This window comes from Streptococcus sp. 20925_1_44 (assembly GCF_041432435.1).
GTDB lineage: Bacteria > Bacillota > Bacilli > Lactobacillales > Streptococcaceae > Streptococcus > Streptococcus infantis.
The window spans coordinates 57,001-114,671 of record NZ_JAPVZQ010000004.1 but is presented as its reverse complement, the minus strand read 5'-3'; the positions used below and the strand labels follow the sequence as shown (position 1 = coordinate 114,671).

At 41.2% G+C, this 57,671-nt stretch carries 48 protein-coding genes and 1 pseudogene (1 of these 49 running past the window's edge); 9 read left to right on the top strand and 40 right to left on the bottom strand.

The window, feature by feature from the left end:
* Positions 1–46: 46 nt before the first annotated feature.
* The 5 genes from O3643_RS06170 (at position 47) to O3643_RS06150 (ending at position 4,078) form a co-directional block, all read left to right on the top strand.
* The gene (locus O3643_RS06170; protein ID WP_006152594.1) at positions 47–769 is read left to right on the top strand and encodes a metal ABC transporter ATP-binding protein; all 723 of its coding nucleotides are present in this window, start codon (positions 47–49) and stop codon (positions 767–769) included.
* The gene (locus tag O3643_RS06165) at positions 766–1,614 is read left to right on the top strand and encodes a metal ABC transporter permease (protein ID WP_004251242.1); all 849 of its coding nucleotides are present in this window, start codon (positions 766–768) and stop codon (positions 1,612–1,614) included. Before O3643_RS06170 ends, O3643_RS06165 begins: the two co-directional genes overlap by 4 nt.
* 26 nt (positions 1,615–1,640) lie before the next feature.
* A complete protein-coding gene (locus O3643_RS06160) occupies positions 1,641–2,573 on the top strand; it encodes a metal ABC transporter substrate-binding lipoprotein (RefSeq protein ID WP_371500579.1) in 933 nt (310 codons plus the stop codon).
* 121 nt (positions 2,574–2,694) lie between these two features.
* Complete coding sequence (gene tpx, locus O3643_RS06155; protein WP_371500577.1) at positions 2,695–3,189, top strand: thiol peroxidase; 495 nt, start codon at positions 2,695–2,697, stop codon at positions 3,187–3,189.
* Positions 3,190–3,427: 238 nt separating this feature from the next.
* On the top strand, positions 3,428–4,078 hold the full coding sequence (locus tag O3643_RS06150; protein WP_371500575.1) for a metal-dependent transcriptional regulator: 651 nt from the start codon (positions 3,428–3,430) through the stop codon (positions 4,076–4,078).
* A gap of 40 nt (positions 4,079–4,118) precedes the next feature.
* Here the strand turns inward: O3643_RS06150 and dtd are convergent, their stop codons facing one another.
* From dtd to O3643_RS06040, 22 genes and pseudogenes are all read right to left on the bottom strand, one after another.
* Positions 4,119–4,562: a D-aminoacyl-tRNA deacylase gene (gene dtd / locus O3643_RS06145; protein WP_371500573.1), complete on the bottom strand. Its 444-nt coding sequence runs from the start codon at positions 4,560–4,562 to the stop codon at positions 4,119–4,121.
* A gap of 30 nt (positions 4,563–4,592) precedes the next feature.
* Positions 4,593–6,809, bottom strand: coding sequence for a bifunctional (p)ppGpp synthetase/guanosine-3',5'-bis(diphosphate) 3'-pyrophosphohydrolase (locus tag O3643_RS06140; protein WP_016465541.1), 2,217 nt, complete (start codon positions 6,807–6,809; stop codon positions 4,593–4,595).
* A 145-nt stretch (positions 6,810–6,954) separates the two neighbouring features.
* On the bottom strand, positions 6,955–8,085 hold the full coding sequence (locus O3643_RS06135; RefSeq protein WP_004251267.1) for an ABC transporter ATP-binding protein: 1,131 nt from the start codon (positions 8,083–8,085) through the stop codon (positions 6,955–6,957).
* 112 nt (positions 8,086–8,197) lie between these two features.
* Positions 8,198–9,067 carry a helix-turn-helix domain-containing protein gene (locus tag O3643_RS06130; protein ID WP_371500570.1) on the bottom strand — a complete coding sequence of 290 codons (870 nt, stop codon included), beginning with the start codon at positions 9,065–9,067 and terminating at the stop codon, positions 8,198–8,200.
* A gap of 2 nt (positions 9,068–9,069) precedes the next feature.
* The gene (locus O3643_RS06125) at positions 9,070–9,456 is read right to left on the bottom strand and encodes a Mini-ribonuclease 3 (RefSeq protein ID WP_004251273.1); all 387 of its coding nucleotides are present in this window, start codon (positions 9,454–9,456) and stop codon (positions 9,070–9,072) included.
* A complete protein-coding gene (cysS, locus tag O3643_RS06120) occupies positions 9,449–10,792 on the bottom strand; it encodes a cysteine--tRNA ligase (protein WP_371500568.1) in 1,344 nt (447 codons plus the stop codon). The genes O3643_RS06125 and cysS overlap by 8 nt, the downstream gene beginning before the upstream one ends.
* A 43-nt stretch (positions 10,793–10,835) precedes the next feature.
* Positions 10,836–11,597 (bottom strand): nucleoside phosphorylase, encoded by a 762-nt coding sequence (locus O3643_RS06115; RefSeq protein WP_371500566.1) that lies wholly within the window; start codon positions 11,595–11,597, stop codon positions 10,836–10,838.
* Between the two features lie 34 nt (positions 11,598–11,631).
* The gene (gene cysE / locus O3643_RS06110; RefSeq protein ID WP_049494272.1) at positions 11,632–12,249 is read right to left on the bottom strand and encodes a serine O-acetyltransferase; all 618 of its coding nucleotides are present in this window, start codon (positions 12,247–12,249) and stop codon (positions 11,632–11,634) included.
* Positions 12,250–12,263: 14 nt separating this feature from the next.
* Positions 12,264–14,486 carry a polyribonucleotide nucleotidyltransferase gene (gene pnp, locus O3643_RS06105; RefSeq protein ID WP_371500564.1) on the bottom strand — a complete coding sequence of 741 codons (2,223 nt, stop codon included), beginning with the start codon at positions 14,484–14,486 and terminating at the stop codon, positions 12,264–12,266.
* A gap of 361 nt (positions 14,487–14,847) precedes the next feature.
* Complete coding sequence (gene metF / locus O3643_RS06100) at positions 14,848–15,708, bottom strand: methylenetetrahydrofolate reductase [NAD(P)H] (RefSeq protein ID WP_371500562.1); 861 nt, start codon at positions 15,706–15,708, stop codon at positions 14,848–14,850.
* Positions 15,709–15,770: 62 nt separating this feature from the next.
* Positions 15,771–18,020 carry a 5-methyltetrahydropteroyltriglutamate--homocysteine S-methyltransferase gene (gene metE / locus O3643_RS06095; protein ID WP_371500560.1) on the bottom strand — a complete coding sequence of 750 codons (2,250 nt, stop codon included), beginning with the start codon at positions 18,018–18,020 and terminating at the stop codon, positions 15,771–15,773.
* A 243-nt stretch (positions 18,021–18,263) separates the two neighbouring features.
* Positions 18,264–18,626 carry a TIGR02328 family protein gene (locus O3643_RS06090; RefSeq protein ID WP_371500558.1) on the bottom strand — a complete coding sequence of 121 codons (363 nt, stop codon included), beginning with the start codon at positions 18,624–18,626 and terminating at the stop codon, positions 18,264–18,266.
* On the bottom strand, positions 18,610–19,014 hold the full coding sequence (locus tag O3643_RS06085) for a YbgA family protein (protein ID WP_371500556.1): 405 nt from the start codon (positions 19,012–19,014) through the stop codon (positions 18,610–18,612). The genes O3643_RS06090 and O3643_RS06085 overlap by 17 nt, the downstream gene beginning before the upstream one ends.
* An 81-nt stretch (positions 19,015–19,095) precedes the next feature.
* Complete coding sequence (locus O3643_RS06080; protein WP_371500554.1) at positions 19,096–20,697, bottom strand: type I restriction-modification system subunit M; 1,602 nt, start codon at positions 20,695–20,697, stop codon at positions 19,096–19,098.
* 46 nt (positions 20,698–20,743) lie between these two features.
* Complete coding sequence (locus tag O3643_RS06075) at positions 20,744–21,499, bottom strand: hypothetical protein (protein WP_371500552.1); 756 nt, start codon at positions 21,497–21,499, stop codon at positions 20,744–20,746.
* Positions 21,500–21,588: 89 nt separating this feature from the next.
* Positions 21,589–22,488 (bottom strand): annotated as a pseudogene (locus tag O3643_RS06070) (HAD family hydrolase); the annotation flags it as partial.
* Between the two features lie 15 nt (positions 22,489–22,503).
* The gene (locus tag O3643_RS06065; RefSeq protein WP_371500550.1) at positions 22,504–23,748 is read right to left on the bottom strand and encodes a restriction endonuclease subunit S; all 1,245 of its coding nucleotides are present in this window, start codon (positions 23,746–23,748) and stop codon (positions 22,504–22,506) included.
* Positions 23,749–23,763: 15 nt separating this feature from the next.
* Positions 23,764–24,306 carry a hypothetical protein gene (locus O3643_RS06060; protein ID WP_371500548.1) on the bottom strand — a complete coding sequence of 181 codons (543 nt, stop codon included), beginning with the start codon at positions 24,304–24,306 and terminating at the stop codon, positions 23,764–23,766.
* Positions 24,307–24,335: 29 nt separating this feature from the next.
* On the bottom strand, positions 24,336–25,340 hold the full coding sequence (locus O3643_RS06055; protein ID WP_371500546.1) for a hypothetical protein: 1,005 nt from the start codon (positions 25,338–25,340) through the stop codon (positions 24,336–24,338).
* Between the two features lie 16 nt (positions 25,341–25,356).
* Complete coding sequence (locus tag O3643_RS06050) at positions 25,357–26,022, bottom strand: hypothetical protein (RefSeq protein WP_371500544.1); 666 nt, start codon at positions 26,020–26,022, stop codon at positions 25,357–25,359.
* A gap of 9 nt (positions 26,023–26,031) precedes the next feature.
* Complete coding sequence (locus O3643_RS06045) at positions 26,032–29,022, bottom strand: type I restriction endonuclease subunit R (RefSeq protein ID WP_371500542.1); 2,991 nt, start codon at positions 29,020–29,022, stop codon at positions 26,032–26,034.
* Between the two features lie 74 nt (positions 29,023–29,096).
* On the bottom strand, positions 29,097–31,742 hold the full coding sequence (locus O3643_RS06040) for a DEAD/DEAH box helicase family protein (RefSeq protein WP_371500540.1): 2,646 nt from the start codon (positions 31,740–31,742) through the stop codon (positions 29,097–29,099).
* A 136-nt stretch (positions 31,743–31,878) separates the two neighbouring features.
* Here O3643_RS06040 and O3643_RS06035 point away from each other — a divergent pair, with 136 nt between their 5' ends.
* Entirely contained in the window at positions 31,879–32,499 is a 621-nt protein-coding gene (locus O3643_RS06035; protein WP_195183990.1) for a TVP38/TMEM64 family protein, read from the top strand.
* Between the two features lie 41 nt (positions 32,500–32,540).
* Here O3643_RS06035 and O3643_RS06030 read toward each other — a convergent pair whose 3' ends face one another.
* From O3643_RS06030 to O3643_RS05960, 15 genes are all read right to left on the bottom strand, one after another.
* The gene (locus O3643_RS06030) at positions 32,541–33,695 is read right to left on the bottom strand and encodes an MFS transporter (protein ID WP_371500538.1); all 1,155 of its coding nucleotides are present in this window, start codon (positions 33,693–33,695) and stop codon (positions 32,541–32,543) included.
* 179 nt (positions 33,696–33,874) lie between these two features.
* Positions 33,875–34,801 (bottom strand): permease-like cell division protein FtsX, encoded by a 927-nt coding sequence (gene ftsX / locus O3643_RS06025; RefSeq protein ID WP_004251331.1) that lies wholly within the window; start codon positions 34,799–34,801, stop codon positions 33,875–33,877.
* Complete coding sequence (gene ftsE, locus O3643_RS06020; RefSeq protein WP_004251332.1) at positions 34,794–35,486, bottom strand: cell division ATP-binding protein FtsE; 693 nt, start codon at positions 35,484–35,486, stop codon at positions 34,794–34,796. The genes ftsX and ftsE overlap by 8 nt, the downstream gene beginning before the upstream one ends.
* A gap of 15 nt (positions 35,487–35,501) precedes the next feature.
* Positions 35,502–36,597 (bottom strand): peptide chain release factor 2 gene (prfB, locus tag O3643_RS06015; protein ID WP_100249482.1). Its coding sequence is split into 2 segments (ribosomal slippage): positions 35,502–36,524 and positions 36,526–36,597, totalling 1,095 coding nucleotides; the frame shifts between segments, so codons are not numbered across the junction.
* 179 nt (positions 36,598–36,776) lie between these two features.
* Positions 36,777–38,036 carry a TRZ/ATZ family protein gene (locus tag O3643_RS06010; RefSeq protein WP_371500535.1) on the bottom strand — a complete coding sequence of 420 codons (1,260 nt, stop codon included), beginning with the start codon at positions 38,034–38,036 and terminating at the stop codon, positions 36,777–36,779.
* Between the two features lie 178 nt (positions 38,037–38,214).
* The gene (gene msrB, locus O3643_RS06005; protein WP_371500533.1) at positions 38,215–39,153 is read right to left on the bottom strand and encodes a peptide-methionine (R)-S-oxide reductase MsrB; all 939 of its coding nucleotides are present in this window, start codon (positions 39,151–39,153) and stop codon (positions 38,215–38,217) included.
* 124 nt (positions 39,154–39,277) lie between these two features.
* Entirely contained in the window at positions 39,278–40,147 is an 870-nt protein-coding gene (gene thrB, locus O3643_RS06000) for a homoserine kinase (protein WP_314943875.1), read from the bottom strand.
* Position 40,148: 1 nt separating this feature from the next.
* Positions 40,149–41,435: a homoserine dehydrogenase gene (locus O3643_RS05995; RefSeq protein ID WP_371500531.1), complete on the bottom strand. Its 1,287-nt coding sequence runs from the start codon at positions 41,433–41,435 to the stop codon at positions 40,149–40,151.
* Positions 41,436–41,722: 287 nt separating this feature from the next.
* Entirely contained in the window at positions 41,723–42,445 is a 723-nt protein-coding gene (gene yaaA / locus O3643_RS05990; RefSeq protein ID WP_371500529.1) for a peroxide stress protein YaaA, read from the bottom strand.
* A gap of 79 nt (positions 42,446–42,524) precedes the next feature.
* The gene (locus O3643_RS05985) at positions 42,525–42,689 is read right to left on the bottom strand and encodes a hypothetical protein (RefSeq protein ID WP_049494288.1); all 165 of its coding nucleotides are present in this window, start codon (positions 42,687–42,689) and stop codon (positions 42,525–42,527) included.
* A gap of 119 nt (positions 42,690–42,808) precedes the next feature.
* Complete coding sequence (locus O3643_RS05980; protein ID WP_371500526.1) at positions 42,809–43,219, bottom strand: peptide deformylase; 411 nt, start codon at positions 43,217–43,219, stop codon at positions 42,809–42,811.
* Between the two features lie 111 nt (positions 43,220–43,330).
* The gene (locus tag O3643_RS05975) at positions 43,331–46,015 is read right to left on the bottom strand and encodes a cation-translocating P-type ATPase (RefSeq protein ID WP_371500524.1); all 2,685 of its coding nucleotides are present in this window, start codon (positions 46,013–46,015) and stop codon (positions 43,331–43,333) included.
* Positions 46,016–46,205: 190 nt separating this feature from the next.
* Positions 46,206–47,174 (bottom strand): glycosyltransferase family 2 protein, encoded by a 969-nt coding sequence (locus O3643_RS05970; RefSeq protein ID WP_371500522.1) that lies wholly within the window; start codon positions 47,172–47,174, stop codon positions 46,206–46,208.
* Positions 47,167–48,198: an acyltransferase family protein gene (locus O3643_RS05965; RefSeq protein ID WP_371500520.1), complete on the bottom strand. Its 1,032-nt coding sequence runs from the start codon at positions 48,196–48,198 to the stop codon at positions 47,167–47,169. Before O3643_RS05965 ends, O3643_RS05970 begins: the two co-directional genes overlap by 8 nt.
* 1 nt (position 48,199) lies before the next feature.
* On the bottom strand, positions 48,200–49,810 hold the full coding sequence (locus tag O3643_RS05960) for a hypothetical protein (protein WP_371500518.1): 1,611 nt from the start codon (positions 49,808–49,810) through the stop codon (positions 48,200–48,202).
* A gap of 157 nt (positions 49,811–49,967) precedes the next feature.
* On the opposite strand from O3643_RS05960, the gene O3643_RS05955 reads away from it, so the two are divergent.
* Positions 49,968–51,158: a cation diffusion facilitator family transporter gene (locus O3643_RS05955; RefSeq protein ID WP_371500516.1), complete on the top strand. Its 1,191-nt coding sequence runs from the start codon at positions 49,968–49,970 to the stop codon at positions 51,156–51,158.
* Between the two features lie 42 nt (positions 51,159–51,200).
* Here the strand turns inward: O3643_RS05955 and scrK are convergent, their stop codons facing one another.
* A complete protein-coding gene (scrK, locus tag O3643_RS05950) occupies positions 51,201–52,088 on the bottom strand; it encodes a fructokinase ScrK (protein WP_006148929.1) in 888 nt (295 codons plus the stop codon).
* Positions 52,089–52,227: 139 nt separating this feature from the next.
* On the bottom strand, positions 52,228–54,120 hold the full coding sequence (locus tag O3643_RS05945) for a sucrose-specific PTS transporter subunit IIBC (RefSeq protein WP_371500514.1): 1,893 nt from the start codon (positions 54,118–54,120) through the stop codon (positions 52,228–52,230).
* Positions 54,121–54,484: 364 nt separating this feature from the next.
* On the opposite strand from O3643_RS05945, the gene O3643_RS05940 reads away from it, so the two are divergent.
* Entirely contained in the window at positions 54,485–55,939 is a 1,455-nt protein-coding gene (locus tag O3643_RS05940; protein ID WP_371500512.1) for a sucrose-6-phosphate hydrolase, read from the top strand.
* The gene (locus O3643_RS05935) at positions 55,920–56,885 is read left to right on the top strand and encodes a LacI family DNA-binding transcriptional regulator (protein WP_371500510.1); all 966 of its coding nucleotides are present in this window, start codon (positions 55,920–55,922) and stop codon (positions 56,883–56,885) included. Before O3643_RS05940 ends, O3643_RS05935 begins: the two co-directional genes overlap by 20 nt.
* Before the next feature lie 38 nt (positions 56,886–56,923).
* Here O3643_RS05935 and O3643_RS05930 read toward each other — a convergent pair whose 3' ends face one another.
* Positions 56,924–57,671, bottom strand: partial view of a hydroxymethylglutaryl-CoA reductase, degradative gene (locus O3643_RS05930; protein WP_371500508.1) — the 3' portion only. Its footprint extends 527 nt past the window's final position; only the last 748 of its 1,275 coding nucleotides appear in the window; the start codon falls outside the window, past its right edge; the stop codon is at positions 56,924–56,926.

The following is a 57,671-nucleotide window of genomic DNA, read 5'->3' as shown; positions in this document are numbered from 1 at the left end:
AAAAATAAAATTAAGGTATATTAAAATCCAGGAGGAATACAACTGTATGATACGTATCGAAAACCTCAGTGTCTCCTACAAAGAAACGTTGGCACTTAAGGATATTTCACTAGTGCTCCAAGGACCAACGATTACCGGAATTATTGGTCCAAACGGCGCCGGGAAATCAACATTATTAAAAGGTATGCTGGGCATTATCCCACATGAAGGACATGCTTTTATCGAAGATAAAGAAATGAAAAAATCTCTTAAGAAAGTTGCCTATGTCGAGCAAAAAATTCATATCGACTACAACTTCCCTATCAAGGTAAAAGAATGTGTCTCTCTGGGACTCTATCCATCCATTCCACTCTTTCACACTTTAAAAGCAAACCACTGGCAAAAGGTGGCTGAAGCACTAGAAATTGTTGGACTTTCTGACTACGCAGATCGTCAGATTAGTCAACTCTCTGGTGGCCAATTCCAGCGTGTCTTGATTGCCCGTTGTCTAGTTCAAGATGCTGATTATATTCTCTTAGACGAGCCCTTTGTGGGGATTGACTCTGTCAGTGAAGAGATCATCATGAACACGCTGAGAGAACTTAAAAAAGCTGGCAAGACTGTCCTTATCGTTCACCATGACCTCGGCAAGGTTGCCCATTATTTTGACCAGGTACTCCTTCTCAACAAGGAGCTAATTGCCTTTGGTCCAACAAAGGAGACCTTCACCCAAGCCAATCTCAAACAAGCTTATGGTGACCGACTCTTTTTCAATGGAGGTGACCTATGATTGCAGAATTTATAGATGGATTGCAGAACTTCCACTTTCTCCAAAATGCCTTGATTACAGCTGTTGTGATTGGTATTGTTGCTGGAGCGGTCGGATGCTTTATCATTCTCCGTGGTATGTCCCTTATGGGAGATGCTATCTCGCACGCTGTCTTACCTGGTGTAGCTCTTTCTTTTATTTTAGGAATTGACTTCTTTATTGGTGCTATCATCTTTGGACTGCTTGCCTCTGTCATCATCACCTACATCAAGGGGAACTCTATTATCAAGAGTGACACTGCCATTGGGATTACCTTTTCATCTTTATTGGCTCTGGGCATTATCTTGATTAGTGTGGCTAAAAGCTCGACTGACCTCTTCCATATTCTCTTTGGGAATATCTTAGCTGTGCAAGACATAGACATGTATATTACCATCGGTATGGGAGCTCTCATTCTATTGATTATCGGGATTTTCTTCAAGCAACTCTTGATTACATCCTTTGATGAACTCCTAGCCAAGGCTATGGGGATGCCTGTTAATTTCTACCACTATCTACTCATGATACTCTTGACTTTGGTGTCAGTGACTGCTATGCAAAGTGTCGGAACCATCCTTATCGTAGCCATGCTGATTACTCCAGCCGCGACAGCTTATCTTTACGCCAATAGTCTAAAGACCATGATTTTTCTTTCATCAGGCTTGGGAGCTCTAGCTTCTGTCTTGGGACTTTTTATCGGTTATAGCTTTAACCTGGCTGCAGGTTCAAGTATCGTGCTGACATCTGCAAGTTTCTTTCTCATCAGTTTCTTTATCGCACCAAAACAACGTTATCTGAAGCTGAAAAATAAAAAAATCAAACAATAATGAGGGAGCCCCTCTGGAGGAATATAATGAAAAAAATAGGTGCATTGCTGGTTCTCTTTCTTTCCGTAATTGCTCTTGTAGCATGTTCTACTGGAAAAAAAGACACGGCCACAAGTGACCACAAATTAAAGGTCGTAGCTACAAATTCAATTATCGCTGATATTACTAAAAATATCGCAGGAGATAAGATTGATCTTCATAGTATCGTTCCTGTAGGACAAGACCCACACGAGTACGAGCCACTACCAGAAGACGTCAAGAAAACTTCGCAGGCCGACTTAATTTTCTACAATGGTATCAACCTTGAAACAGGTGGAAATGCCTGGTTTACAAAATTAGTTGAGAATGCTAAGAAAACTGAAAACAAAGACTACTTTGCAGTTAGTGAAGGCGTTGATGTCATCTACCTAGAAGGGGAAAATGAAAAAGGGAAAGAAGACCCACACGCTTGGCTCAATCTTGAAAATGGGATCATCTATGCTCAAAATATTGCTAAGCAACTCATCGCCAAAGACCCTAGCAACAAGGAATTCTACGAAAAGAATCTCAAAGAATACACTGAAAAACTAGACAAGCTTGACAAGGAAGCCAAAGAGAAATTTAACGCTATTGATGCTGACAAGAAACTCATCGTAACCAGCGAGGGGTGCTTCAAATACTTCTCTAAAGCTTACGGTGTACCAAGTGCATACATTTGGGAAATCAACACTGAAGAAGAAGGAACACCTGACCAAATCAAGACTTTGGTTGAAAAACTTCGCCAAATGAAAGTTCCATCACTATTTGTTGAATCCAGTGTCGATGATCGTCCAATGAAGACTGTTTCACAAGACACAAATATTCCAATTTACGCACAAATCTTTACTGACTCAATTGCTGAAGAAGGTAAAGAAGGTGACAGCTACTACAACATGATGAAATACAATCTTGACAAGATTTCTGAAGGTTTAGCTAAATAATCATTTTAAAAACGTCAGTCACCATGAATTGGCGTTTTTAAAATGATTCAAAATCCGGTCAAATTATTGGAAAACTCTGAACATTTAATGTAGAATGAAAGAAAAAAGATTGGAGTAGCTTATGACTACATTCCTTGGAAACCCTGTTACGTTTACAGGAAAACAACTACAAGTAGGAGACAAGGCACTTGATTTCTCTCTCACAACGACTGACCTCTCTAAAAAAACACTGTCTGATTTTGAATGCAAGAAAAAGATTTTGAGTGTCATTCCTTCTATCGACACTGGTATCTGCTCACTTCAGACTCGTCGCTTTAACCAAGAATTGGCTAGCTTAGACAACACTGTTGTCTTAACGGTGTCTATGGACCTCCCCTTCGCTCAAAAGCGCTGGTGTGGTGCTGAAGGAATTGAGAATGCCATCATGCTCTCAGACTACTTCGACCACTCCTTTGGACGCGATTATGCCCTCTTAATCAATGAATGGCATCTGCTTGCACGCGCAGTTTTTGTGCTCGATACCGATAATACCATCCGCTACGTCGAATACGTAGACAATATCAACAGCGAGCCAGACTTTGAAGCCGCTATTGCAGCTGCAAAAGAACTCAACTAAGTCCAGCTCTTGTAGCAATAGAGAGTGGGGCAGAAATCGGTAATTCGTTAGAATTCGATTTCGTCGTCCCACCTCCGCACAGTTGAGTAGGGCTGTAAAAGCTGATGAAATCAGCGTAGTAGAGTCCACTCAACCACTGCGTCTTGCTCGACAATCCAAAGAAAATTGAGAGGCTAGGACTTTTGTCCCAGCCTCTTTTTTGGTATACTAGATGGAGATAATAAACAAGGAAATACGAATGACACCAAATAAAGAAGACTACTTAAAATGTATTTATGAGATTGGCATGGATGTTCCTAAGATTACCAACAAGGAAATTTCTGCTCGAATGCAGGTATCTCCTCCAGCTGTAACTGAAATGATTAAGCGCATGCAGTCTGAAAATCTCATCTTAAAAGATAAGAAAAAAGGATACTTGCTAACCGATATTGGGCTAACACTTGTATCAGAACTTTATCGTAAACATCGTCTGATCGAGGTTTTTCTGGTCCACCATCTAGACTATACCAGTGACCAAATTCATGAGGAAGCTGAAGTATTAGAACATACTGTTTCAGACTTTTTTGTGGAAAGATTAGAAAGTATGCTAGGTTTCCCAAAAACTTGCCCTCACGGTGGTACCATTCCTGCTAAAGGAGAGCTGTTGGTTGAAATCAACAACCTACCACTATCAGAAACCAAAGAAGCTGGAACCTATCTCCTGACTCGCGTTCACGATAGTTTTGATCTCCTAAAATATCTGGAAAAACATGCCATCAATATCGGAGACAAACTCCAAGTTCAACAGTTTGATGATTTCTCTAATACCTTTACTTTGATTCACAACAATGAAGAACTCTTGGTAAGTCTAGAAATCGCCAAACAGCTCTATGTTGAAAAAATTAACTAAATACGTCACAAAAAAACCAAGCTAACAAGCATGGTTTTTCTTATTTATTTTTTGTATCAAGGATGATAGTTACCGGCCCATCATTGACCAGTTCTACCTGCATATCTGCTCCGAAGACACCTGTTTCAACGGGAACCTCTTTGGCTAGTTCCTTGTTAAAATTTTGATAGAAGGCCTCAGCCATATATGGTTTAGCGGCGCCTGTAAAGGCTGGACGATTGCCTTTTTTGGTATCAGCAAACAGAGTGAATTGAGAGATGGAGAGAATTTCTCCTTGGATATCCTTAACAGATAGGTTCATCTTGCCTTCGTCATCCGAAAAGATCCGCATATTGACCAGTTTTCTGACTGCATACTCCATATCTTCTTTCTGGTCCTCAGGTCCAACACCCACTAGGAGCAAGAGGCCTTGTTTGATTTGACCATGAATTTGTCCCTCAATAGAAACCTGAGCTTGCTTGACTCGCTGAACGATGATTTTCATAGAAATCCTTTCTGACTGTATCGAGCATACTTAACCATTGGTCCGTTTGACTGAGTAGACTTCTGGTACACTCTTAATTTTATCAACCACCGTTGTCAACATTGAAAGGTTAGAAATTCCAAAGGATACATGGATATTGGCAAATTTCATATCCTTGGTCGGTTGGGCATTAACCGAAGAGATATTCTTAGTCGTGTTTGATAGGACTTGCAAGATATCATTCAAAAGACCAGAACGGTTGAGTCCATAGATATCGATATGAGCCATATATTCCTTGGTTGAGAATTGGTCTTCCCATTCAACATCTAGCAGACGTTGCTCATAATTTTCCTGTGAACGAAGGTTCATACAGTCCACACGGTGGATGGCAACTCCGCGACCCTTGGTAATATAACCAACGATATCATCACCTGGAACAGGGTTACAACATTTGGCAATCCGGACCAAGAGCCCAGAAGCACCTTGGATGACAACTCCACCCTCATGCTTCACCTTAAGCGTGTCCTTGTTCTCTACCTTGACTTCGCCACCCTTGACCAGTTCTTCTGCTTCTGCCTTAGCCTTGGCACGCTCTTCTTCACGACGTTCTTTTTCCGTCAAACGATTGAAGACAGTAATGGCTCCGATTTCTCCAAAACCAATGGCTGCAAAGAGAGCTTCTTCTGTCTTGTAGCTGGTTTTTTGAAGAACTTCATCCATGTGACGCTTGTCCATAAATTTATTGGCCACATAGCCGTTTTCTTGGAGCTGACTAATCAGCATTTCACGGCCTTTATTGATGGATAATTCTTTATCCTGATTTTTAAAGAATTGACGAATTTTATTGCGGGCCTTGCTGGTCTTAACCATATTGAGCCAGTCACGGCTTGGTCCAAATGAATTTGGATTGGTGATGATTTCAACCTGGTCACCCGTTTTCAGCTTGGTAGTCAAAGGAACCATACGGCCATTGACCTTGGCACCAGTTGCTTTTTCCCCGATCTTGGTATGAATCTCATAGGCAAAGTCAATCGGTCCAGAATCCTTTGGAAGAGAACGAACCGCTCCGTCTGGAGTAAAGACATAAATCTCTTCTGCCAGATAGTTTTCTTTGACCGTATCTACAAATTCCTTGGCATCATCCGCCTGATCTTGGAGTTCCATCATCTCCTTGATCCAGTTCATCCCAATGGCAGATTCTTTGCTATTAACTTGGCCTTTCATTCCTTTTTTGTAGGCCCAGTGAGCCGCAACCCCGTACTCAGCAACCTCGTGCATTTCCTTGGTACGGATCTGGAACTCAATTGGTCCTTTTGGTCCATAAACAGTCGTATGGATAGACTGGTAACCATTGGCTTTACGATTGGCAATATAATCCTTGAAACGTCCTGGCATTGGTTTCCATAGCTCATGAACGTAACCCAACATGGCATAGACATCACTCTGAGTATCTAGGATACAGCGAATGGCAATCAGGTCATAGATCTCCTCAAAGCGTTTTTTCTTGTCCTGCATTTTACGGTAAATAGAGTAGATATGCTTAGGACGACCATAGATTTTTCCTGTAAGATTGCGCTCAGATGAATACTCCTCGAGTTTCGTCACAACTTCATCGACCAAGGCTTCACGTTCTTGACGTTTCTCCTTCATCATATGAGTTATCTTGTAAAACTCTGTCGGATTGAGGTAACGGAAGGAAAGATCCTCTAGTTCCCACTTAACACTTGAAATCCCCAGACGGTGAGCAAGTGGTGCGTAGATTTCCATGGTTTCTCTGGAAATTCGTTCCTGCTTATCTTTACGAAGGTGATTAAGGGTTCTCATGTTATGCAATCGGTCAGACAGTTTGACCAAGATAACACGGATATCCTCTGACATAGCCATGAGCATCTTGCGGTGGTTTTCAGCTAGCTGCTCTTCTATAGACTTGTATTCGACCTTACCAAGCTTGGTAACACCGTCTACAATCACTCGAACATCATGACCAAACTCGCGCTCTAAGTCATCCAAAGTAGCATCTGTGTCTTCTACCACGTCATGCAAAAAACCACAGGCAACAGTGACAGCGTCCAACTTGAGCTTAGCCAAGATACCTGCTACCTGGATAGGGTGGATAATGTAGGGTTCGCCAGATTTACGACATTGACCACAATGGCACTCTACAGCATAAACCAAGGCCTTATGGACAAAAGCCACATCTTCTTTCGATAAATATTTTTGCGTTAAAGCGACGACTTCATCGCCAGAATAAATTACTTCTTTTGGCATGCATACTCTCCAGTTCTTCCTACCATTTTAACACTTTTTAGTCAATAAGAAAACTAGTAAAGTCTCCTTCTATCCGAGTTTCTAAACTTTATAAAAAAACACTACTAGAAAAACTCTAGTAGTGTTGTTTTAATTCAAATCTATCTTAGTAAACTGTCTTTTCAGTTTCTACGTCAAAGAAGTGAGCTTTGTTCAAGTCAAATCCAAGTTCCACAGTTGCACCAGCTTGCAAGTAGTCACGTGCGTCAACCTTAGCAACGAATTCATCTTTACCAACTTGGCAGTATAGGTGAGATTCTGAACCAAGCAATTCTGATACAGAGATAGTTGCTTTCACAACTGATTCTGGGAATGTTTCAAGGAAAGCAGGTTCTGCGTTCACATCTTCTGGACGGATACCGAAGATCAATTCTTTACCTTCGTAACCTTTATCGCGAAGAACTTTCAAAGCACCTTCTGGAACTTTCAAGTTAAAGGCGTCACCAACGATGTGGTCACCGATCAATTTAACGTTGATGAAGTTCATAGCTGGGCTTCCGATGAATCCTGCTACGAATTTGTTAACTGGGTTTTTGTAAACTTCTTGAGGAGTACCGATTTGTTCAACACGTCCGATAGTACCAGTACCAGCAGGGTTTTTAGTAGCTGACATGATAACGATACGGTCTGCAAGTGTCATCGCTTCTGTTTGGTCGTGAGTTACGTAGATAGTTGTAGCTCCGATACGACGGTGGATTTTAGCGATTTCAGCACGCATAGATACACGAAGTTTTGCATCCAAGTTTGACAAAGGTTCGTCCATCAAGAATACCTTAGCATCACGGACAATAGCACGTCCCATGGCAACACGTTGACGTTGACCACCTGAAAGGTCAGCTGGTTTACGATCCAAAAATTCTTTCAAACCAAGAATTTCTGCTGCTTCTTGTACACGTTTGTCGATGTCTTCTTTGCTGTATTTACGCAATTTCAAACCGAAAGCCATGTTATCGTATACAGTCATGTGTGGGTAAAGAGCGTAGTTTTGGAATACCATGGCGATGTCACGGTCTTTTGGAGCTACGTCATTGACAACAACGCCATCGATAGATGCAGTACCTTCTGTGATATCTTCAAGACCTGCAATCATACGGAGAGTAGTTGATTTACCACATCCTGAAGGTCCTACGAAAACGATAAATTCTTTGTCTTTGATGTCCAAGTTGAAGTCTTCAACTGAATAGTGCTCGCTGTTTGGATATTTTTTGTAAATGTTTTTAAGATTTAATTCTACCATTTCGGTGAACTCCTTTTATTTTTGATAGTTTTATTATAAATGAAAACGCTTTACATTTCTATGGCAAGGTGACCAAAAAAATAAAAAAGTTCTGTGCAACTTGCACAAAACTTTAAATAATATCTGGTAAAATCAATTGATAACACAAGGTCAAATCTGTCAGTTCTTTCAACTGAAGCCCTGTCAACTCTTCCCATTTATCAATCTTGTATTGGAGAGAATTGCGGTGCAAATACAGTTGTTGTGCTGTTTTAGTTAGGACTGCACTATTTTCCCATAAGGAGAGAATGATTTCCTGAATTTGATCCTGATCCAAAATCATCTGGTGGAGATAATCTTTTATCAAGCCAAGATCCACCATTTGTTCACCCATACTCCAAAGGTAAAGTTGAGAAAACGTATGGAATCCTTGGTGGCCTTGACGCCACCAGTTTTTAAATAAGTCACGTTCTGCTTTGATGAGATCTGTCAAACTCTGATTTCCTGTTTGCGACCAGACCTGCCCCAGCATGATGGACAGACGAACCCCGAAGTCATACTCTACGGCTTCCAAGGTATCCATCAAGATTGAGCGAACAGAAGTATATTTGGCCTGTTGGAGAACAAATAGGTAATCCTGAGCTCCCACCTGAAGCACTGTCTCGCAATTAGGAAAGAGGGTTCTCATCATATCCAACCAAGAAGTTAGGTTTTCCTGTTGGTAATAAGAAAGGTGACAATAGACAACTTGTAGCTTTTTAAAACTTTGCGGTGCTTGTCCCTTGCCCTCAATCAAATAACTATACCAAGGATTGAGCGAGATCGTTTGCTCCTGCTGGGTTAAGAGAGCTACCAACTGTTTCTCACGTTCGCTTAGTCCAACTTCCTCCAGTAAAATCCACTGTTGCGAGGAAACTGGCAGCGTAAGAAAACCTTCCTTATCAATTGGCTGATCTACGATTTGAGCTTGTGGAAACCAATCTAGTAATTCTTTTGCAATCATTCCTAGCCCTCCACTTTTTGGATACACCAAGAAATCAAGGTTTCTAGGCGCTCCACATTTTCAGTCATATGAAGATAACCCATGACCGCTTCAAAACCTGTAGACATACGGTAGGTCACTACATCTGCGTTCTTTGCCTTGGTATGACTATTGGTATTGCGACCACGTTTATAGATTTCTTCTTCCTTTTCCGTCAGGACTTCTTCTTCTAACATAAGGGAAATCAAGCGTGCCTGAGCCTTGGCCGACACATACTTGGTTGCCTCTTGGTGGAGTTTATTGGGCTTGGTCATGCCTTTTAGGATGAGGTGACGTCGAATATACATAGAATACACCGCATCTCCTTCAAAGGCTAGAGCAATCCCGTTAATGAGATTGACATCAATCACGTGTCCACCTCACTCCATCCTTGGTATCCAATAGCTTAATCCCTTGAGCAGCCAATTGGTCACGGATTTGGTCAGCTGTCGCAAAATCACGATTGGCACGCGCTTCTTGACGTTTTTGAATCAAGGCTTCAATCTCTTCATCCAAAACTTCCTCGACAAAAACAATACCAAAGACCTCTAACATAGCCGCAAGAGCTTCCTTAACCGCTGCATCATAGTTGCCTGAGTTGATCCACTTGGCCATTTCAAAGACGACTGTGATACCATTTGCTGTATTGAAATCCTCATCCATTGCAGCTACGAACTTATCTTTAAAAGCTTGCAACTCCTCCGCATCTACAGTTCCAGTAAATGGTTGCTCATAAGTGTTCTTCAGATACTTGAGATTGGTCTCAGCATCGCGCACAGCCTTTTCCGTAAAGTTGATAGGTTTGCGGTAATGCTGAGTCGCAAAGAAGAAACGAAGCACTTGGCCATCAATGGTCTTGAGGGCATCATGCACGGTGATGAAATTCCCCAATGACTTGGACATCTTGACATTGTCGATATTGACAAAGCCATTGTGCATCCAGTAGTTAGCAAAGGTCTTACCTGTTTTGGCTTCTGACTGGGCAATTTCGTTGGTGTGGTGTGGAAACTCAAGGTCAGCTCCACCACCGTGAATATCGATAGTATCGCCCAAAATCTCCGTTGACATAACCGAACATTCGATATGCCATCCCGGACGACCAGGTCCCCAAGGACTGTCCCAAGAAATCTCTCCTGGTTTTGCAGATTTCCAAAGGGCAAAGTCCACAGGATTTTCCTTACGAGCCGTTTCTTCATCGGTACGACCTGAAGCTCCTAACTCCAAGTCTTCTAGGGTTTTATTGGCTAACTTAGCATAGTTATGGGATTTTTCCACACGGAAGTAGACATCCCCTTGACTCTCATAGGCATAGCCTTTTTCAATCAAGTCAGAGACAAAGCGGATGATATCCGCCATAAACTCCACTACACGCGGATGACGAGTCGCAGGCTTAACACCAAGAGCCGTCACGTCTTCACGGAAGGCAGCGATGTACTTATCCGCGACTTCTTGAGGTGTGATACCTTCTTCCTTAGCACGGTTGATAATCTTATCATCCACATCCGTAAAGTTAGAAATATAGGTAACCTCATAGCCACGGTACTCAAAGTAACGACGAATGGTATCGAAGGCTACTGTCGAACGGGCATTCCCTACGTGAATGTAGTTGTATACAGTTGGCCCACAGACATACATCTTAACCTTGCCGTCCTCGATTGGGACAAAATCTCGCAAATCACGAGACATGGTGTCATAGATTTTAATCACTCACTGACTCCTTTCTGTGTCTTGTTTATCGTAAAGAGTTGTTTCAATCCAACTCTCTAGCAATTACTAATGCTATATCAAAGAAAGTCATAGCATCTGCTTTTCTTTCTTCGTATCTTGCATCCCACTCATGATTATGATGGTCAACATAATCAGCTGTATAAAAAAATTGATAAACTTTTGCTTGTCGAAATTGTGCCCAAGCCATGATTGCTGAGGCTTCCATATCTACAACAGTCGCACCTGCTGCTAGTCTACGTTTGACCTTATCAGCTGTTTCACGATAGAAAGCATCTGTGGTCCAAGCCTTTGTTCGAATGTGCTCAATATCAGATTTGTTTAAAGCTTCTTCTATGGTTAGGAGTAGAGTTTCATCATAAGCTATCTCATCACTTGCAGGAGCGTAATGGTAACTTGTACCTTCATCACGTAGAGCTGAACTTGGTAGGATAATCTTATCTGCCTGAATAGACTGATCTAAAACTCCGCAAGAACCCAAAACAATAAAGTTCTTAAATCCTCTTGCTTTGAGTTCTTCTAAGAGTCCAACAACCATTGGAGCTCCAATCGTAGCTATAGCAACTGCTACCTTACTCCCATCTTTTTCATAGATATACCATGGAAATCTACCATTTAGATTGGTTAGATAACCACCTTCGTAAACATCTTCAAACTGCTTTACTCGTTCAACGATTTCTCCATTAAAAGATAAAATAATCGTATCACAGATTTCTCCACCACTAAGGAGGCTTCGATCAGTTGGCTCGATAACAGCAGGTACATTTTCAAATTCTTCTAATAGCATCGGCCTAACCTCCTAATTAAAGAGTCACTTCTCATTACAAACCAGACGATCTGTGGCTGGCTTCTCTCGCTTGCTCAAGTTTATTGACGTAGTATTCACGTTTTTCTTCGACTTCGTGAATGGTCGGTTCATCCTTTTGCCCATGTACTCGGACAATTTTAGCAGGAATGCCGACAACCGTTACATCGCTAGGAACATCTGCCACAACGACAGCAGCGGCACCGACTTTGGCATTTTCACCGATTTCTACAGGTCCGATAACTTGGGCATGAGCAGAGATAAGAGCTCCTTTACGAACGGTCGGATGGCGTTTGCCACTATCCTTACCTGTCCCACCGAGAGTCACTCCGTGGTAGAGAAGAACACCTTTTTCAACGATAGCTGTCTCCCCAATCACAAGTCCTGCTCCATGGTCAATAAAGACACCTGATTCGATCTGAGCACCAGGGTGAATCTCTATCTGCGTCCAAAAACGCCAAAACTGGCTGTGCATACGAGCTAAAAGCTTAAAGCCATGTTTCCAGAGAAAATGAGAGAGACGGTGAGCAGCCAAGGCTTTGACACCCGGATAGGTCAGCAAGACTTCCAAGGTAGTGCGAGCCGCTGGATCATTTTCTTTTACGATATCAATGGTTTCACGCCACCATCCCATACATTTCTCCTTTCTTATTCTGAGTCTTTTGGTGTTTCTGTAGTTTCTTTCTTAGGTTTGTGGTCCTTGTGGTGGTGACGAGGACGATCGCCATGACGATGACCTTTATCCCCTTTTTCTTCTGAACGTTCAGGTTTTGGCGGACGTGGCAAGAGTGCCTTCATAGAAGCGTCTACACGACCTTTTTCATCGATCTTAATAACCTTCACATCTACAAAATCACCAATTTGAACTAAATCTTCTACATTATTAGTACGAGTCCAAGCCATTTCAGAGATGTGTACGAGGGCATCTGTCTTGTCAAAGAGGTTGACAAAGGCACCAAATTTCTCGATACGAACAACTTTGGCATGGTAGACTTCGTCCACTTTAGCTTCACGAACTAAACCAGCAATGATTTCTTTAGCACGGTTGATAGCATCTTGGTCGCTAGAGTAGATAGATACGTTACCTTCTTCGTCGATGTCAATCTTAACGCCTGTTTCAGCAATGATCTTATCGATGGTTTCTCCACCTTTACCGATGACAATCTTGATCTTATCAACATCAATCTTAATGGTATCAATTTTCGGAGCAGTTGGAGCCAATTCTGGACGAACTTCTGGAATAGTTGCTTCGATCACATCAAGGATTTCAAAACGGGCTTTCTTGGCTTGTGCAAGAGCTTCCGTCAAGATTTCTGCAGTAATCCCTTGGATCTTGATATCCATCTGAAGGGCTGTAATACCATCGCGAGTACCTGCAACCTTGAAGTCCATATCTCCAAAGTGATCTTCCAAACCTTGGATATCTGTCAATACTGTATAGTTGTTGCCATCTGAGATGAGACCCATAGCAATCCCTGCTACTGGTGCCTTGATTGGCACACCACCAGCCATAAGGGCAAGAGTTCCGGCACAGATAGAGGCTTGAGATGAAGAACCGTTTGATTCCAAGACTTCTGCTACTAGACGGATAGCGTATGGGAATTCTTCCAAGCTTGGCAATACTTGAGTAAGGGCACGCTCTCCAAGAGCACCGTGACCAATTTCACGGCGACCTGGAGCACCGTAACGACCTGTTTCCCCAACAGAGTATTGTGGGAAGTTATAGTGGTGCATAAAGCGTTTCTTGTACTCTGGATCCAAACCATCGATGATTTGCGTTTCACCCATTGGCGCCAAAGTCAAGATAGAAAGAGCCTGAGTTTGTCCACGAGTAAAGAGACCTGAACCGTGCACACGGGGAACGAAGTCAACAACCGCATCCAAAGGACGGATTTCATCGACCTTACGACCATCAGGACGTACCTTGTCTTCTGTGATCAAACGGCGCACTTCTGCGTGTTCCATTTGTTCCAAGATTTCAGCTACATCACGCATGATACGGTCAAATTCTTCGTGGTCAGCATATTTTTCTTCGTAAACTGCTGTTACTTGATCCTTCACTGCTTGAGTTGCAGCTTCACGAGCCAATTTTTCTTCAACTTGAACAGCTTTTTGAAGGTCGCTGTTGTAGGCTGCGATGATTTCAGCTTGCAATTCAGCATCTACATGAAGCAATTCAACTGCTGCTTTTTCTTTACCAACTGCCGCAACGATTTCTTCTTGGAAGGCAATCAATTCTTTGACAGCTTCATGTCCTTTGAGAAGGGCTTCCAACATGATTTCTTCTGACAATTCTTTGGCACCAGACTCTACCATGTTAATAGCGTGCTTAGTACCGGCTACTGTCAATTCAAGAAGCGATTGCTCTGCTTGTTCTTGCGTTGGGTTGATGATGATTTGGCCATCGACGTAACCCACTTGTACCCCAGCGATTGGGCCATCAAATGGGATATCTGAGATAGAAAGTGCCAATGATGAACCAAACATCGCTGCCATTGGTGCAGATGCATTTTCATCGTAAGAAAGAACAGTATTGATGACTTGCACTTCATTACGGAAACCTTCCGCAAACATTGGACGGATTGGACGGTCAATCAAACGCGCTGTCAAAGTCGCGTCTGTTGAAGGACGTCCTTCACGTTTCATAAAGCCACCAGGAAACTTCCCAGCTGCATACATTTTTTCTTCGTAGTTGACTTGAAGCGGGAAGAAATCCCCAGTTGCCATCTTCTTAGACATAACGGCAGCCGTCAAGACAGTTGACTCACCGTAACGCACCACAACAGAGCCATTTGCTTGCTTAGCAACCTGACCAGTCTCTACGATCAACTCACGACCCGCAAAAGTCGTTTGAAACACATGTTTTGTCATTTTAATCCCCTTTGGATTGATAAAATTATACGCCTTGCCTACAAAAATCAGGATACAAAGGGCGTTAAGAATCCCGTATGAAAATAGGAGATTGACGCAGTGTGCGATGCACATCAGGAAATCTATCTTTTTCACTAGGGATTTAGCCCGTGTTCAACTCCGAAATTACTTTAGATCTGATTCTTTAACTTACATCTCTTTGACATAGGATTAAGACTGCTTAAATATCGTTTATACCCTCATCTTTGTATCAAGTACGTACAGAGTCTATTTTATCATATTTTTCTTAAAAAGTACGGTCTTTTCTATAAAAAAGGAACCATTCTGCTATGAAAAGAAGAATGGTTTGCTTTTGATTATTTTAAGGTTGGTGATTGAACAAGGCATGGGTTGCTTGGTGGATGTACTGAGCAGTGTCTGCGTTGTTCATGGTGTAGAGATGCACACCTGCTACGTCTTGCGTTACCAAGTCCACGATTTGGTCTACTGCATAGGCAAGTCCTGCTGCTCTGAGTGACTCAGGGTCATTCTCATACTTGTCTAAGATGGCTTTAAACTTACGTGGGAGATGGATATTCTCACAAGTCTTCAAGAGACGAAGAGCTTGGTTACGATTGAGGATTGGCATGATACCTGCATGAATAGGAACATCAATCCCTGCCAAGGTACACTTGTCTTGGAAATCGTAGAAACGCTCATTGTCAAAGAATAGCTGAGTAACAAGACTTGAACAGCCTGCATCCACTTTTTTCTTGAGATTTTGGATATCTGAGATTTGGTTTGGCGAATCCGGGTGCCCTTCTGGGTAACAAGCTCCAACAATATCAAAATGCGGTGCCTGTTCATTGATAAACTCAATCAAATCTGTGGCGTAACGGAAATCCTTCTGTGGCTCAACACCTGGAATGATATCCCCACGCAAAGCCAAGATTTTCTGAACACCAACTTTATCCAAATCCGCAATGGTCTCAGCCACCTTATCCTTAGTCAAATAGATAGCTGGCAAGTGAGCAATGGTTGGGATCTCCAAATCATTTTGGATATAGTCTGCCAAACGAACCGTCGTCTCTTTGATATTAAATTTATTATTACTAGCAGTCACACTGATGAAGTGTGGTGCCAAGCCCTGCATGTCTTTCAGGGCTGCAATAATTTTGTCATTGCCTACTTCTGGGTTTGGAGGGAAAACTTCAAATGAGAGGGACGGTGTTTGACGTGACATATGTATGAACCTTTTCTAGTTGATTTCTTACTGATCAACCGTGTAGAGAGAACTGTCTTTTCTTACAATTTCTCACGCGCAGCTTTCGCAGCGTCTACAAGGCGGATCAAGCTTTCTTTCGTTTCTGGGATACCACGTGTTTTCAAACCACAGTCAGGGTTGATCCATACTTTCTTGCTTGGAACTTTGGCAAGGATGGCTTCGATTGTGTGGTCGATTTCGCCTTCGTTAGGCACACGAGGAGAGTGGATATCGTAAACTCCAGGACCCACTTCTGTCTGGAAGTTTTGAGCTTTGAGTTCGTCCAAGATTTCAAGATTTGAACGGCTAGCTTCAAATGAGATAACGTCCGCATCCATGTTGTCGATAGCTGGGATGATATCTGTAAATTCTGAGTAACACATGTGAGTGTGGATTTGTGTATCTGGTGCTACTGTTGAGTGTACCAAGCGGAAGGCTGGAATAGCCCAGTCAAGGTAGTCTTCGTACCAGTCGCTACGACGGAGTGGCAATTTCTCACGAAGAGCAGCCTCGTCGATTTGGATGATTTTAACACCTGCAGCTTCAAGGTCAAGAACTTCATCCTTGATAGCAAGAGCGATTTGAAGAGTAGAATCCTTGATAGAGATGTCTTCACGTGGGAATGACCAGTTAAGGATGGTAACAGGTCCAGTCAACATACCTTTAACAGGTTTGTCAGTACGGCTTTGTGCGTAGCTAGACCATTTCACAGTGATTGGGTTGAGACGAGTGACATCACCCCAGATGATTGGTGGTTTAACCCCACGCATACCGTATGATTGTACCCAACCATTCTTAGAGAAGAGGTAACCTGACAAGTTTTGACCGAAGTACTCAACCATGTCATTACGCTCGAATTCACCGTGTACAAGCACGTCAAATCCAACTTCTTCTTGCCATTTAATCCATTCATCGATGGTTTCAGCAAGGAAGGCATCGTATTCTTCTTGTGACAATTCACCCTTACGGAAGGCCAAACGTTTAGCACGAACTTCCTTCGTTTGAGGGAATGAACCGATAGTTGTTGTTGGAAGAGCCGGAAGTTTGAAGGCATCTTCTTGGATAGCTTCACGTTCAGCAAAGGTTGGCAAACGAGTGTAGTCTGCATCTGTCAATCCTGCGATACGAGCACGAAGTTCCGCATTTTCACCAACACGTTCAGCCGCAAAGAGTTCTTTGTTTGCTGCAAGAGCTTCTGCACCTTGACCGTTGCGGATAGCATCCAAGTCACGGATCTCATCCAATTTTTCAACTGCAAATGCAAAGTGGTTCAAGATAGCTGGTTCAAATTCTTCATTAGCAGTTGTAAATGGCACATGAAGAAGTGAACATGAGCTAGTCAAAACGATATTTTCTGCTGGGATTTGCTCAAGAACAGCCAAACTCTTTTCGTAGTTGTTGCGCCAGATGTTCTTACCATTGACAATACCTGCATAAAGAGTCTTGTCAGCTGGGAATCCACCTTTAACGAGTTCAAGAGTTTTCTTACCTTCAACGAAGTCAAGACCGATCGCATCTACTGGCAATTTCACAAGGTCAGCGTAGACGTCACGGACATCTCCGAAGTATGTTTGAAGTAAGACTTCAAGACCTTTCTTGTCAGCCAACAATTTGTTGTAAAGGTTCAAGAAGAGAGCTTTTTCTTCTTCTGTCAAATCTTTTACAAGAGCAGCTTCGTCCAATTGGATATGAGTTGCACCAAATTCAGCCAATTTAGCAAAAACATCTTGGTAAGCAGCTACTAAGCTATCTACGAAGTCTTCTGCTTTCACGCCTTCTTCATAGTCTGACAATTGAAGGAAAGTGAATGGACCTACAAGGACAGGACGAGTGTTAAGACCAAGTTCTTTAGCTTCTTGGAACTCATCGAAGATCTTGTGACCAGCCAATTTTACTTGAGTGTCTTTTTCAAATTTAGGAACGATGTAGTGGTAGTTAGTGTTGAACCATTTCTTCATCGGAAGGGCACGAACATCCCCTTTTTCTCCTTGGTAACCGCGTCCCAAAGCAAAGTAACGTTCAAGATCAGACAATTCCAAGTTTTGAACAGATGCAGGAACTACGTTGAAAAGGAAAGCAGCATCTAGGAAGTTATCATAGTGAGAAAAGTCATTTGATGGGATTTCAGTGATGCCTTTTTCTTTGACGATGTTCCAGTGTTTAGCACGCAATTCTTTAGCCGCAGCCAAGAGTTCTTCTTCTGAGATTTCTTTTCTAAAGTATTTTTCAGTTGTAAATTTTAATTCGCGGAATTCACCCAAACGAGGGAAACCGATAATTGTAGTTGACATGTTTTGTCCTCCAAAAATTGTTGTTGAAACTATCTTAACAGAAAAGAAACTGTCTGTATAATTGTAAAAAATTAGGCTTTGATATAGTTTGAAACTATATCTCAATTTAAAAGACAAAAAAAGATTTGGAGGAAATTCCCCAAATCCTTTGGTATATAAAGATTGATAGCCTTTCACACAAACAAAGTTCACAGTCCTAGATTCGCAATTAGGAGTCTGTCTATGGCTTGTTATTAGAAAAGACTATAGGTTGATCCCCTTATCACGGAGATTAGCCAGACACTCCTCATAGTAGGCATGGTCATGCTCACTATAGATAGGACTTTTCAGCTTTTCCTCTGCTAAGTCTTGATAAGGAGGGCAGGTTTTGCCGCGGTAGTTCTTGTCCAGCCACTCTGGACTGACATTGTAGCCACGGTCAGCCATCTCCTCCATGATCAAGCGATGATAGGCATAGAGACGATAGGGCGAGTGGGTAAAGACATAGTCAACCGTCGCATGCTTTCTGCTCCAGCCATTGCCACGCAGGGCGCAGCACTCTCGATGTTGCCCCAAGAGCTGAGGACGGGGAAGTTGTGAAATCAAAGCCTCATGCCAAAGTCTCATGGGAGTCTCCTTTCAGCAAGGTAGAATGTTGCAGATAAGCATTTGGGTATCGTTCAAGCAAATCTCTCGTCTGAGCAATCAAGTCTTCTTTGGTGGCATAACCAGAGTGATAACGCTCCAGTAAAAACATATAGTCCTTACGCTCAGCATCAGTCGCTTGCTTTTTAAAATAGCCCCAAATATGCTGAAAGGCATTGCAAACCTGACCCCTGTGCTCTGGAATCTGGCAGGCACGGTCAATCATCTCTTGAACCTGACTCACTTCTACCACTTCTTGCTTGAGATACTGGCGAATGTCCTTGTAAATATTGCTGGAATGGCTCAAAACAAGGTACTTATTTTCCGCCCAGAGTTGCTGACAAAGGGCACGTTGGTTGTTGTTTTCCATATTTCTCCTAACTTTCTACTAGTTCCCAGGAAATACGGAAACAAAGTTATATTTTAAAATTGAGCGAATTGTTTACGCCTATCACCCTTTAAAGTTTTTCAAAAACTCTTCAAGCTCAGCATCAGCTTCTGGTGTAGTTCCGTGGAGTTGACCGAGCATTTCAAGCAGGGAAGCTGTTTGGCTTTCGATTGCTTGATTTGTCTCGTTAATCTTGCTGACGATATCTGTTAGTGGCTCGACTTCTTCTTCCTCAAAGGTATCTACATAGCGAGGGATATTGAGGTTGTAGTCATTTTCGACGATTTCTTCATAGCTAGCCAGATGGGCAAACTTATCCATCTCCTCACGAGACTTGTAGGCTTCCAGAATCTTCTCGATATGAGCATCCGTCATGATATTCTGATTTTTCCCCTTATCAAACTCCTTAGAAGCATCGATAAAGTAAACATCACGATTGGTACGGTTCTTCTTGAGAATGATGACCGTGGTCGGAATGCTAGTATTAAAGAAGATATTGGCTGGTAGACCGATAACCGTATCAATAGCTCCTTCTTCTAACAAGGCCTTACGAATGGTCCCTTCCGCATTGCCACGGAAGAGAACACCGTGAGGAAGGACGATAGCCATGACCCCATTATCCTGCTTGAGGTGGTAATAACCATGTAGGAGGAAGGCAAAGTCAGCCTTGGACTGAGGTGCCAGTTTCCCAAAAGGAGAGAAACGAGGGTCAGCCATAAAGCCTGAACTTGCTGACCACTTGGCGGAGTAGGGAGGGTTCATGAGAACTCCATCAAAGTTGGTCGGTTCTTGAGTCGGCCAGTCTTCATCTAAAGTATCGGCATTGTGGAGAAATTGATTCTCAACAGGAACGCCGTGTAAGATCATGTTCATCCGAGCTAGGTTATAGGTCGAAGTATTGAGCTCCTGACCAAAGTAGACGACTGTCTGCGGTTTATGAGAGTATTTCTTGGCATTGAGCAAGAGAGAGCCTGAACCCATAGTCGCATCATAGATGGTAAAACCTTCCTGGTCTTCACGACCCAAAAAGGCAATCTGCGTCATGAGCTTGGCAACAGGCTGAGGTGTATAGAACTCACCAGCTTTCTTGCCCGAGTCAGTCGCAAACTGACCAATCAGATACTCATAGGCATCCCCCAGCATATCGCCAGCATGACCAGCCACATCTAGCACAGCCAACTCCTTCATGACTGCTGCTACCGTTTGATTTTGCTTTTGCGGAGTTGCCCCCAGCTTTTTAGAGTAGAGGTCGATATCTTCAAAGAGATTTTCATAGAGGTCGTCACTCTGCTCGATATCACGAAAACCCTGAGCCAGATCTTCCAGCTGGAAAGTTCCCTCATTGACACGCGCCACTAGAGCCGTAAAGGTCAAGTCTGGCTTGATGATATAGTTGAGCTCATCGTTCATGACAGAGACCAGATCCTCGTGGGTATCCGCATCCTCGTAGTAGTTGCGATAGACCTCAAGGGCATCCTCTAAACTATCTGTCCCCTCTTCCATAGTCTCCGCCACGAAAAAGAGCATCTTGTCTGACAGATACTTATAAAAGACCATACCCAAGAGATAGGACTTGTAGTCGTTGGCATCCATCTTAGAGCGGAGAACATCCGCTGAGTTCCACAGGGCCTGATAGAGCGACTGGGAAGTTTGTGTTGTTTCCATAATGTTTCTTTCTAAGTTATACAAATATTCTTCAAAAAGTGAGTGTTTAGAAATAACCAATCACTTCTCTTTCTACCGTTTGAATCAAGTCCAAAGGAATATCAGAGATAGGAAGTTGATAAACGATATTTTTTCGAGGGTTATAAAATCCAAGATTTTCGATAGAAAGGAAGTCAGGGTCAAAGGAATGTAAGCCCATGATGTAGTATACAAGGACTTGTAGTGTATGGTCTTTATTAGGAGCTGTTTTAGTCACCTTAAAATCCCATAATGTATCCTTGGTAAGAAAATCTCCATCACCCTTGTCAATCGTATCTGTATAACCTCCAAGAAAATGAAAGCCATCTTTCACCAAAGGACCATAGAGATCAAAGAAACAAAGGCTTCGCTCCACCATGATACAAATATTCTCTATCGTTTCTGCATCTACTATAATTTCCTCAAAAGGCTTATAATACTGCTTCCCTGCACGAAAGACGACATCAAAGGACGCTAGACGACACGCACTTTCTATCGATAAATCGTCCAATCCTGTCACCAAATCGAGCAGTGCTTCAGCTAGGTCTCCCATGCCCACCATCTGAGCTCCCAAGAGAGATATTCTGAAAGCATCACGGGCTTCTGTCCCTTTCATAAATCGGGTCAAGTAGTCCACACAAATCCCCACTAAACTAGGAGATACAGACTCTACCGGATGCAGAACTCTGTGGTCTTCAAACTGCTCTACTGAAAATAACTTGATAGGCAAGTAGCCACCTCGAGGTTGGTTAATTTCTTTGATACGTTGTGTTACAGATACCATGGTAACTCCTTTATGTATATAAATATACTAGCATCGATAAATCTTGTTCGGTATTCTTTTAATTTAGTAAACAATTACCTTAGTTTTGGCTTTCTTCTTGGTTTTTTGGATCTTGCTTCAATTTTATCAGCATTTTTCTTGTTTTCTAACAATTCATTATAAGCTGTCTTTTTAATAATCGTTTTGATTAGATTATCAAGTTCTGTATTTTCTGAGTAGTCAGCTGGAACAAAATAATCAATACGATTATCCTGAGTCATTTTGTGAACTTTTTTTCTGTCATTGGTTTTTGGATTGAATACACCGATAGAGTAGCCACCTCTTGTTTTGACTAGCTTCATACATGGAATATCTGTATCACTATCCCCTAGATAGACCATATTTCTAAAAGGAACTCGTAAATCACTTTCAGCAAAAAAATCGTTCACTGCATCGTCATTGACATCTAAAATACCTTTGGTAATTCTAAAAAGAAATTGAGTCTTATTGGTGTAGTTAACAACTTGAGCAGGCCAGACTGCAACCCCACTTTCATCACAATAAAAAGAAGTTGCATAAATTTTCTTAAAAGCACCATTTTTAGCTATTGAAGTCCCCTCTATCATTTCTTTCAAACCAGATGAAATAATATAGTGCTCAACAATAACTCCGTTTTCTTCACCATACTTTCGAATGCGTTCGAACCAGCTTTCGACTCCTGGGAATAGTTCTACCACTGAACCAAACTTGGCTAACTCTGTTTTTGTAAATAGGACTTTCCCTGCAGATTCTGTTTTCATCGTAAACATATAGGCAAGGTTCTTGTCCATATTATTAGCCTTGGCAAAACCATTGGATTTCTTCCAAAATTCACTGATTTCATACCCAAGCTTCTGTATAAATCCTTGGGCTTGCATATCATCAGGAGACAGGGTTTTATCAAAATCATAGCAAATTGCTACTACAGGTTTTTCTTCTTTCTTTAGAGTTTCTGATTTTACTTTTGACATTTTACTGCACTCCTTTTATATAAACATATCCTGCAATAGTTTCTTTTTCAGTGTTTCTAGCTGAGAAATTTTTTCTTGGTGAGAGTTGATGAGTTTATCGAGGTTTGAGAAATAGGAGCCGATGGCTTGTTGTTCAGCAAAAGTTGGGATAATAATAACAATATTCATAAAATCATCAAAACTAATATTTAACAATCCATCCATTCTCGCCCCTGATGAAATAAGTTTTCCTAATTCCCGATCTGGGATTTTTGTTGAAAACATTATTTCAATAAATTTTGCATCTGCAAGTTGATTAACTCTAAAACTATGATAAACCTTTGGAACAAGTGCTTCTTCATAATCCTGTAACTCAAAAACAACTCCATATTTTGCCAATTTTGAATTACCATGGTTATATGATAGTTCCCCTTTTTTTAACAGGGTATAATTCTTTTGTTCTTTTCCAGCAATATTAGCAGAAAATCGATCAATTTGATTCATCCAACCGCCAGAAGCAGAAATTGTTAAAGTTGGCAAATCCATTCTTCCATCATTACCCTGTACACGATGAGCAACATCTTTTAATTTAGACTTATTCCACTCACCTTCAAATCCATCCAAACGAATCTCAGGTACAGTCTGTCCAGCTTTTGGAAACATCTTGAAAAGCATGGTCGCCTTGAGAGATTGATAGTTGGCTAGATTATCTTTGTAACTTGCCAAAAGCTCATCAAGAGTGCGGAAGAGGGATCCGATGGCGGATTGTTCTTCTAATGATGAGGGAACACAAACCTTGAGATTTGATAAGGATTTTTGACTAACTCCTTTAGCAGTTCCTCCACTTGACAAAGAAGTTAATTCGTTAAATATTTTTGGGCTACGCAATAAAGTAGCTAAAAAATCTTCTCTAATTAAATCGTGCTTAACTTCAAAGGCAATCGTACGTTGACTTAGAATATACAAATCATCATTAGGAATCTGTGCAACATTTCCCATTGGTGCTTCAGTAGTAAAAACAACTTGCCCTTTATGAAGGTGATTATCTCCCATCCATCGATCATACAATTCTTGATTTCCATAATTGGCATCAGCATTGAAATCAATATAGCCATTCTTTACATTTAAAGCTGACAAAGCTAGAAAACCTGTGTCACTCCAACTTAACCCCAATTTTTTAGGTGTTCTTCCTCTGTAATCTATGATTTTATCTATGTTGGATAATAAAGGTCTTCTAATCCAATCTTTCTGTTCTTCACTAAAACTGATTTTAGGCTTCATTTTTCTCCTCAACCCTTATAACTCTCTGTCTAAAAATTGTTTTAACTTTTTTCTCAATTCATTATCTAGAATTTCTTTTTGTATATCTTCCTCAAAACTATTATGTTTTTTATTTAAGTCATATCTAAAAAGTAATGTAAAATAAATAGCTATTTGAATTGCAGATCCAATAAGCAAGAGAAAAATAACAAATAAGAATAGTATATAAATTTTACCCACCAAATTATATATATTTTCATTAAAAAAAGAAAATATAACTATAATAAAACTAGATAAAAATCCTCTATTAACTATTGAAACTAGTCTCTTATACTCCTTCGACTTAAGTTTTGATATAAGGGAATTTGTATTTGAACTTAATAAAAAACCGTATAAAGAAAAATAAATACCAATAAAAACTGTTGAGATGGTCACTAAATTCGCATTATTTGTATAGGCATTTTTGTAAAACCAATAATATAACTCTAAATAATTTCCTAAAAAAAGAGACACTGCAACAATTAACACAATTATAGTCGATAAACTCCACCAAAAATATTTATCAATAAATTTAAGCATGACAACATCTCCTTTCTAGTTTTGGATTTTTATATGCTATTTTCAGTTACAATATCAAATTCACTCTCATCAACAGACAACAAAGAACCAAATGAAAGATAATGAACATCCTTAATACGATTCTGATCGTCATAATAATGCGATGTCATTAAATTAGCTAATTTTTCAAAATCATCAGTCTTTGAAGATGTCTTTTCCTGAATATAGAACCCTTCTTTTTTTAAATCTATTTCAGCAGGTTCATGTGTTTCTGGATTTAAAAATTCAACTTTAGCTGATATTAAGTTATCATCTTCTGGGTTTAATAAATTCAATATTCTATAAATACGTTCTATGTCCATTTCTCTCTTATACCAACTTTTTTTAAATGCTACAGTAGTAGTATTTATATCTAATTCTTCAGAAACTTCAATCATATTACCAAATAATTTTTCTAATAGCGTTTTATTGCTATCGTTGATATTTGGAAACAAATTTGACAATTGAAAACCTTCATTTTTAATTTGAATCACGATTGATTTGATACTCTCAGAAGCTTCTATCAAAGGTTTTAAACTATCTGTTTTCAAAGGCTCGAATTTCACCGAATATTTAACATTAGGAACTTTACTCTTTATAAAACTTGATAAGTACTCCCCAATTTGATTGATTGAAGGACCCAAAAATTTTCTTTCCATCAAAAAGAGATGTGAGGTGGGAATAACTAAACAAACACTAGGTTCGAAAAGGTCTCCATCAATTTGTTTAATTTCTTCTTCACCTATTTTTCCCTCATATGGTTTTTCACTACGATATTTACCAATCCAAACTGTTCTATTTCTAGGAAGGTATTCGTACCCTTCTAATGATGATCCAGTTGTTGCCTGATGTAATGGAATTCTACTATTATTCATAAACATCGTATGCTGACTCCCTAATTTTACAGTTCTTTCTATAGGAGAAGATACTCGAATTATATCAATTAATTTAGACAAATCATAATCTGTCTTCTCACCATTTCTACACAAAAAAACATTAAAATATTGAACTTTCATTTACATTAATCTCCAATTATTTTACAATCACTAAATTATCATTTTTATAATCTATGCGTCCTTCTATCTCAACATTTGGAATAAAGACATTGAAATTCAACTCTTCATTTTGCTCACAACTACTTCTTATATGGATACCTCTTGGTATTTTCTCCTCAGAATTACAGTATATTAAGTTAGCTCTGTATTTTACCACTGCATCTGGGGTTTTATTTTTAATTTGATATACAATATAGTTCTCGAAGTAGGTTTGATTATGGCCCCATTTGGCCGTATTATGATTACCCTGATTTGACCATTTTGTTTGCTTATATATATTTTTTTTATTCTTCTTACTAGTATTAAAGCGGGTCCCCTTAAAAAGCTGCCTCCCTAAAATATGGCCAGCATCAAAACCAGAACCCTTAAACGGAGATGTCCCTTTTGGACCTCTCCCTCTAACTTCTCTTATCGTTTTTAAAGATATGATACCATTTCCTCCAGTTGGCAGATTGTCATTAGTATCAAAATTTTTCGGATGTCCAATGTCTATGTTAGAAAAATATTCCTTATTAATTGAGTTATCCATAACAAATGAGCCCATGCAATATTTCAACTCTTTTTCTGACTCCACACCTAACTCTTTTAGCATATCATCTGTAAAAAAATCAGAGAATAGTTCTTCTTTTGGATATTTACTCATAATTTTCTCCTACCTCCCCACTCTCAACGGCTCAATCACTTCTTCGATCAGTTGGGTGTAGGCTTCTTTGATTTGTTTTTTATAGAGGAGTGGATTGAGGGCATCTGCCACCTCAACTTTATAGTCCTTGTAACGCTGGCTCTTGGTCAGTTGACTTTCTCCTAGTTGTTTTTTTGCTCCCTTGCGGTAGTGATTGACATAGTAGCGGAGTTCATCTTCACCGACATACCAGTCCTTACTAAAGTCTTGGATGTGCTGCTGGATGACTGCCTCAATCATCTGATCAAGGATATTGGCGATGGATTGACCTCTGTAGCGGTCAGGATTTGCCTGTACTTCTTGCCAAAGCTCTGAGATGATTTGTGCAAGATTTGGATTGGTCTTCTCTAGACTTTGGATATAGGTATCCACTGCTTCTCTGTCCTGTGCGCTGAGACTCTTTTCCTGACTTTGCTCTTGCTCGATCAGGCTTTGGATCAAGGTCAGTATATAGGCATAGTTAATCTCATCGACTTGGATAGACTCCAGTTCGTAGTGGATATCCAGTGGCTCCCCATCCTCATCACCATCTTCTGAACGACTTTTAAGCTCGGCAAGGATATTTTGATAGAAGCCTAGATAGTTTTCCAATTCTTCTGCAGTTAGTCCAGTCTCTGCATAGATTTCTTCCTCGTCGTACTCTTTATAAACTCGGATAGAAGCCAAGTATTTATCAAAGGATTGATAAGCCTTGGCTAGTTTTCTCAATTCAGGTGTAGAGATTTGTTCGATTTGGAGTCCTTCTTCGGGGTCATCGGTGATGAGATTTCGGAAATCACTACAACTTCTCAAAAAGTTTCTCTTTTCTTCTTCCCAGCTAGGTGCTAGGACATCATTTTCTCCACCATTTGAGTAGAGTTTGAGGGCATTATCCACTGCTTCCTTAAAGGCTATAGGCTTTTGGAAAGTGATGATATGCCCATAGGTCTTACTAGAATCAAAGATGCGATTGGTTCGACTAAAAGCCTGAATCAAGTCCTGCGGTTGCATTGGTTTACGATCAATAAAGAGGGTCGATAGACAAGGTGCATCAAATCCTGTTAAGAGACGATTGACCACGATAACCAAGTCCAACTGCTCATTGCGATAGAGATACTTGTCCTGTTTACGGGCAAGGCGGTTATTGACATCTGTGTTAAAGCCACGGAGATCCGCCATGGTAAAGTGAGTATCAAACTCTTGGTTATAGTCCTCTAAGACCTGTTTCATGTGGTCTTGGTTGGCTCTTGAGTCTTCTTCATTTTCAGTGACAGAATAGGTGATGGTCGCCTTTGGAAAGTCTGGAAGGACCATCTTGACTCTCTCAGATACCTTGACCCGTGTCTGACCAGCCTTGACTCTTTTGAGAAGGTCATAGTAGGCTTGGGCTTGAGGGATAGACTTGACCGTCAGGATGGCATTGTAGGTATTACCGACTCCTTTTTGGAAGCCTAGTTGTTGGCGGGATTTATTGATAATAGCATCTAAGACTTCCAGCATGTGCTCCTCATTTTCGTAGACGGTATCTGGTATGTCGTTTTCAGACTGGTCTGTGATGAGGGTGTTGCGATAATCCACTTTAAAGCCTAAGACAGCTCCATCATGGATGGCTTCCTTGACCGTATACTCATGGAGGCGGTCTCCATACTGTTGCTGGGTGGTTTGAGCTAGGTCACCGACCTGCTGGCGTTTATTTTCCTTAAAGATGGGGGTGCCTGTAAAACCATACCAGAGAGACTGAGGGAAAAAGGCTTTAATGTCTTTTTGTGTTTGTGGCGTCACGGCACGGTGGCATTCATCTACGACAAAGGCCACTCGGAGTCCCTTGATTTTGTCCGCATCTCGTTGGTAAAGACCTTGGTCAAACTTGCGCATCATGGTCGTGATTTTCTGGATAGTTGTCACCACGACACGCTTATCATTACTACCTAGTCGCTTGACCAAATCATGTGTATTGTCCGTCTCATCGATATCAATGACATCATTGGTCGCATATGAGAGGAAAGATGATGTGGTTTGTTGGTCCAAGTCCCTGCGGTCAACGACAAAAATCGTTTTTTGGATGGAAGGAATCTGAAGGAGATTCCTCGCCACCTTATAAGAGGTCAAGGTCTTCCCTGAACCTGTCGTATGCCAAACATAGCCTGACGCTTGTTGGCGAGAGGCTTCCTGCACCGCTTCGATAGCATGGATCTGGTAGGGACGCAAGAGGATGAGAGCTTTCTTGCTATCATCAATGACAGAATACTGCATGACCATCTGGTGCGCACGAGGGATAGAAAGGACTTCGTGGGCAAAGCTAGTCAGGTTTGTCACAGGATGATTGTCCTTATCCACCCACTTGGTTAGAAATTGCTTGTTGAGTTTATTTTCACGAGCTGCAGCGATATAGCGAGTATCAACCTTGTTGGTCACAACAAACATCTGCAAACTAGAGTAGATGCCACGGAATTTCCCTTCACGGTCATATTTTTTAATCTGGTGAAAGGCATCGATAAATGCTGCTTGGGTACTCTTGAGCTCGATTTGAATCATAGGCAAGCCGTTGATGAGAAGAGTAACATCCAATCTACGGTCTTGGTCCAGAGGATTTACTTTTTCTCTCTGGACTTGATTGACAACTTCGTAGCTAGACTTTCCTGCTGCGATATTGTCACGCCAGATGACTGACAAACGGATGGTGCCTAGACTCGCATCTTCTCTCTGTACCTCGACTTTGGCAATGCCATTTTCGCCGACCAACCACTTGGCAGCATCATAGTAGCTGACAAAGTTGAGTTGGTTCTGAATCTGGCGTTTTTCCTGATCAGTCAAGGGATGGTCTGCTAGCAGAGCAACATTGTTTTGGGCTAGCTTCTCAAAGAAATTGACCCATAGTTGTTCTTCTGTTTTTAGGTCTTCTCTATAAGTCCATTGGCTTTCACCAGTTACCAGCTGGTTTATCAGTTGTTTTTCTATTTCCAGTTCTGGTTTTACCTGCATCTATATTTCTCCTTCAGGGACCATATTCTTGCTATTATTATATCATATTCCTAGAAGAAAACGCTCACTTCCTTCTATTTCAAAGCACTTTTAACCTTCTTTTTAGTGATGATGCGGTCGTTTTTGTTGGCTAGGGATTTGAGTCTGGCTTCGAGCAGGATTTTTCGGCCTGCTTCGTTGCGGGTGTAGACGAGTTGGTAGTTGCCTATATGCGGTGCGACGGCATCTAGGAAGAGCTGGGCATCTTCCTTGCGTTTTTCAAAGAGGCTAGGGACTACGAAATACTTGGACTGACCTGCTGGTGCTTTTTGAGCTACTAAGAGGTAGCGTTGATTGTCCACTGGGGCAAAGAATTCTCCTAAAGCCTTGGAAAAAAGTTCCTTGTCTCGCATACTGCCACCTTTTAGATAGGCAAAGACATGAAAGCTTTCCTTGTCCTCATCGACCTGCACGCGCGACTGGTCATCAGACAAATGCCCGGCAGTCACCATGGCCTTGCGAATAGCTTCACCGATCTGGCGCAAGCGTTTATAAGGACTCTTGTAGCTGTAATAGCGAAAGGCTGTGATAGCTAGGAAGAGGACACAAAGAGCTGTCAACCATGGTAAGGCAAAGAAGGTTAGTCGAACGACATAGGCTAGGAGACTAATGGCAAATACCATCAGAGCATAGCGAAGCCACTTTTCAGCATCCGCTAAGCCAAGCAGAGGAATTCGTTTGCTGTCGGTCGCAACTTCATTGACAATCTCAATCTTGTCAGCAACAATGAGAGATTCCTGCCATTTTTTACGAAGGGAGGCACGATCCTTGGATAGTTCCATGATCTTCTCGTTATAGTCTTCGAGTTTCTTTTTCTTAAATGGGAACTCAGGAAAGTTCAAGCGATCTAGACCTGTTTCGATGGTATCTTCCTTATAGGACAAGCCAAGGAAATGGTCCATACGGCGGGCAAGGGTCTGCAGGTCCTGATATGGATTGAGGTCTAGTTCTTCTTGATCCTCCTTAGAAAAGGCTGGATTTTTGTAAGGTTTGATGGCTACTAGGTGCCAGATATTACTAGTCTTATCTGGATGTCCTGGCCAGATACGGATGGCACGGCCACGCATTTGATTGCTGAGCATAAAGCTTCCGACAAAACTTCCGAGGATGAGAGAGTTGACGCAAGGCGCATCCCAGCCTTCTCCCAAGAGAGACTTGGTTCCGACCAAGACCTGGATAGAACCACGCTGGAAGAGCTCGGTCACTGCTGCGACCATCCCCTTAAAGCTAGATGGAAAGCCTACTTGGAGATAGGTCCCTTGGTCAAGCTTTCCGATGGCAGAGAAGCTTAAGCTAGTGTTTGGAATGAGTGCTTGAAGTTCTGCCTTGACACTGGCAGGTATGATAACGACACTACCTGAAAGGACTGCTATAGGGACAGACAAGCCTTGCTTTTGTGCACTTCTGCGAATAGTTTCAAAATAAGGGAGGACACCTAATTGCGTGATTGGTGCTTGGTCAGCTCCCAGATAACTGGCAAAATCCTTACGGATATAGTCCGCCAAGACTAACTGTCTCAAGTCCTGACCTAGACTAGCATACTCGGTCTCAAAAATAGATGCAATCCCAGCCAGTTTTCCTAGAGATTGGTTGAGGATTTGGTCATTGGCCTTGGATTTGACCAAGAAAACTTGACGTTTTTCAATCAGTCCTCTTGATTTCAGTTCTGCTTCTATCTTTTTCTTTGTCGCCTGCGGATCCTCATACCAGTCAGGAGTCTGATATAGAAGGCCTTGCAAGAGAACTTCTAGCCAGTAGTAATTAAGAGCAGGCAAACCTTCAGCACCTAGTAAATCTTTTAGATGCTTGGGAATTTCCTGTTTTTGAGCCTGTAGATAAATGAGGAGTGCTGAAAGATACTTAGGATCTTCTAGGAGCATATCCGCAGAGATTTCCCCTTTGAGAACCTTGGAACTCCGAATCAACTCTTGGAAGTCAGGATCAACGACTAGTTGGCTGACATACTGCCACTTGGTGTCTTCAAACTCTTCCAAGCGCTTGTCCTCTTCCTTAGTCGGAAAACAGATATAGACAAAGTCCTGATGAGGGCAAAGAGTGTCTTCCTTGACCAGTTCTGGCACTGTGATTTCTTGGTCAATCTCGCCACACATCTGGAGATAGCGATCCCAGAGTTCTGGTTCACTGTCATAAGGCGGTGTCGCAGTGAGAGAGATGACTTGTAGTTGCTGGTAATTTTTACGGAAGTCTTCTAGACTTTTCCACCATTCATTTCTCAAGTGATGGCATTCGTCCAGACAGAGGGTTTCGACACCCCTTTCCTTGAGTCTGGCAAGCAGGTCAAAGCCTACAAAATCCTCAACCTCACCGTTATCTTCTTGAGATTGCACCTGTTGCATAGCACTGTGAAAGGCTTGGTAGGTGGCGATGGTGATTTGCTTCATGTCCTTGAGATTTTGAGACACGAGACTTGTGACATGGTTCTCATCCTCTAAAAAGGCCTGGCGAATCCTATCCACCCATTGTTCCCGGATGGTAACCGTCGGTACCAAAACGAGGGCAGGCTTATCAAAGCGAGCAATCAACTCGATTCCTATGGTTGTTTTCCCTGAACCTGGTGCTGCCACCAAGTGGACATGACCATCTGCTTGGTATTCTTGGAAATTGTCCAAGACCTGTTTTTGGTAGTTGCGCCAAGTGCCATTAAACTTCAATCCTAACATGATTTTCCTCATTCTAAGCTGTCATTTTCTTATTCCCATTTTACCATACTTGAGGCAAAGTCACACGAAGTATCCCATGTAGTCTTTCTCCCTAAAATATGGTATAGTAGAATCATACTACACAAGAGGAGTTTACATGTCACACGAGAAAGAAATGAAAGCTGTTTCTCCCCTTCTACAGCAAGCCATTCATATTTCCTCCATCGTCGGTGGAGTTGGTACTGTAATATTCTGTATCTGGGCCTATCAGGCCGGTATTTTGCACTCCAAGGAAACCCTATCTGCCTTTATCCAACAGGCGGGTATCTGGGGGCCACCACTCTTTATCTTTTTACAGATTTTGCAGACGGTTGTTCCTATCATTCCAGGAGCTCTTACCTCCGTTGCAGGTGTCTTTATCTATGGGCACATCATCGGGACCATTTACAACTATATCGGTATTGTCATTGGTTGTGCCATTATCTTTTACTTGGTTCGTCTCTACGGAGCCCCCTTTGTCCAGTCCATGGTCAGCAAGCGCACCTATGACAAGTATATCGGTTGGTTGGATGAGGGCAATCGCTTTGACCGATTCTTTATCTTTATGATGATTTGGCCCGTTAGTCCAGCTGATTTTCTCTGCATGTTGGCAGCTCTGACCAAGATGAGCTTCAAACGTTACATGACCATTATTATCCTGACTAAGCCCTTTACCCTGGTCGTTTACACCTATGGCTTGACCTACATCATCGATTACTTTTGGCAGATGTTTGGCTAATAGACAAAAAACTCAAGGATTCATCCTTGAGTTTTTCTTTGTTAGGCTTCTTTTTTCAATAAGAGGGAAACAAGCACTGATGTAGCAATCATCCATGCTCCTAGAATGATAAAGGTCATTCGACCATCTGTAGTTACCAAGCTAATCCCTGAAAGAACGAAGGGTGTTAATGATGCTCCAAAAGAACATCCCAAAACAGCATAGGAAGTTGCTTTGTTGAGGAGTTTTGCAGGAATTCGTTCAGATATCAACTGAAAGACTGTCGTCAGAGCGATACTGTATGCAAATCCTCCCAAGATAGAACCTGCAACCACCACCCAGAGTGATGGGGAAAGAGCAATGATGATTTGCCCGATACCAAAAGTGATACCAGCGACCAATAGAAGTCTTTCCTTGAAGGTCGAAATCAGGAAAGAAAAGCTGATTCCAGCTAGAATCCCAATCAACTGCATGGCACTAAGTACCAAACTGGACAACTGGGCATCTCCAAACCCTGCCTCAATCATAAGACTTGGGATACGGAAGGTGATGGCCGTATTGGTACATACAATCACTGCGGCTGCAATAGCAAGGAAGAAAATCAATTGGAGCATGGAACGAGTCAGTTTCGCTGCTTCTTCTGTCTGATGCTTGGACTCGTGAATTTCTTCCTTGTTGTAAGGGACAAATAGAAGAAAGAGCACCAAGACTACCAAGCCTGCGGCATAGGCTAAGAATGTTGCGGTCCAGCCAAATGCTAACAATTGCCCGACTGCCAAAGTCAAGATGGATGCTCCTACTACCTCAGCTGATCCACGAAAACCAAGCATCTGGATACGAGTTTTCCCATGATAGCGTTCACTGATAATCGAGATGGCCTTGGCATTTAGCATTCCTACTCCAAGCCCAAATAGCAAGCGTGTCGCAAAGACAAAGTAATAGCCCTGATACCAGAAAGGTGCAGTTCCACTGATGGATAAAATCAAGAGTCCCAAGGTCAACTGGAGACGTTCAGGAAAAATACGCTCTAGAACTCCGTTCAATAAAAGCATGGCCATAATCCCAAAGGATGGGAGGCTGACCAAGAGTTCGACCTGACCAGTCGAATAGCCCTGATAATAGTCAAACATGGCAGGTAGGGCGCTCGAAATAGAAAACGATGTGATCAATACTAACGATAGGGAGAGTATGCTCACTTTTTCCAAAAATTGTTTCATCTTTTCCTCATTCATTGTTCATTTTTCATATTAGTAAAAAGGTCCTTTCCTATCATACACTCTTTAGCCAAAATTGGCAAGCGACTGAGCACCAAGACCAAAAGAAAAAGCGGGGCATCAAGAGCTGTGAAGTCTTGATGACATCCCACTTTTTTATGTGTTTTATCCAGTTATGTGACTTAGATTTTCAAGAATCGACGCATTGAGATTCCTGAACCAAGTGAACCGATACAGATTCCGATGAGGAACAAGAGACCGATCATCAATGGAATAAAGGTATTCGGTGTAATCAAAGATAAGTTTTGACCAACCAAGGATGGGTTGACAGATTGGAACACTCGGTTATAGATAAAGTAAACCAATGCTGATGGAAGAGCTGCTCCCAACAATCCGATAAAGGCACCTTCTAGCAAGAATGGCCCACGGATATAACCGTTCTTGGCACCAACCAAACGCATGATTTGGATTTCACGGCTACGTGAAATGATAGTAATACGGATGGTATTTGAAATCAAGAAGACTGCGATGAAGATCAAGAGTCCTGCGATGACCAATCCCCATACACGGATGAAGGAAGCCAACTTGAAGAGACGTTCGGTATTGGCACCACCGTCTTGAACTTCAGAGACACCTTCGATTTTCTTAGCTTCTTCAGCTACAGGTTTTACATCACTTGGTGAATTGGTATCTACGATGTAGGCATCATGAAGAGGGTTTGCATCTCCTTCAAATACCTTCCACTCATCACCCATAGTTTCAGTCAGCTTTTGGTACTGCTCTTCTTTACTTGAGAAGGTTACATTTTTAACGGCTGGCAGAGCTTTAAGGGCGTTATAGACCTTGTGGTAGTCATTGTTCGTGACTGTTTGGCCTTCTTTTACAATAGTTTCACTGTTGTCTTCAACGTCTTTACGAACATAAACCATGACGCGGACGTTGTTTTCAATATCAGTTGCTAATTTCGCAGTATTGAAGATAACTGAAGCAAAGATAGCAACCAAGGTCAAGGTAATCATTACTGAACTGACAGCAGCAATGGTCATCCATCCATTACGCTTTAAACTTTTTAAAGCTTCGAACAGATGGCGGAAAAATCTACTAATCATCGTATCCGTACTCTCCTTTCGCTTCATCACGTACCACGCGACCATTCTCAATGGCAATAACGCGGTGGCGCAAGGTATTTACGATTTGGCTGTTGTGGGTCGCCATCAAAACAGTTGTTCCTTGAAGATTGATACGTTCCAAGAGGTTCATGATTTCCCATGAGTTATCTGGGTCCAAGTTTCCTGTTGGTTCGTCGGCAATCAAAACCTTAGGATTGTTTACGATAGCACGCGCAATGGCGATACGTTGTTGCTCACCACCTGAAAGTTCATTTGGGAATGAACGAACCTTGTGCTTCAAACCGACAAGGTCCAAGACTTCCATAACACGTTTTTTGATGTTACGACGACTTTCACCAACAACCTCCATGGCGTAAGCAATGTTCTCATAAACGGTTTTCTTTGGCAAAAGTTTGTAATCCTGAAAGACTACTCCAACGTTTCTACGTAAGAACGGAATATCTTTCTTTTTAATCTTAACGAGGTTATAACCTGCAACTTGCAAGCTTCCTTTGTCGATTTTGACCTCACGATACAAGGCACGGATAAAAGTTGATTTACCAGCACCTGAAGGTCCTACGATGTAGGCAAATTCTCCTGCATCGATATTTACAGTGATGCCACGTAGGGCTGTTGTCCCGTTGTCGTATTTTTTGACAACATCTCTCATTTCAATGATTGACATGTGACTTCCTTTCTTTTAACTGATACGCCATTTCAGATAAGCATCGATGAAACCATCTAGGTCTCCATCCATTACCTTATCTACTTGCGCTACTTCAAAGTTTGTACGATGGTCTTTTACCATTGTATAAGGCGTAAATACATAGGAGCGGATTTGGCTTCCCCATGTAATTTCCTTTTTCTCACCCTTGAGCGAGTCTACCTCAGCAGCTTTCTTTTCCTGCTCCATCTGGTAGAGTTTTGCCTGAAGCATCTTCATAGCACGGTCACGGTTTCCGTACTGAGTACGGTCGACGGTTGATGCTACGACGATCCCTGTCGGAATGTGAGTCAAGCGGACACCTGTTGAAACCTTGTTGACGTTTTGTCCACCTGCTCCACCTGAACGGAAGGTATCCATCTTGATATCATCCTCACGGATGTCAACTTCGATGGTATCATCCAACTCTGGCATAACTTCTACAGAAGTAAATGAGGTGTGGCGACGTTTAGCAGAGTCAAATGGTGAGATACGCACCAAACGGTGAACTCCCATCTCTGACTTGAGAAGACCATAAGCATTTGGTCCTTCAAAAGACAAGGTTACTGACTTGATTCCTGCCTCATCACCTGCTTGGTAGTCTAAGACCTCAACCTTGAAGCCTTTGGCATTTCCATAGCGCGTATACATACGAAGGAGCATATCGCCCCAGTCTTGAGCCTCTGTTCCCCCAGAACCTGGATGGATTTCAAGGATGGCGTTGTTGTGATCGTAGGGTTCTGACAAGAGAAGGGTCATTTCGTAGCTAGTCATCATCTGATCTAACTCATCGAGTTTTTCAACCAGCTCATCCTTAACGGATTCATCCTCTGCCAAAAAGTCCAGTAAAATCTCAACTTCATCCTGCAACTCATCCATCTTGTGGAAGGTGTTGTAGGTATTTTTGAGTTCGTTTAATTCTTGCGACGTTTTTTGGGCCGCAATATTATCGTTCCAAAAATCAGGTTCTGTCATTTTGTTTTCCAAAATGGCAATTTCTTCCTCTAAACCTTCGAGGTCAAAGAGACCCCCTGAAAGAAGCTAATTTTTCACGATTTGCGTCAATTTTTTGACGAATTTCTGAAATGTCCATACATACTCCTTTTTTTGCATCTTATTATTATATCACAATTTTTTTTTTTTATCTAATAGGTGTTTTGCTAATTTAGTATCAATATATTTCTGCAAGACATCTACTCGCCTGATTTCTAGCAAAATTTTAAAAACCTCACAAGAAATTTCTTATGAGATTTCGTAAATTTATACTACTTTTTACAAGTTAACAGTCAGCACTTGACCGTCTTTTACGACTTGCTCACCAGCGATATAGACATCATCAACATCACTGGATTTGACGGCATAAACGAGATGAGAAAGCATATTTTCTTGAGGTTGAAGGTGGATTTTGCCTTGGGGTTGGATGACGAGAAAATCAGCCTGTTTGCCGACTTCTAGACTACCAATCTCATCTTCCATTCCTAACACCTTAGCACCCTCGATTGTCAAGGCCTTGAGGGCAGTTTCGATTGGAAATTGGCTGGCATCGCCACTCTTCATCTTCTGTAAGAGTGCTGCAGTCCGCCCTTCCTCAAACATATCCAGGTTATTGTTAGAAGCAACTGAGTCCGTCGCAATACCGACCGGTACTCCTGCCTGTTGAAGTTGGACGACTGGTGCAATCCCTGAGGCTAATTTGAGGTTGCTGATAGGATTGTGGGCGATAGCAACTTGCGAATCTGCCAAGCGGGCAATCTCTGCTTCATTTATCTCCACTCCATGGGCAAAGACAGCCTGATGCTCTAAATACCCAAGTTCATCTAGAAAGGCTATTGGACGTTTACCATAATGCTTCAGGATAATCCCTGACTCTTCTTTTGTTTCTGCAACGTGGATATGAAGTGGAATATCTTCTTCTTTTGCTAGCTCAAGACTTGCCTCCAGCAAATCTCGACTACAACTGTAGGGAGAATGAGGGGCCACCATAACCTTAAAATTTGGGTCTTGATAGTCTTTGATTATCTCGATAACAGCTCGAGTTCTGGCTATAGTTTCAGCCGTCGTCTCCACATCTGAAGAAAAGAGGGTTGGAGAAAAATAGCAACGCATCTTGGACGCCTTGACTGCCTCATAAATCTCAGCTATATCCACTCCATTAGGATTATACATGTCGTTGAAGGTTGTTGTTCCAGACTGGAGCATTTCTGTCAGCGCCTCTTTGACGGCCTTTGTAGTCATCTCTGGTGTGAATTCTGCTTCTGCTGGCCAGATATAGTCCTCTAGCCATTCGTGAAGATTGCTATCATCACGAATACCTCTCAAGCCTGTCATGGCAGAGTGAGTATGGCAGTTAACCAAGCCAGGCATAATCCAGGCACCCTGATAGTCTATGATTTGATCTGCTTGTTTAAAAATCTCTTGATTTTCCTGACCGACATAGACGATTTGGGATTCTTTAATAGCTAAAGTCCCATCCAAATAGACGTGGAAATCTTGGTCACAAGTCACGATATTTACATGCTGAAAGACTTTCATCCCTAGGCTCCTTTTCTATATAAGTATTCATACTGGATAATTTTCTAGCTATTGTAACAAAAAAGTCACCCGAAGGCAACTTTTCTTATTGTTTATGGGGTTTAAAGTAAGAAAGTAAGTGTTTCATGTGTCCCTTCTATTTCCAAAATGAAGAAGGTGGAAAAACCACCATCTTTTTTTATTTGTTCAAATATGGAAGTAGGTAGCCATAACCAGCCTCTTCCATTTCATCCTTAGCGATAAAACGTAAGGATGCAGAATTGATACAGTAACGGAGACCACCTAGTTCACGAGGGCCATCTGTAAAGACATGTCCCAAGTGAGCATTCCCTGAACGTGACCGGACTTCGATTCGCTCCATACCATGACTCAAGTCACGATAGTAATGGATCAGCTCTTTAGAAATAGGTCGGCTAAAGCTTGGCCAACCACAGCCTGAGGCAAACTTATCCTTGGCAAAGAAGAGGGGCTCACCAGTCGTGATATCGACATAAATTCCTTCCTCAAAAGTTTGGTCATAAGCATTGCTAAAAGGAGCTTCCGTCGCAGCTTCTTGGGTAACTCGGTAGGACTCTTCTGATAAATTTTCTCTTAAAACTGCCTGACTAGGCTTTTCGTAGTTAGCAGCATCTATCAGTGGTTTCTCTGCATCTCTCACATTGATATGGCAATAGCCACCAGGATTTTTCTTGAGATAGTCTTGGTGATAGTCTTCAGCTAAGATATAGTGGCGAAGCTTCTCCACTTCCACTGCTATTTTACGACCGATGAGGAGTTCTTGTTCGCGAACTACTGTATTGATCGTTGGTAGATTAGCTTCTTCTAGGTAATAAATCCCTGTGCGGTATTGACGACCACGGTCATTCCCTTGTTGGTTGACAGAAAGGGGATCGATAACTCGGAAATAATAGAGTAAAATCTCACGGAGCGAGACCACCTTTTCGTCATAGACGACTTGCACTGTCTCTGCGTGATCTGTTTCTTTGATTAATTGATAATTGGTGGTTTCTACCTGACCATTGGCATAACCAACACTGGTTTGCAACACTCCAGAAATACGGGAAAAGTATTCTTCCAAGCCCCAAAAACAACCACCTGCTAGATATATTTCTGCCATTTCAAATCCTCCTTGACCATTTGTCTGTCAATAAACATGGGAAATAATTTATATCCCGTGTTTCATTTTCAAAAAAAGGACAGGAAGCCCTCTAATAGAGAGTTTCCCCATCCTATTGCTATATTTATTTTGCTTCGACGCGAACGCCTTGTGTATCTACTTGCAAATCATGAAGCTTGCCTTTGAAAGGTTGCTTTTCAAGCTCAGCCTTAATCTTAGGCATCTTGTCAGGATCAGCCAAGACCATAACAGTCGGACCAGCACCAGACAAGTAGGTCGCATAAGCACCATTTTTCTTAGCAACTTTCTTGATCGTCGCAAATTCTCTTACCAGTTCTTGACGGTAACGCTCATGGAAAAGGTCACTCTCAATAGCCTGGCCTGCTTTGACCATATCTCCAGTCAGTAGAGCTGCGATAGCCACATTGGCGATAGAACTTGCCGCAACGGCTTCCTTGTAAGAGAGTTTCTTAGGCAAGACACCACGACTATCTCGAGTACGCAATTCATAGTTTGGAATATAAGCTAGAAAAGCACACTCTGGGAAAGGCGCCACAACAGCAGAAACCTGACCTTCTACCGAACTAGCAATTACGAGATTTCCATAGATAGCAGGTGCAACATTATCAGGATGCCCTTCGATTTTAGTTGCCAATTGTAATTTTTCATGTTTGCTTAGTTTCAAGTTTCCGAGTTGATTTGCCAGTTCAATCCCAGCAACGATGACCGAGCTCGATGAACCTAGTCCACGCGCAAGCGGAATATCACTGACCATCTTCAGACGTCTAGGTTGGAGGTCTGGAACAATTTGTAGAGCAATCTTCAGCAAAAGATTACGTTCATCACGTGGAATCCATTTGCCTAATTGATGCTCAATCATCCATTCTTCACGTTCCTCACAAACCTGAATTTCTAGATACTTAGTTACAGCTACACCAACAGAGTCAAAGCCAGGACCCACATTGGCACTTGTAGCAGGTACAATAATCTTCATCTTAGTCTCCTAAAACCTTGAAGGTGTTGAGAAGTTCAAACTCGGCTACACCCTTCAAAGCTGCTGTAATATTTTCAAGTTGCGCCTTGTTGATTTTATGAGTGATGATGACAACACGAGCCTTGCCTTCTTGCTTACCATCTTGAAGGATTTGCTTGAAGGAAATATCTTCTGCGTTAAAGAGCTCAGCCAATTTCAAGACTTGACCTTTTGAGTCTGGAGCCAAGATTGAGAAATAGTAGTTGGCTTTGACATCTTCTGGTTTAGCCAAGACTACTGGACGGCTGTATTCATTAAAGGCTTTTCCAATTGTTCCATCATTCAGACGACGAACGATACGGGCAATATCAGCCACAACACTTGTTGCAGTTGGTTTTTGACCAGCACCTGGTCCATAGTACATAGACTCGCCGATACCGATAGATTCCACAAAGACTGCATTCATAACACCGTTAACACTTGCAAGTGGGTGAGCCTTAGGAAGGAAGGTTGGTGTAACCTCAGCAGCGATTCCAGAAGCTGTTTCTTCGATAGAACCAACTAGTTTTACAACATAACCAAGTTCTTGAGCTACTGCTACATCTTCTGGAGTGATGTTGCGAATTCCTTGGTGGCCCACATCTTCAAACTTAACATTCATTCCAAATGCAAACTGGCTGAGGATGACCATCTTGTAGGCCGCATCAATCCCGTCAACGTCATTGGTAGGGTCGCTTTCAGCAAAGCCAAGTCGTTGAGCTTCTGCCAAAGCATCCTCATAAGACCAACCTTCTGTTACCATTTTGGTCATCATGAAGTTAGATGTTCCATTGACAACACCAAGAACACGTGTGATTTTGTCTGATGCTAGTGAGTTGACCAAGGTACGAAGGATTGGAATTCCTCCTGCAACAGCTGCTTCATAGTATAGGGCAACATTGTGAGTTTTGGCTACCTCAAGCAATTCTGCACCATGGACTGCCAAAAGATCCTTGTTAGCTGTCACGACGTGTTTCCCTGCTTCTAAAGCACGAGTGATAAAGGTTTTAGCAGGTTCGATACGCCCCATCAACTCAACAACGATCGTGATGTCTTTGTCGGACAAGATTTCATCGATGTTTGTTACAAAATTAAAATCATTTCCTGCTTCAAGCAAGCGGGCTTTCTCTTGATCGTCTTTGACCAAAACTTTAGCTACTTCAATTTCTGACTGGGCTGCTTGAACAATTTTTTCTCTATTTTCCTTTAGCAAGAATGGTACGCCACTGGCAACTGTACCAAATCCAAGTAAAGCAATCTTAACTGACATGTTTGTCTCCTCGAAATTTTCTAATAGTCCTATTATACCAAAATTGTGTGAAAATTCCTACCATTCTAAACTAAAAATAGGAGCACCAAATCACAAAAAGAGGCTGGAACAAAAGTCCTAGCCTCTCAATTGCCTTTGGATTGTCGAGCAAGACGCAGTGGTTGAGTGGGCTCTAACTACGCTGATTTCATCAGCTTTTACAGCCCTACTCAACTGTGCGGAGGTGGGACGACGAAATCGAATTCTAACGAATTACCGATTTCTGTCCCACTCTCTCTATTTTCTATCTATTTCACAAAAGCCAATTCCTTATCACTCGACAAGTCTTCTCGATAATTGAAACCCGCAAAGCTGAGCTTTTTAATCTCTTCAACTGAGGTTGCCTGATTTTCCATCAAGGCTGTTAAGAAAGCCCCTCGGGATTTTTTAGAAATGGTTGAGTGAATTTTTAGTTTTCCATCTCTTTCTTCCATAAACTTGAAGGTCACCATTTTCTCACGGATTTCTTTAGGGAAGACAGTTTCAAACTCCGAAGACAAGAGAGAAAAGATTAGTTCTTCACCCTTCATCGACTCTTCATAGGCCACCTGCCAATGACTTTTCAAGCTTTTTCCAGCGACTTTTAGTTTCATCAAAAAGTCCAGTCTGTGAGGCGCAATCGGTTCAAAGGCTGGAATCACACCATAGAGAGCTGACGTTATCATGAGGTGTTTCTCCAGAAAGGTTTGCTCCTCCTTGGTGAGATCGTTTCGTTTGATGTTGCGATACATGAGTCCATCAAAGAGGTGCAAGGCTGGATAGTTTGTCGCAGTTTCATTTTTCAAGGCCTGGATATGGTCATACTCCTCTTGCGCTTTTTCGGCAGATATTTTGTAAAAACTCTCCAGCTCTTGGGCAGAATATGTCGCTAATGCATCCAATACAGCCTGACTTTCAGGACGCAATGGTTTAGCCTCTAAACTAGGGATTTCGGTATTCATTTCTTTTGCAGTTGGGATTAGAATTTTCATAGTGTTAGTGTAGCATATTTTTTTAGGACTACCAAGGATTTGCACCTAAAAACCTCGGTGAATCCCGAGGCTTCTTTCCTTATTTTGGCAATCCTAACCAGATTGCAAAGAGAACTAGTGCTGTCCCAAGGCAGCTTGTCAAGATAGATGACAGATTAAACTTTTTCTCCTTTAGATGAGAAAATCCTATCTTCAAAGCAAAAAGACCAAGCAACATCGAACCAATCATCAGATAAAATCCCATTTGACTGTCCTCCATTTATTATTCTTTCATTTATTATCACAAATTTCAAACAAGAGTGCAAGAAAAATGAGGTTGTTTCCTTAAGCTTGAAGGATGGACCCTGATCTAGGATACAAGGCCTATATGATAATCCCTTCCAAATGATCCAATTCATGCTGACAAATCTGCGCCGGAAAACCTGTCAGGGTAATGGTCTGCTCTTGCCAATGGATATCTCTGTAGTTTACTGTAATCTTCTCATACCTAGTTGTCGGTCTGACACCTGTCAAAGACAAACAACCTTCCTCTGTCTCGTATGGTCCTTCAAAAGATTTGAGAACTGGATTAAACATAACCATGGGAATCATTCCGATATTAAAAATAATGACACGTTTTTGTACTCCAATCATATTAGCCGCTAGTCCAACACAGGTTTCTCGGTTAGCCTGTAGGGTATCCTGCAAATCCTTTGCTAGGGGTAAATCTTCCTGACTAGCAGGCTGGGATACCTGCGACAAAAACAAGATATCTTTTACAATTGTCTTTTCCAAGATTCTTTCCTCCATGCGATATCAGTCTACTTGATTATAGCATAAAATGCTTAGTCAGTTTATCTTTATATAAAATCTAAAAAGCCATCCGAAGATGACTTTTCATAGTGCTTAAATAGCGTTTTTATCTTTTCCAAGCGCTCGTTGAACTGCTTTGACAATCTCAACAAGGACTACAATCATAAGCGCTCCTACAGCGACCACCATCCATTGAGTCAAACTCAAATGTGACACGTGGAAGAGATTATTAAATCCAGGAACCAAAATTGTCACCACAAAGAGGACGAAGGCAACTGGGATAGACCAGTTAAAGGTCTTGTTGGTAAAGAGTCCCACTTTAAAGATAGATTGGTAAACCGACTTAACGTTAAAGGCATGGAGCAATTGGATCAAACCGAGAGTTGCAAAAGCCATGGTAAGGGCATCCGCATGGATTTCAGTATGACTTTGGTGCTCTGGGAAGAGAAGAGCCCAACCATAGACACCCAAAACTAGCATCGTTTGGAAGATCCCTTGATAAATGATTGCTCCGAAGACACCACCATCAAAGAAGTTAGACTTACGTCCACGAGGTTTGTGAGTCATAACGCCTGGCTCAGCTGGTTCCACCCCAAGAGCGATGGCTGGTAGCGTATCTGTTACCAGGTTAATCCATAGCAAATGCACTGGTTGAAGCACATCCCAACCTAACAAGGTTGCAAAGAAGATGGTGAAAACTTCAGCCATATTGGCAGACAAGAGGTATTGGATTGATTTTTGGATATTTGAGAAGACCTTACGTCCTTCTTCTACCGCTACGATAATGGTTGCAAAGTTATCATCAGCAAGGACCATATCCGAAGCTCCCTTAGAAACTTCTGTACCTGTAATCCCCATACCGATACCGATATCCGCTGTCTTAAGTGAAGGCGCATCGTTGACCCCGTCACCAGTCATGGCAACAACCTTGCCTTCATTTTGCCAAGCTTTAACGATACGAACCTTGTGCTCAGGTGATACACGCGCGTAAACAGAGTATTGCTTGAAGACTTTTTGGAATTCTTCATCAGTGAGTTCATTCAACTCAGCACCCGTGAAGACATGGTCTTCTGTATCATTTGGATCGATGATACCGAGACGTTTAGCGATAGCTTCCGCTGTATCTTGGTGGTCACCAGTGATCATAATCGGACGGATACCCGCTTCCTTAGCGACACGAACAGCTTCTGCAGCTTCTGGACGTTCAGGGTCAATCATGCCGACCAAACCAGAGAAAATAAGGTCAGATTCAACAATTTCAGATTCCAAGGTTGGAATTTCGTTACTTGTCTTGTAAGCCATCATCAAGACACGAAGGGCTTGTTTAGCTAAGTCTTTGTTGGTAGCAAGGATAGCTTGTTTATCTTCTTCTGTGATGGGGCGAACTTCCCCATTGACTTCAATACGAGTCACGCGCTTGAGCAACTGATCAGGTGCACCCTTGACAGCGATAAAGTAAGAACCGTCTGCTTCCTTATGAATGGTAGACATGAGTTTACGGTCTGAGTCAAATGGCAATTCAGCTACACGTGGTTCATCCTTCAAGACTTCACGAACATCAAAGTTGTGGTCCAAACCAAACTGTACAAGAGCTGTCTCCGTTGGATCCCCAATCAGCTTGCCAGATGGGTCCACCTTGGTGTCATTGGCAAAGTTCATGATACGTAGCGTATTGTTGCTAGCAGCAATTTCAGATGCCGAGCTTTGCAATTGACCGTTAGTATAAACCTTCTCAACAGTCATTTGGTTCATAGTCAAGGTACCTGTTTTATCAGATGCAATGATTTCTGTTGAACCAAGCGTTTCAACCGCTGGCAATTTGCGGACAATCGAATTACGTTTTGCAAGGGTTGTAGTTCCCAAAGATAGAACGATGGTTACAATGGCAGGAAGCCCTTCTGGAATCGCAGCAACCGCAAGGGCAACCGCCACCATCAAGCCTTCTAATGGATGTTCGCCACGAACAAAGACACCAACCAAGAAGGTAATCACTGCAATCACAATGATTAAGTAAGTCAAGGCCTTAGATAATTGTTCCAGGCTTTGCTTCAATGGTGTCTCTGTCTCGTCGGCATTAGCCAACATATCTGCAATCTTACCAACTTCTGTATACATACCAGTGTTGGTCACGACACCAATACCACGACCGTATGTTACATTTGAGTTTTGGTAACCCATGTTAACACGATCTCCGATACCAGCATCTGCTTCAACAAGTCCTGTCACATCTTTTTCAACTGGGACAGACTCCCCTGTAAGAGCTGCTTCTTCTATTTTAAGAGAAGCCGCTTCAAACAAACGCATATCTGCAGGCACGACATCTCCCGCTTCAAGCAAGACGATATCTCCAGGTACTAATTCTTTCGAGTCAATCTCAATAACATGACCATCACGACGAACACGAGCCATCGGGCTAGACATATTTTTCAGAGCTTCAATGGCTGCTTCTGCTTGCCCTTCTTGGTAAACCCCAAAGGCAGCATTCAAGACAACAACAGCTAAGATGATAATGGCATCCGTTAGACCGTCCATTCCTTCTGTAATCACAGAAAGTGCCGCTGCTGCAAGCAAGATGATAATCATCAAATCCTTAAATTGATCAAGGAATTTAGCTAGTAGGCTACGTTTCTCTCCCTCTTCCAACTCATTACGACCATAAGTCGCTAAGCGTTCTTGAGCTTGAGCAGTTGACAAACCTTCGATAGATGAGTCCAAGTTCTTTAGGACTTCTTCTGAGGCTTGTGTGTAAAACAAGTCTTTATTTTGTTCTTTTGACAAAACAGTCTCCTCCTTTTTGGCCTCTTTTTACAAAAAAAGAGACCTGTTTTTTAAAAAAACAAGTCTCGCTGTTTAATATAGTGCCGGAAATAATTCGTAATGACGACACTATCGCGGTTAACCGCCAGCTACTCCCTTGAGTAGTTCTATTATATCAGAATTTCAAAAGTTTTCAAGTTTTGAGGTGGGGTTACTCATCACTCTCATCATAGGTGCGGTCGCTGATAATATATCTTGGACGTTGTTTCGTTTCTAGATAGATTTTTCCAATATATTCCCCAATTACACCAAGACTAATGAGTTGAACCCCGCCAAGTAAGCTTACAATGGCGTAGGTACTGGCCCATCCGGCTACTACTGTACCAGCAAATTTGCTCCACAAAACCCAGATGATCAACAAAAAACTAAAAAGTGAAGTCATAACTCCCAAGCTAGTAATCAAGCGAATAGGTTTAATAGATAGGCTAGTAATACCATCCATTGCTAGACCAAGCATTTTAGAAAGTGGATAGTGACTTTCTCCAGCAATTCGTTCATGGCGTTTATAAGTCACGTAGGAATACTTAAATCCTACAAGAGGCATAATACCTCGAAGAAATAAGTTTACTTCTTTAAATTTAGCAAGTTCATGAATAAATCGTTTAGAGACAAGGCGATAGTCTGCATGATTAAAGACCACGTCCGCACCAAAAAGATGCATCACTTTATAGAAGCCTTCAGCTGTGATTCTCTTAAATGCTGAATCAGTATCACGATTGTCTCGAACCCCGTAAACAATCTCCGAACCGTCTTTATATTCTGCAACCATTTGATCCATGCAGTTGATATCATCTTGTCCATCCGCATCAATCGTAATAACGATATCTGCGAATCTCGCAGCTTCTTCCATCCCTGCTAAAACACTACTTTGGTGTCCGCGGTTTCTGCTTTGTGCAATCCCAACAACATGGCTGTTTTCTTTTGCATATTGTTGAATTAATGACCACGTCGCATCTTTACTACCATCATTGACATACATCACTTTACTGTTTGGATGCACTTTCCCAGTATTGATTAAAGATTCAATCTTTTCAATAAACATTGGATTTGTGTGAGGTAATACTTGCTCTTCGTTATAACATGGAATCACGATATATAAAATCGGATTATTTCTACTCATTTTTGACTCCTAACCTTTTAATCCCAAAGGGAAAGTTTGTCCCTCTAAATACTCTGACAATCAATTCACACCCTACCAAAGTCAATATTGTAACAACACTTGTTGTAACGTAGCCATTCACAAAAATACCGGTGTATCTAGTAGATAATTGTAAAACTAATTTTTCTACCAATACTAAAACAATCGGGGCATGGACACCATAGTAAATCAAGGTTCTTTGACCGATTGATTTCAAGAGAGTCATTTCAGGAATTGACTTAAAGAATATGAGGGTGGACCATATACCTGAAATTGCAGCAATGTAAAACAAGAGATGGTTTCCAATCTGTTGATAGTAGAGATCGACAATCTGTTTTCCACTCCAATGATAGTTCAACCTACCAACAAATATAGTTAGCAATAAGGCAAGCGGCAAATAATAAATTGCAAAAAACTTTCCTATCTGCGCTAAACATTTTCTCACTCCGACACCTAAGAGTGTAAAGATAATGGCTACAGGGACTAGATCAATATTCCAGATAAGATAAAAATTCCAAGCATAGATTTTTTGTCCTAAAACGACTAGAAGAAAGAGTGATGCAACAATCAATAACCATTGGACAATCGTCCATTTTTTTCTGAGAATAAAGTAACTAAAAACATGTGCTAAGAACATGACATTCAGAAACCATAACTGAAAATAAACATGCAAGCGGTCTGACAACAATAACTGTTTAGCAAAATAAATAAGATTAAAACTTAATACTTGTTCAGGATACATGACAAAGAGGTGAAAGAGAAAAACAAAAATATTCAAGCAAAAAAAGGGAACAACTAAACTTTTCACCTTGCTAAGAAAATATTCCTTAAATGTTTTGTATTTAGTGACATTTAAAGTAAAACCTGACAAGAAGAAAAATAAGGGGATATGAAAAACATAGAGGAGTATTTTTGCACGAAGAGGCACAAAACTACTATGCCCTATAATAACAAGTATAATCGCTAACCCCTTAGCCATATCTAGGTAACCTATGCGCTTTTTCATCCTATCTCCCTTCTCCTGTTCTTAGTCGATAAAGATTCATATCAGAAGTGACCACCTCAACTTCTTCAAAATAAACATCTTTCTGGTAATGTTCTTTCATTATTTTCTTGACTTGATCCATCTTTCCTGAAGAGGGTGACCAAAAGAATAGGATATTCTCCTTATCAGTAGCAGAAGAAAGAAGATTACTAGGCTCCTCAACATTATACTTTTTCATTAATTGATAATAATGTGGCGAAAAAGTTTGCCAGTTACCTAAGGTTGTTGTATTTTCAATCAACTGATCAGGCTTCCTTCTAATCGTAGCCAAGCTCGGTTGAGAATTGACAAGCGTTCCATAACCGCCAAAAACAAGCAATTTATCAGAGTGTTTTTCCACTACATCATGATACTCTGATACCATGGATGATTGAATGATTGGGAACCAGTAAAGTTCTTGTCCCACACTATTTACCCAGGCCATACTCGCCAGCATTCCTACAAGTTGTAGACTATAAAAAATTTCTCTTTTTTTCAACAGTTTACGCTTATTGTAAAATAAGGGCGCATAGTAGACGAAAAAGATTAAAAAGCTAACGATAATCGGGATATAAACACGTTCTACCACTCTCTGCCTAACAAATAGAGCTCCAATTAGTGCAAATGGAACAAGGGAGAGTAACCAGCCATAGACTTTCTTAGGCTTGAAGAACAAAAACCAGCCAACCATAACAAAAAGAAAGGTTGTCAAAATGATATTTTGGAAATAATCTTTCACCATCTGAAATACATTAAAGGAGTACTTCTCAGAGAAAGAACGTACGGATTGAATTTTTGTTAACAACTCATTGTTCAAAGCATCTTTTTCTGCAAACAACCAGTAGGTTGAAGCAGATAAGTCGTTTTCACTGATCCCCAATTCCTGAAATTCCTTGGCATGTTTCTCATACTCAATCGCAGGGAAATCTCTCAAATTGGTACTTAGAGTATTCCAATTTAGGTATTCTTGAACATCTGGTCTCATTAAGGTATAAATTTTATTGGAAGCAAAGATAAGTAAAATGACAGCAGATAACAAGAATAATTCTTTTTTCTTTTTTCCTTTGATTACTTCAAAAGCTAGGAAGGGGAGTAAAAGCAATAATAAACTAGCAATAATTTGTGGTCTAATCGACAACCCTATCAAAGATAAGAGCACTCCAGTTATATATTTTCGATCAAATAATAAAAGTATAGCTGCAGTCGATAATAAATAAGCAATGACTGAAAACGAGAAATACTTCATTAAAACCATTTGAAGTAACATTACTAAGGGAAGTAAGAAATAATGTTTCTTTCTAAAAAAGAACTCCAAATAGATGCTAAAACTCAAGCAAAAACTGAGAGCTAAGAAAATAAAATAAATATTCCAATTTGTAAATAATTGCTGAAGAAATACTAAAGCAGATGATAACAAAATTCCAATATAGGGAAGCAACATATTATCACCAGATAATATGGTTTGATTGACCATGATATCATCAACCACTGGATAATCAAACCCCTTAACTACTCTATGGCCATAAAAAATAAGAAATGGTAGCAACAGCAAACCAATTCGAATCATTCTATCTGTGATTTGTTTATGGGTCATGGAAAACTCTCTCTAAAATTATGATTACTTTATATTCTATCATATTTCAATCAAAAAATCTGTTGAATCAATGCAAATCTCCCCAACCCCTCCATTTGAATTTTCCTTGGAAAACCAGTATAATGAAAGAATACTAAAATGCTAGAAGGGGAGTTAGATGAATCAATCGGTTTCAAACTTAAAATTAGCTGAGCGTGGTGCCATTATCAGCATCTTGACCTATCTATTCTTGTCTGCAGCTAAGCTAGCGACCGGACACCTCCTCCATTCATCCAGTTTGGTGGCAGATGGTTTTAACAACGTTTCAGATATCGTTGGAAACGTGGCCCTTCTCATCGGGATTCGTTTGGCTCGCCAACCGGCAGATAGAGATCATCGCTTCGGCCACTGGAAAATAGAGGATTTGGCAAGTCTCATCACTTCCATCATCATGTTTTACGTTGGCTTTGATGTTCTACGTGACACCATTCAAAAGATACTCAGCCGAGAACAAACGGTCATTGACCCACTTGGTGCGACTCTGGGAGTCATCTCTGCTATCATCATGTTCGCCGTTTATCTCTACAATACCCATCTGAGTAAGCAAGCTAAATCAAAGGCCCTCAAGGCAGCCGCTAAGGATAATTTATCAGATGCCGTGACATCTCTTGGAACTTCTATTGCTATCCTGGCTAGTAGCTTCAACTATCCAATCGTGGATAAGTTGGTCGCGATTATCATTACCTTCTTTATCCTCAAAACAGCCTATGACATCTTTATCGAGTCATCCTTCAGCCTTTCTGATGGTTTTGATGAACACTTGCTTGAAGATTACCAAAAAGCTATCATGGAAATTCCTAAGATTAGCAAGGTCAAATCTCAACGCGGTCGTACTTACGGAAGCAACATTTATCTGGACATCACACTTGAGATGAACCCAGATCTGTCTGTTTTTGAAAGTCACGAAATTGCGGACCAGGTCGAATCCATGTTATCAGAACGCTTTGGTGTCTTTGATACAGACATTCATATCGAACCAGCACCAATCCCTGAGGATGAAATCCTAGATAATGTCTATAAAAAATTGCTCATGAGAGAGCAACTAATCGACCAAGGAAATCAACTGGAAGAATTACTTGCAGAAGATTTCATTTATATCCGCCAGGACGGACATGAACTGGGAAAGGATGCCTATAAGGCTGAAAAAGAATTAACCTCTGCCATTAAAGAGCTTCAGTTAACCTCTATCAGTCAAAAGACTAAACTCATCCGCTACCAAGTCGGTGATACCATTCATACCAGCATCTGGCGTCGCCACGAAACTTGGCAAAATATTTTCCATCAGGAAACCAAAATAGAAAAAGACTAAAGCAAAACTCCCAACTTTCTCAGTTGGGAGTTTTTTATATTCTCATTTTGCAACGCTCTTAGCAAGAACGAAGTTTCCTAGTGTAGCTGAACCATTGCCAGCAACAGCTGGAGTCACGATATAGTCACGTACATCTGGAACTGGGAGGTAGCCATTGAGTAGGGCTGTGAATTTCTCACGTACACGGTCAAGCATATGTTGTTGAGCCATAACTCCACCACCAAAGACGATGACATCTGGACGGAAAGTTACAGTCGCATTCACTGCGGCTTGAGCAATGTAGTAGGCTTGAACATCCCAGACAGAATTGTTGAGTTCAATGTTTTCCCCACGAACACCTGTACGAGCTTCCAAACTTGGACCAGCCGCATAACCTTCCAAACATCCATTATGGAAAGGACAAACACCTTTAAATTCTTTTTCAATATCCATTGGGTGTCTAGCCACATAATAATGACCCATCTCAGGGTGACCAACACCGCCAATAAACTCGCCACGTTGGATAACACCTGCACCGATACCTGTACCGATTGTGTAATAAACCAAGTTTTCGATACGACCGCCGGCATTATTACGAGCAACCACTTCACCGTAGGCAGAACTGTTTACGTCTGTCGTGAAATACATAGGCACGTTTAGAGCACGACGAAGAGCACCAAGCAAGTCTACATTTGCCCAGTTAGGTTTTGGAGTTGTTGTGATAAATCCGTAAGTTTTTGAGTTTTTATCGATATCGATTGGACCAAATGAACCAATGGCAAGTCCTGCAAGATTGTCGAATTTTGAGAAGAACTCGATGGTTTTATCGATTGTTTCAATAGGTGTTGTTGTAGGAAATTGTACCTTTTCTACAACGTTATAGTTTTCATCTCCGACAGCACAGACAAATTTTGTACCGCCCGCTTCCAAGCTTCCGTATAGTTTTGTCATGATTAACCTCTTGTATTTATTTTCTTTATTATAGCATATTTCCAGACTGAAAATTGCTCAATATTTTAGATTTTCCTCTGTAAATTTTACCATTCAAGCAAAAACGAACAAACATGACATTTGTTCGTTTTTTGATTTATTAAGCTTTAACTTCAATGACTGCGTCACCCTTAGCAACTGATCCAGAAGCAACTGGATTTACTGAAGCAAAGTCTGCAGTGTTTGTTACGATAACCATAGTAGTGTTATCCAGACCTGCAGCGGCAATCTTAGCTGAGTCAAATGTTCCAAGAACATCTCCAGCTTTAACCTTGTCACCTTGGGCAACTTTATGGTTGAAGCCTTCACCATTCATTGAAACAGTATCGATACCAACGTGAATTAAGATTTCAGCACCGTTAGCTGTTCTCAATCCATAAGCATGGCCAGTTGGGAAGACGATTGTTACTTCAGCATCAGCTGGTGCATAAACAACATCTTGGCTAGGTTTCACGGCGATACCTTGTCCCATAGCTCCGCTTGAGAATACTGGGTCATTCACATTTGAAAGAGCAACAACATCACCAACGATTGGTGTTTGGATGACACCTTCGCTAGGTGAAACAAGGGTACCAGTTACTGCTTCTTCTGTTAAACGGTCAGTTTCAGCTTCAGAAATTGCTCCTGCAACCTCTTCTACTTCATCTTCGTAACCAAACATGTAAGTAAGAGCAAAACCAAGTGCAAATGATACAGCTACCATAAGAAGATATTGTAGAAGTTGTCCATTACCAACATAAAGAGAAGTTCCAGGAATGATAGTAATACCCATACCAGTACCAGCAAGTCCAAGGATAGATGCCAATCCACCACCAATAGCACCAGCAATCAATGAAAGGAAGAATGGTTTACGGTAACGCAAGTTTACCCCGAAGATAGCAGGCTCAGTAATACCAAGGAAGGCAGAAAGAGCAGCAGGGAAAGCCAAAGCTTTCAATTTAGGATTTTTAGTTTTCACACCAACGGCTACAGTTGCAGCACCTTGAGCAGTCATAGCAGCTGTAATAATAGCATTAAACGGATTAGCTCCTGTAGCTACTAGTTTAGCTTCTAAGAAGTTGAAGATATGGTGAACACCAGATACAACGATTACTTGGTGAACTCCACCAATCAAGAATCCTCCAAGTCCAAATGGCAAATGTAGGATGGCTTGAGTACCTGCTAAAATGTACTCCTCAACTACGTGGAAGATTGGTCCAATAAGGAAGAGTCCGAGAATTGACATTACTAAAAGTGTTACGAATGGTGTTACCAAAAGATCCAAAACTTCTGGAACCACTTTACGAACAGCTTTTTCAAATTTAGCTCCGACAACCCCGATGATGAAGGCTGGAAGAACGGACCCTTGCAAACCAACAACTGGAATAAAGCCAAAGAAAATAGTTGGAGTTACGTCCCCACCAGAAGCTACAACCCAGGCATTTGGTAATTGACCTGCAATTAGCATCATACCAAGAACAATACCGATTGTTTGATTACCACCAAATACACGGAAGGTAGACCAAACAACCAGAGCTGGCAATACAATAAAAGCTGTATCCGTTAAAATCTGTGAGTAAACATTTAAATCATTAGGAAGTGTGTATCCAAGCGAAGCCAAAAAACCACGAAGTCCCATAAAAAGACCAGTTGCTACGATTGCTGGAATGATTGGAACGAAGACGTCACCGAAAGTACGGATGGCACGTTGGAACCAATTCCCTTGTTTAGCAGCTTCTGCTTTCATATCTTCTTTAGAAGATGTTGGCAAACCAAGAGCTACGACTTCATCGTACATCTTGTTTACTGTACCAGTACCAAAGATGATTTGGTATTGACCTGAGTTAAAGAAAGCACCTTGAACTTTTTCCAAGTTCTCGATAGCATCTTTGTTAATTTTCGCTTCATCTTTAACCATAACGCGAAGACGAGTCGCACAGTGAGCTACACTATTAACGTTCTCACGTCCACCCAAGGCTTCGATGACTTTTTTTGCAATTTCTGTATTGGTCATTTGCAAAAATCTCCTTATAAAAAAATTTGTTCTTGTTTGAAAGCGATTTATTCGCCCTACGAGTATTATTTTATCATCTTTCAAAAATATGTCAAGCGTTTTGCAGAAAAAGTTTTTTGATTGTTAAAATTTTTGATAGTTTTTGCTACTTTTTTGATAAAATTCTCTCAAAAACGCCTGTCCCTACGTGTTTTTATGTGTATTTTTTTAAAAACTTTCACATTTTCATTGATTTTCATAAAAATAGGCTCCTAAATATCTGTCAATCGTTTGACATTTTTTTCTTAATTTTATGATAAAAGACTTGCTTTTTTATAAGGAAACGTTTACTATAAAGATAGTAGAATTTATGGAGGGAATATAAATGGAATGGACTACCGAGCGTCGTTATAGACGCTATGAAGATTGGACACAAGAAGAAAGAAAAGAAATCCAAGAAAAGATGGCACAATCCCCATGGCACGTCAGCTATCACATTGAGCCAAAAGAAGGACTCCTTAATGATCCAAATGGTTTTTCTTACTTCGATGGCAAATGGATTGTTTTTTACCAAAATTTCCCCTTTGGTGCAACTCACGGTTTGAAATCTTGGGTTCAGCTTGAAAGCGACGACTTGGTTCACTTTACTGAAACAGGTGTAAAAATATTACCTGATACTCCTCTGGATAGCCACGGTGCTTACTCAGGATCTGCTATGCAGTTTGGCGATCAACTGTTCTTATTTTATACAGGAAATGTTCGTGACGAAAATTGGGTACGTCACCCTTATCAAATCGGTGCTTTGATGGATAAGGATGGAAATATTAAAAAGATTGATAAGATCTTGATTGATCAGCCTGCTGATGCTACTGACCACTTCCGTGATCCACAAATTTTTATCTTTAAAGGACAATACTACGCAATTGTCGGCGGCCAGGACTTGGAGAAAAAAGGTTTTGTTCGTCTCTACAAAGCGGTCGATAACGATTATACAAACTGGCAAGAAGTGGGTGATTTGAACTTCAACAATGACCGCACTGCCTATATGATGGAGTGCCCAAATCTTGTCTTTGTCGGAGAACAACCTGTCCTTCTCTACTGTCCACAAGGTTTGGATAAAAAGGTTCTTGACTATGACAATATCTATCCAAATATGTATAAAATTGGTGCTTCCTTCGATCCTGAAAATGCACGTATGGTAGATGTGTCTGAACTACACAATCTAGACTATGGTTTCGAAGCATATGCCACTCAGGCCTTCAATGATCCTGATGGACGTGCCTTAGCAGTAAGTTGGCTTGGTTTACCAGATGTTTCTTATCCATCTGATCGCTTTGATCACCAAGGAACTTTCTCATTGGTCAAAGAATTAACCATTAAAGATGGCAAACTCTATCAGTATCCTGTAGCAGCCATCAAGGAACTCCGTGCTTCAAAAGAGGAATTTTCAAATCGTTCTGAAACTAAGAACACCTACGAACTTGAACTAAACTTAGAGGCTAATAGCCAAAGTGAAATCATCCTTCTTGCTGATAAAGACGGCAAGGGGCTCTCTATCAATTTCGATCTTGTCAATGGCCAAGTAACCGTTGACCGCAGTCAGGTAGGTGAGCAATACGCTCAAGAATTTGGAACTACTCGCTCATGTCCAATTGATAACCAAGCTACTACCGTAAATATCTTCATCGACAATTCAATCTTTGAAATTTTCATTAATAAAGGAGAAAAAGTATTTTCTGGTCGTGTCTTCCCACATGAGAACCAAAATGGAATTCTCATTAAATCTGGAAACCCAACTGGAACATACTACGAATTAGAATATGGTCGCAAAACTAACTGATGTCGCAAAATTGGCTGGCGTCAGCCCTACTACCGTTTCACGTGTCATCAATAAAAAAGGCTATCTATCTGAAAAAACCATTCAAAAGGTCAATGAGGCTATGCGTGAGCTGGGCTATAAACCCAATAACTTAGCTCGAAGTCTTCAAGGAAAATCAGCCAAGTTAATCGGTTTGATTTTTCCAAAAATCAGCCATGTTTTCTATGCAGAGTTAATTGACAAATTGGAACACGAACTCTTCAAAAAAGGTTACAAGACCATCATTTGTAATAGTGAACACGATTCGGAAAAAGAACGTGAATACATCGAAATGTTGGAAGCCAATCAAGTGGACGGTATTATTTCTGGAAGTCATAACTTAGGTATCGAAGATTACAATCGCGTCACAGCACCAATCATCTCTTTTGACCGTAACCTATCACCGGACATTCCTGTTGTTTCCTCTGATAACTATGCTGGTGGAGTCCTTGCAGCTCAAACTTTAGAGAAAACTGGAGTTAAGTCTGTTATTATGATTACAGGTAATGACAACTCCAACTCACCAACTGGACTTCGTCATGCAGGCTTTGCTTCTATATTCCCTAAAGCTCCCATTATTAATATTTCCAGCGACTTTTCACCCCTCCGCAAGGAAATGGAAATCAAAAATATCCTAACCAAACAAAAACCAGATGCTATTTTCGCATCGGATGATTTGACAGCCATCTTGGTGATGAAAATCGCTCAGGAACTTGGTATTTCTGTTCCAGAACAACTTAAGGTTATTGGCTACGATGGAACTTATTTTATCGAGAATTTCTATCCTCACCTTACTACCATTAAACAACCCTTGGAAGAAATTGCTCGCCTGACAGTCGATTTACTACTTCAAAAAATCGAGGGCAAAGAAGTTGCCACGACTGGTTATTTCTTACCAGTTAGTCTCTTACCAGGTAAAAGTATTTAAGCACAAAAAAACTCAGACTAGTTTCGTCTGAGTTTTTCTTATGATCTTAAGTTTTTCAAAAGAGTTTGGGCTTTTTCTAAATTAAAAGTTTTTTCAGCAATCAAGCTTTCTACCAACTTAGGTGCTTCAGCCTCTGTGGCTCCTGCTAGAAGAGCCAAGGATTTTGCTTGTAGTTTCATATGTCCATGCTGAATCCCTGTGCTGACAAGAGCTTTAAGAGCTGCAAAGTTTTGTGCAAGACCAATTGACACGATAATTTGGGCCAATTCCTTAGCTGATGGATGACCTAGCAACTCATGGCTGAGGACTACACGAGGATTAAGACCAATTGATCCACCCTTGGTAGCAACTGGCATCGGCATAGTTAGCTCTCCTATTAGCTCTTCTGTTTCCAAATCCATCGTCCAACGACTAAGACCTCGATAAGCACCATCATGACTGGCATAGGCATGCGCTCCTGCTTCGATGGCACGCCAATCATTTCCTGTCGCAATCAAGAGAGCATCGATTCCGTTAAAGATTCCCTTATTGTGAGTAGCTGCTCGATAAGGATCTGCTTGAGCAAACTGGCTGGCTAAAACCATTTTTTCAGCTAGTTCACGCGCTTCATCTTTTTGGCGACTCAAATAACGAAAGGCAATCCGACAAGTTGCAGTTACTAGAGAATCTGTGGCATAGTTGGATAGAATTCCCATTAAACTTTGCCCTTGACTTAGAGCTTCTATGCTAGGTTTTAAAGCCTCTAACATGGTATTGAGCATATTAGCTCCCATGGCTTCCTGAGTA

What these genes read in the sequence shown, in the direction of transcription:
- O3643_RS06170 (WP_006152594.1), top strand. Translation starts at nt 47, where the DNA reads ATGATACGTATCGAAAACCTCAGTGTCTCCTACAAAGAAACGTTGGCA.
- O3643_RS06165 (WP_004251242.1), top strand. Translation starts at nt 766, where the DNA reads ATGATTGCAGAATTTATAGATGGATTGCAGAACTTCCACTTTCTCCAA.
- O3643_RS06160 (WP_371500579.1), top strand. Translation starts at nt 1,641, where the DNA reads ATGAAAAAAATAGGTGCATTGCTGGTTCTCTTTCTTTCCGTAATTGCT.
- tpx (WP_371500577.1), top strand. Translation starts at nt 2,695, where the DNA reads ATGACTACATTCCTTGGAAACCCTGTTACGTTTACAGGAAAACAACTA.
- O3643_RS06150 (WP_371500575.1), top strand. Translation starts at nt 3,428, where the DNA reads ATGACACCAAATAAAGAAGACTACTTAAAATGTATTTATGAGATTGGC.
- dtd (WP_371500573.1), bottom strand. Translation starts at nt 4,562, where the DNA reads ATGAAAATCATCGTTCAGCGAGTCAAGCAAGCTCAGGTTTCTATTGAG.
- O3643_RS06140 (WP_016465541.1), bottom strand. Translation starts at nt 6,809, where the DNA reads ATGCCAAAAGAAGTAATTTATTCTGGCGATGAAGTCGTCGCTTTAACG.
- O3643_RS06135 (WP_004251267.1), bottom strand. Translation starts at nt 8,085, where the DNA reads ATGGTAGAATTAAATCTTAAAAACATTTACAAAAAATATCCAAACAGC.
- O3643_RS06130 (WP_371500570.1), bottom strand. Translation starts at nt 9,067, where the DNA reads ATGATTGCAAAAGAATTACTAGATTGGTTTCCACAAGCTCAAATCGTA.
- O3643_RS06115 (WP_371500566.1), bottom strand. Translation starts at nt 11,597, where the DNA reads ATGCTATTAGAAGAATTTGAAAATGTACCTGCTGTTATCGAGCCAACT.
- cysE (WP_049494272.1), bottom strand. Translation starts at nt 12,249, where the DNA reads ATGGGATGGTGGCGTGAAACCATTGATATCGTAAAAGAAAATGATCCA.
- pnp (WP_371500564.1), bottom strand. Translation starts at nt 14,486, where the DNA reads ATGACAAAACATGTGTTTCAAACGACTTTTGCGGGTCGTGAGTTGATC.
- metF (WP_371500562.1), bottom strand. Translation starts at nt 15,708, where the DNA reads ATGTCACGTCAAACACCGTCCCTCTCATTTGAAGTTTTCCCTCCAAAC.
- metE (WP_371500560.1), bottom strand. Translation starts at nt 18,020, where the DNA reads ATGTCAACTACAATTATCGGTTTCCCTCGTTTGGGTGAATTCCGCGAA.
- O3643_RS06090 (WP_371500558.1), bottom strand. Translation starts at nt 18,626, where the DNA reads ATGAGACTTTGGCATGAGGCTTTGATTTCACAACTTCCCCGTCCTCAG.
- O3643_RS06085 (WP_371500556.1), bottom strand. Translation starts at nt 19,014, where the DNA reads ATGGAAAACAACAACCAACGTGCCCTTTGTCAGCAACTCTGGGCGGAA.
- O3643_RS06080 (WP_371500554.1), bottom strand. Translation starts at nt 20,697, where the DNA reads ATGGAAACAACACAAACTTCCCAGTCGCTCTATCAGGCCCTGTGGAAC.
- O3643_RS06075 (WP_371500552.1), bottom strand. Translation starts at nt 21,499, where the DNA reads ATGGTATCTGTAACACAACGTATCAAAGAAATTAACCAACCTCGAGGT.
- O3643_RS06065 (WP_371500550.1), bottom strand. Translation starts at nt 23,748, where the DNA reads ATGAAGCCTAAAATCAGTTTTAGTGAAGAACAGAAAGATTGGATTAGA.
- O3643_RS06060 (WP_371500548.1), bottom strand. Translation starts at nt 24,306, where the DNA reads ATGCTTAAATTTATTGATAAATATTTTTGGTGGAGTTTATCGACTATA.
- O3643_RS06055 (WP_371500546.1), bottom strand. Translation starts at nt 25,340, where the DNA reads ATGAAAGTTCAATATTTTAATGTTTTTTTGTGTAGAAATGGTGAGAAG.
- O3643_RS06050 (WP_371500544.1), bottom strand. Translation starts at nt 26,022, where the DNA reads ATGAGTAAATATCCAAAAGAAGAACTATTCTCTGATTTTTTTACAGAT.
- O3643_RS06045 (WP_371500542.1), bottom strand. Translation starts at nt 29,022, where the DNA reads ATGCAGGTAAAACCAGAACTGGAAATAGAAAAACAACTGATAAACCAG.
- O3643_RS06040 (WP_371500540.1), bottom strand. Translation starts at nt 31,742, where the DNA reads ATGTTAGGATTGAAGTTTAATGGCACTTGGCGCAACTACCAAAAACAG.
- O3643_RS06035 (WP_195183990.1), top strand. Translation starts at nt 31,879, where the DNA reads ATGTCACACGAGAAAGAAATGAAAGCTGTTTCTCCCCTTCTACAGCAA.
- O3643_RS06030 (WP_371500538.1), bottom strand. Translation starts at nt 33,695, where the DNA reads ATGAAACAATTTTTGGAAAAAGTGAGCATACTCTCCCTATCGTTAGTA.
- ftsX (WP_004251331.1), bottom strand. Translation starts at nt 34,801, where the DNA reads ATGATTAGTAGATTTTTCCGCCATCTGTTCGAAGCTTTAAAAAGTTTA.
- ftsE (WP_004251332.1), bottom strand. Translation starts at nt 35,486, where the DNA reads ATGTCAATCATTGAAATGAGAGATGTTGTCAAAAAATACGACAACGGG.
- O3643_RS06010 (WP_371500535.1), bottom strand. Translation starts at nt 38,036, where the DNA reads ATGAAAGTCTTTCAGCATGTAAATATCGTGACTTGTGACCAAGATTTC.
- msrB (WP_371500533.1), bottom strand. Translation starts at nt 39,153, where the DNA reads ATGGCAGAAATATATCTAGCAGGTGGTTGTTTTTGGGGCTTGGAAGAA.
- thrB (WP_314943875.1), bottom strand. Translation starts at nt 40,147, where the DNA reads ATGAAGATTATTGTACCTGCTACAAGTGCCAATGTGGGTCCTGGCTTT.
- O3643_RS05995 (WP_371500531.1), bottom strand. Translation starts at nt 41,435, where the DNA reads ATGTCAGTTAAGATTGCTTTACTTGGATTTGGTACAGTTGCCAGTGGC.
- yaaA (WP_371500529.1), bottom strand. Translation starts at nt 42,445, where the DNA reads ATGAAAATTCTAATCCCAACTGCAAAAGAAATGAATACCGAAATCCCT.
- O3643_RS05985 (WP_049494288.1), bottom strand. Translation starts at nt 42,689, where the DNA reads ATGGGATTTTATCTGATGATTGGTTCGATGTTGCTTGGTCTTTTTGCT.
- O3643_RS05970 (WP_371500522.1), bottom strand. Translation starts at nt 47,174, where the DNA reads ATGAGTAGAAATAATCCGATTTTATATATCGTGATTCCATGTTATAAC.
- O3643_RS05965 (WP_371500520.1), bottom strand. Translation starts at nt 48,198, where the DNA reads ATGAAAAAGCGCATAGGTTACCTAGATATGGCTAAGGGGTTAGCGATT.
- O3643_RS05960 (WP_371500518.1), bottom strand. Translation starts at nt 49,810, where the DNA reads ATGACCCATAAACAAATCACAGATAGAATGATTCGAATTGGTTTGCTG.
- O3643_RS05955 (WP_371500516.1), top strand. Translation starts at nt 49,968, where the DNA reads ATGAATCAATCGGTTTCAAACTTAAAATTAGCTGAGCGTGGTGCCATT.
- scrK (WP_006148929.1), bottom strand. Translation starts at nt 52,088, where the DNA reads ATGACAAAACTATACGGAAGCTTGGAAGCGGGCGGTACAAAATTTGTC.
- O3643_RS05945 (WP_371500514.1), bottom strand. Translation starts at nt 54,120, where the DNA reads ATGACCAATACAGAAATTGCAAAAAAAGTCATCGAAGCCTTGGGTGGA.
- O3643_RS05940 (WP_371500512.1), top strand. Translation starts at nt 54,485, where the DNA reads ATGGAATGGACTACCGAGCGTCGTTATAGACGCTATGAAGATTGGACA.
- O3643_RS05935 (WP_371500510.1), top strand. Translation starts at nt 55,920, where the DNA reads ATGGTCGCAAAACTAACTGATGTCGCAAAATTGGCTGGCGTCAGCCCT.